This window comes from Niastella soli, assembly GCF_017742245.1.
Lineage (GTDB): Bacteria > Bacteroidota > Bacteroidia > Chitinophagales > Chitinophagaceae > Niastella > Niastella soli.
Genome location: NZ_JAGHKO010000014.1, coordinates 403,700 through 461,370 on the forward strand (window position 1 = coordinate 403,700; position 57,671 = coordinate 461,370).

The following is a 57,671-nucleotide window of genomic DNA, read 5'->3' on the forward strand; positions in this document are numbered from 1 at the left end:
GCCGGTTGCATGAATACCACCAGCGATCACGGCATATGTTTCATCGTTATTGCAATAGGTGTCGGCCGACTGATATACACTTCCCGAAACTTTTACCGTTGTGCGGGCGGCAAGGGTAAAACTTTTTATGGCCGGAACATCCGTATCCGGATCGATAAAACCGGGGCCATATGCATGTACGTACTCCCGGTGTTTTATTGTCACTTTTTCTGTAGTGTAATAGTCGTTGGGCTCATATATAAAGTCGGTTGTACCACCCGTTGGGAACGTGATCTTCTTCAGCATACCGCCCATCATATAGTTGGGATCAGGCTCTCTGTCAGCACCTGGAATGCTTATATTTTCGCCCTGCTTATTTTTATAAAACTGTTGGGGGATCAGGGTTGCCGTTCGCTTTGTTTGCGACCCAATATCATATATACGGTCATTGGGTTTTTTATTATAATAACCCCAATGGTCACGTCCGTAGGAATTCTTTGCCGGCACTTGTTCATCGATGGGGCCGCCCACATAGTTATATTCAAACCGGTAAGGCTTTTTACTAATGTTATCAGATTTCTCGGTAACCGTTTCCAGCTTCAGGCGGGTATTGGCATACAGATCGCTGGTATATGGGTTAGCGAAATAATTATAGCCCAGCTCCACCCGTTTGAGCGGCGTATATACTCCATCTTCTACTTTTGATATAACGACCCTGTCGAGCTTCTGTGGCCTCGAGGTGAGGGGGGTGTGTCTGTCGCTATAAGGTTCAATGTCGGTTCTGTCGCTGGTGAAAAATTCCACTTTCCCATTTGGAAAATCTATCTGCTTCAAATACACATCATAAACAATGTTCTGCGTTACAGTATAGTTATGCCCGGTAGAAACACCCGAAGGCGAGTGACAGGAAGGTGAACCCGCAGCTACCTGAAAATCATAAAAGATCCGCCGGCTGTCGCTCATCGAGATGATCTGCCTGCTGCCATTTTGTGAAGGCGGGGTGTAGGTAAAAACGATGTGCTCATCCCGGGGGCCAATGATCTCATCGAGGTACCAGGATGACACCATTGTTCTTGGGTCCAAAAACGTTGCATTCGGATTACCCAAATAAGGAATGGTGGAGGTACGGCTTTTTTCGGTGGTGCCAAACATATACTTATAGCCATCGGCAGTGATGATGGCCCAGTGTGGGTATTGCGGATTGTCGTCATAATACACCCTGATCTTTTCCTGGGAAGAAAGCTGTACGGTAAACGGCTCATCACTGAGATGGTTCTGTTGAAATACAAACTTGCCTGACCTGCCCAGGAAATTAAAATAATAGATATCGGGTTCAGCATCTTTGGTACCGCCACAAACCTGTTTGAAGTAAGTATAATCCGGATGACCTACCGGTGGTACATATTCGTTATTATCATTAACGCTGGCAGGCAGCGGGGTTACCGGAAACCCGGTACTGATGCCATCACTCACCAGGTCATCCGTTCCTCTTACCGAGCGGGTTATAACACCTCCAGCACTCAACGACCAGCCAAGGCCCACCCAGGAGGCTTCTTCTTCCACCTTTATGCCGGAAGCATGGTAATTCAGTGTGATGGGAACCGAAAGACCTTTGTCTTTGATCTCATAGACCGGAATACTGATATTAGGTGTTCCCGTATAGGTTGACACCGGGAAATCGCCATACTTACCCAACGAAGCAGCGGTTGGCGATGGCGGTATTACTTTTGTCAGGTCGCTCTGCGAATAAGTAATGCAGGTAATAAATAACAGGAACAAGGTTGATAAATACTGTCTATTTTTCATATTAGTATAGTGCAGGTATAAAATGATAACCGGTGCAAGCCTTGGGCAATACACGGCTGCGCGGTCTTCAGGAGAAAACCGCATTACCCGCCAGTTGGCGGAACATGCATCAGGCAATACACGACTGCACGGCAATGCTAATGAGAGCCGTGATCAGGGTCATGCCTTCATTGGAACAACAAACGAATAAGAAAAAGGAAAATAACAGTGGATATTGAAAGGGTTTGAATACCGGATAAGCAGGGCGATTGCCCATAATGAAACATTTGCTTTTTCATATGCAGGCCTCAGTTAGTTGATTAGGTTGTGGCGAATATATCATATGTCTTACATAACACCACAAAAAAATGGTAACAATTTGGTAACCGTGTAAAACAGGCCATTTGCCGTGCATTATTCAAGGATAATCGTGCAGATTACAAGAGAAGGGCATAAAAAAACCAACCTGCAAAACCCTGCAGATTGGTAGACATAAGAATGACTTAGCTATCAGACCTTAGAAATTATACCCTACCCTAAACTTGATAGGCTGCGTGCGCGGCACCTGTTGAAAGCTCAGGAAATCAAAAAGTAACTGGAGTTTTGTCTTTTTAAAGAATTTGCTTTTTACAGAAATGATCTTGCTGATTCCGATGAGACCGCTTTTTGACCAGGAGGAGATCTCATTCCAGTGCATAACAGTATTTGTATTCAAGCTATCTGAAGTAATAGGCTGGTAATTGTATTCCAGTCCACCACTGAGATAAAAACTGCCTTTTAGTTTCACATCAATGAATGAACGGAGTCCCATACCCTGATTGGTGATCTTAATATGTTTTATATCCTGTCCCCACCCCATTTTATAACTGGCACCAAGACCGATCGTGTTCTTATCAGAAATTTTATATCCTACTGATACCCCAAAGTCGGTAGTAGTAGGAAAGAAATTGTTCTTTGCTGTCTGAATGTTGGTACCATACTCCAGCCGTTGCCAGAAAGATTTTGTACGCTGGGTATTGGGTTTGAAATCGGGCATATCCATATCACCGCTGCCGCCACCGCCGCCCAATTTGTTCAACTTATCCTTGAGTGTATTTAACTGTGATTGGGCCGCCTGCAGGTTTTGTTGCAAATATTGCTGGGCGTTGGGTCCGCCGCCGGCCAACTGGTTCTGGATCTGCTGCTGTACCTGGGAGCGGGTTTGCAGTCCGGCCAGGCTTTGTGGGGTTCCATAGTTATCGGGTAAGCGGAACAGACTGGCCAGTTCACTGTTTTGTTTCATGAACTGGGTAAATGCCGGTAGTTTATTCAACAACGACAGCCCCTTCTGCACCATTTTGTCGGGATCGTTCAGCATGTCCCTATATTCCTTCAGCTGCGCGCTGTAGTAATAAGCCTCCTTCTGAAAACCGGCAAATTCATTAGTGAGCCCTTTGGGCAGGTTGGTAACCCGGCCCAGGGATTCTTTTATCTGTGATTTACGTTGTTGTATAAAGGCTTTCACCTGTTCCGACTGCTGCATTTTCCCCTGCAACTGGCTTACCTGGGAAAGTGAGCCTTTTACCTTATCCTGTAAGTCCTTTGATTGCGAAAGTACCGTACTGTTCTTCTCCAGGAAGGCCAGGCTGGTCTTAACAGAATCTACCATGGGGATATATGCGCCAGCCCCCCGCTTTACGGGCAGGCTGTCAGGTTGTATGGACGCGATCATTTTATCGTATTGCGCATCCACATCACCAAAGGTCTGTTCAGCTTTGGCAGAATCTACCTTTGCCAGTTTACGCTTCATCTTCTTCTCCTTTTTCTTCAGGCGCTGGAGGTATTTTTCGGTCTGTTTGGTCAACCGGTCTTCCAGGTTAGCGTATTTGTTCTGAACTTTATTAAAGAACGTAGTAGGAAAATTTATGATCTTATCTACAACGGGCTCTTTTTCCTGGGCCCGGGATACCTTGCAATAGAGCATACTTATGATAAAAACAGGAATAAGGAGGAGATACTTTCTCATATGCAGGTTAACTGATTATTAATTAGGGGGCTGCGATTATACGAATGTATGATTCCCTTTTCATCTAAAAAAGAAAGCTTGGTCACTTTTGATAACCGTGCTGTTTTGGGGAATAAGTGTGTTGATTTGGGCGATGAGTGTGGGGTCCTCACGGAGGACATCCTTGCCTTTGGTTAACGCTTCCTACTATCAAGGCGCGTTCGGGACTTTCACCATAGAGTTTGCGCCCGTGCCGGGGCGCACATAAAAAAGAGGTTGTTTCACACTTCATTTGTGAAAACAACCTCTTCGAATATCTGATTATGCCATTATTTTGAAAATTTATCAGGATTATCGGAAACCTTATAATAGGTCTCACTGTCAATTTTGATCACCTTCTTTTTGGGCGCTTTTTTATCAGCCATCGCTTTTATCTCATGTTCATCGTAATCAGTATCATTCTGTTTAATGGTTGTTATTTTACCGCCATCTATTTGAAAGGAACCAAATTGAAACGCTGGTTCCGATGCTGCAATCTTAAATCCGGTTAACTGTTTTGTTGATTGGATTTTCAGATATAGGATGTTTTTTTCAATCTTATAAACTCCGATAATACTTATTAACGGGTTTAATGCATTGTAGCTATCGGTGTTATAAATAAATCTCCCATCCTTAAAAAATTGAAAATTGACTTTTAGGGCAGACGCAACCACATCTGTATTTGCCTGCCAGACTCCAACAATTGTATTATTACTGATAGCAGGCGAATCGGTCAATTGCTGACTTTTAACCTGCATTGTTACGAACCACAATACAATCGCCATTGATAATGATTTAATAGCCATACGGTCCAATATCATGTGTGTTATATTTGTCTTCTTCAGGTGCATGGGTTTCAGTGCGTGGTGTTCGAATATAATATTTTACATGCGGATATAATTTATCACTAAACACTCCCTCTGCTCCAGGTGTCTTCCGTAATGCAAAAAAGCCATTTTTCACTCCAACATTAGCCATTTCGCCTTTTAAATAGTTTTCTTTAACTGAAAAGGTCACTACGTGTCCATGGCCTTTGGGATTAAAATAAACTGCAATGGCCAGTTCACCGTGGAAGGCGGTTCTATGGGCATCTTCTTCATTTACTTCTTTATATAATGACGATTCAGCGAATTTATCATACATCATATTGGCGGTGCCCTCAAAATGAAAGCCTTTTTCACCGGCAGCTGAGGCATAGGTGTACATTATATTCTGCGAAGCATAATTACAGAATGTCATACCATTCCTAGGCTGCAGATCGTCATTTTCTTCATTTAAAACCTGCGCTTCCTGGATAGCCGATTCATAATTCACCTTGTTTTGTCCACCCTGACATTCGTCATAGCCCAAAAACTTATACCGTAAAAAATACCCGCTTCCTTTTTGTTGGAATACCGCATTAGACCCATCATCAATATGTTTAACGAGTTTACCCTCTGTATCATAGAAATTGGTATTCACCGAATCTACACTGTTTCCATCGGGGTCAATAAACCTTATCGGGTTATCATAAGCATAAGTATAAGGAGAGAATTTTCTCATGGCATCTGCTTTCTGGTCGGGCACATGCCATCTTCCTATTTGCGCATCATACATCCTTGCTCCATAGTCATACCATTCCAGTCCACTCCCGTCATTAAACTCCCTTTCCTGTTTTTCCTTGTTATTATACCCATATTTATTTCCCAACAGATTAAGGGACCTTGAACTTATGCCGGCCATAGTTAACCCAAATGGATAATAATGCGTTTCTTCCAGCAACGGGCCATGGTTATGAATTACCTGCAGGTTATCGAAGTAAACCGGCACCGGGCTTTCGTTGCTTACGTACACATAAAGATAGCCATTCTTCGTGACCGGAATGTTTGGTAGTGTATGGCTTTCCACGGCATTTTTCCGGTTAACCCTTTCGAAACTGCCTGTTACATATTTAAAGTTATCATCCAGCAGGATCCAGTTAATATAAGCCCTGGGTGTTGTTCCCCCCGTACCGCGACCGGTATTGGTAAGGAAGTCATTTATGCCATTATAAATGGCTGCTGTATTGTTAAGGGTTTGGGCAGTGGCTACTTTACCGGCCGCCCCTGTTGGCCCGCCGAGCATCCCGGTTAACAGATCGAGTACCGGAACCTCATAATTACTACCATCTGTGTTGTTGTCGAAATAATATGATTTACCATAGATATCGACATTATCACCACTCATTACTTTCAGCGTTATTCCCAACCCGGTTACGCCAACTCCACTGCTCGCCTTCAGTTTGTACAGTTGCTCACTGTTAGCTGTGGCATTACTGTAATAGTTGGTGTTAACAGGTGGATCAGTAAAGCCAGGCCCACCGTTTTTGTTGATATAATTGGTAATACCGGTGGCCTCAGATCTGGGAACTATTTTGGTTGGGTCTATATTATAGTACTGGTTTTCGGTATAAACCGCATCCGTTGCACTACCCAGACTTCCCTCAAGCGTAGCAGCCGGATAAATATCCTGTTTTTGCTCTTCCGTCAATACCATGCGCACATTGTTCAGGTGGTCTTTTAAGAAGTAGTCATACTCGTAATGCGCCGGCTTTAGGGTTGTTGCCTCCAGGTAACGCAACCTGCCGTCGTTATAACCATATAACTGCAGTTTGTCGGTATATTGAAGCCCTGCCAGGCCCTGATCAGCATATTTTTTGGTTTCATATTGAAATCCATCCAGGTAGGTAGTGGTGGTAGTAATGTCTCCTGTATAAGTACCTTGATTGTAAGTTACCGTCACATTCTTTTCATTGGTAATTTTCTGCAGTTTCTTGCCTGCCGCATCATACACGTAGGTGACAGTGCCCTTATCGACATTATTGTTATCCTGCAAAGCTACCTGTTGTGGCAGATTGAGGTAATTATAACTGATGGCTCCGCCATTAGTGATGGCTGCTACCGTTCCGTTGATGTGTTTGTTTTTATCGGTGACCATATTACCATTGGCATCATAGCCATAGTCGTTTCCGCTGTTGTTGTCTGTAAAATCGCCCAATTGGTGATCAGTAGCAGCAGTTCCCTGTTCCATTACGCCGCTCAATTTGTTGCCATTGTTGTAATAGCTGTACAGCATATTGTCAATCTGGGTACTGCCCGTAACCTTCAACCCACATTGCTGCAGGCGTTGTATATTTCCATTGGCATCATAGGCCAGGTCAGCATGGATGCCGTCGCCCACTTTTATGGTGAAGTCTACTTTTGAATTGTTCCATAGATGATCGTCTGCATTGTGCTGAACAAAATCACCGCGTAACAGGCGGTTGGCCGCATCATAGGTGAAATCATATTTTCGCCTGATGTCATCGCCATCGCTTTTCCAAAGTATACCGGTTATATTGCCACTGTATTGGCTGTTATTAAAGGGCTGCCCTGTTTTATTGATAGTTTTATCATAACCCAGTTCATAACCGAAAAGAATACCGTCAGTTGTTTGTCCTTCCGTTACCAGGTAATTGCGGTTCATCCCGAGTACCCAGTTCCTGATATTATAATCGTAGGTAAGCGTTTGAATAGGGTCATTTGTATAACCAGTTCCGCTGGCATCCTTCTTTTTTCCCAGGTTCACTTTCCAGAGATGGCCAAGCTCATCATATTCCTTTGATACAATTTCAAGCTCGGGTTTATTTACCGGCACACCGTTTATAGTACTACTTACACTTTTTGTCTCAGCCATTTCCTGCCCAAGGTCGTTATAGGTTGTTTTATTAACCACTATATGAGTTTGGGTATTGGCGCTGCCTGCTTTTTCTTGTTTTTGTATAGCGACAAGCGGCTGCCCGCTGAAGGTATATTGACTGGTGAAAACATCCGTTCCACCAGTCTGGTTGGTGCTTTTCACCTGTATCATTCTGCCTTTTTCATCATACATATTTACAGTATACAGGTACTGGTTAGCTGTGCCCAGCACTTTTACCTGCGTCCAGGTGCTGCGCCCGTTCGTTTGTTTGCTTTGCACTACCGGATCGGCGTAGGGGAAACTGTTATACGAAGTATTCAGGTAATTACTGCTGGTATAAGCAGCATCCAGGTCGCCGGTAAGGTTGCTTGCCGCAGGAATGGTGGCGTACGTATCATACCCTGTTTTTGTAAGCAAAGTAAAGCCTGCGCCTGCAGGTATGGGATCGTCTACAAAGGTAGGATCGATAGTTGTTCCATTATCAGCTATTATTTCTGCAGTAAAATTCTGGCCTGAGGTAAAACCATCGTCAAGCGTAATATCATTGGTTGCCTGGTACACACCACTCATATTGGGGTCATGTAACGTAAATGAATACGGCAGCCCATTATTATTTGGATGAGTAAGGTTAAGTTGTAAATCTCCTGGCAAGCCTGTCCAGGTCATTAAGCCGGTCATTATCTCCCGGTTCCGCGAATCGTATAATCTGGCGAGCCACTCATTGTTCGGCCGCTGGTTGGCATCCTGGGTAAATACCAGGCGGTCGCGCACATCGTATATCATATAAACATCACCCGCGCCCGGAACTTTTTTACGGGTTATTCGTTTGCGTTCATCATACTCGTACCTGAAGCATTGTTCATTTAAGATATTCCCATTGAGGGCCATTATATCCCAGTTGTTTTGGGTAAGCAGGTTTACGCCTTCGGGTTGAATAACCGCCCTGAGCGAATTGAAATCATCATAAATATAATAAGTGCTTAACCAGCCGGAATATCCGGTGCCGCCGCCATCATCGGCAACAGCGGTAAGCTGTACTTTTTTCAAGATGAGTTTGTCTTCTTTGTCTTTAAACGTTATGATCTGGCTGCCTTTTTCATCCACGGTAATACTTTTAAACAGTTCACCGATGGGGTAAATACCATCTACTTTATAGGTTCCCCAACCACCGGGCACATCGGTTACGCTCCATATTTTCACATCATCAACAGCTGTATTGATCTTATATTGTTGTTCAACGCCGCGATCATGGCCGGCCCAGTTATCCCCGGGGCCGGTAGTTGTTTGCACCCGGTTCAATGGCGAAGGTTCAAAGATCGTTTTACCATAATAGAAGGACTCATCTCCATTTACCACTTTATGGAAATTATTTAATTCGCCCAGGGCATTGGGTTTATACCGTCCATCGCTGGCTGGAGATACATAGGGCAGCCAGGTGTTGGGCTGCCTGCCATATTGATCAAAAGTAACCGGCACCACCAGGTCCTGCTCATTTTTACCGGCCTGCATTGACACGGTTTGCATCAACCGGCCCAGTCCGTCGAAATAGTCAGTTACCTGTTTTACTTCGGCAACCGGCACTATGGCGGCGGCTGTTTGCGGATCATTTACCCCCGAATGAACAAACGACCTGGTACGGATATAATTGAGGTTTTCCACATCGAGTGTTCCGGTGCGGATAATACAAATATTAGTATACGCATTCTCTATGCCGCAAAGTACCCGACGCCTGAAGTAAGTGGTAGTAGTAATAACGTCGGGCTCATATGTTAACCCCTGCCCGACTGTACCGGGAATGTCAGTAAAAGTAGTTCCATCGTACGAGACCTGCCATTGATACTGGTAATTGCCATTACATCCGCCTCCCGAGGCAGCCCCTCCCGTTAACCTGCCGGGCTTTGAACCTGAAGGTATAGTGATCATATCAGGGAATAAGGTACCTGGTTCCAGTTTGGGCAGTACATTGACTAGTACAATACCACTATAAGCAGTTTTGCTGCTGGCTCCACAACCACTGGTCACCGCCAACCGGTAGTATTTTGAAGCAGTAAGACTGGCAGGCGTATACGTTGCACTATTGGCTCCAGGAATGTTTTCGGGATTATTAAATTTACTATTTAAGCTACTTTGCCATTGATATATATATGACCCGGCTCCGCCAATCACACTATTCACAGTAAGTGTAGCTGCGTTCGTGTTATAGAGTATGGTTTGGCTTACAGGTGATATAGTGCCTATTTGAATGTCCGGATAATCGGTCACAGTTATGTCTACAAACGGGAACGTAGGACAGCCGCCTGGCCCGTCCGAACAAAACCCACATATGGTGCTATTGCGAAAATGAACCCGGTAAATACCCGGTGTTGTAAATATCTGGGTAAATGACGGCTCATTAACATGGGCATCGGCAAAAACATTCCAGTTCACACCTCCGTTGCTACTGGCCCAGTAATGAGGTGTACCTATTCCGCCCTGACTGCTGATGGTTACCGGCTCACAAACATGTACAGTATAGGCACTTGCTGTAATGGTACCATCTACTGGTTTTGGATTAACTGTTACAATTGCATGGGCAGGATTTGACAAGCAGCCACTCGGGCTCAGCGATTTCACCTGTAATTGATGCGTGCCGGCAGCCCAATTGGCAGGTGTTGAAAATTGCTGCCCCGTGTACAACAAATTGCCATTGGCATCCAGCCACTGATAAGTATAAGTAGAACCCTGTGCCGTTAAATTAACAGACTGGTCCTCGCAAACCGGAGTAACGCCACTTATTGTAGGTTCCACCATGGTAACCTTTTCAAATTGAAGTGGAACAAATTCAGAGGAACCACATCCTCCGGGTGCACTCACTTGCGTATAATACTGAGTAGCATCATCAAATTGTGGAAATTCAAAATAGCCGGTTTTATTGACATCCAACACCTCATATCCCCAGGATGGATTCAATCTGGCCAGAATATAGGTAAGGTCAGGAACGGCACCATCGCTGGCCATTTGCACCTGACCATAGTATCCATCACAAGTGCGTGCATATTGTACCCATGTATTAGGAGTACCAGATATGGTGGCCGTATAACCCAGTCGTTGGCTTTCGCAGTCAGTATTGTAATCGTACCAGGAAACCCAAACCTGAGAACCATTGGTTGCCTGGAACTGATAAGTCGATTCAAAATTATTAGTATGATCCCAGGAATTTATATAATCTGATCGAAAATTATATTGGTCTGTTTCGTTATGGTACCAACGAAACTCACCCCATACATTTGAGACCCCATCCCAGTAATAATGCACTTTGACAGTTACCTGTTGAGGATAACACAATGCACCGTTGGGCGAGAACTGGGATAAATCTATAGGCGCATAACACTGCGCTTTTGCTTTATTAGTACAACAAGCTATCACCCCGATCAACAAGGCCAGCACACGGCTACGATATTTGAAAGAATTTATAAGGAAGTACATTAGCTAAGGCTTTAATTCTTAATGGTTAAATTGTAAGGCAGGAAGGACTATTGTTTATAATGGTATTTGTAAGTCTTAACAATATTCCCATCCTGGTCCCTGATAACAACCAACCTGCCGAGTGCATCGTATTCATAACGGGCAATGCGGCTGTCTTTATCACAACTGGTAATAATGCCTACCATTGGCACGTGACAATAGGTTTCTATTTCAGCATCCGTTGGATATAACCTGAGTTCATCAATAGAAGCGCCATTACCTGAAACCGTTACAGCGGAAGTGGTGTTCGGCAATATATGTTCGTAGTATGTCCAACCGCCTTTTGCCAAACCAGTATTGTTGGCAGGCACTGTTATTCCATTTGCCGAGACCGTTAATGCGCCTGTTGCCCAGTATGAAATAAGATATTGTTTGCCGGCAACCGGTGCAGCTGTAATTGTTTTGCCGGATGTGAGGTCGTATGATTGCTGACCGGTAATTTTATTGGTTGAGTTACGTGAGCCGTCGGAGATAATCCAGTTACCTTCATTCTCCCCATTTTCAAAACTGGTATAGGCCACTTCTGAAAGCCGGGCATTGGTTACTTTGGCAATGGGAGTGGTATGCAGGTAATCCCACAACCAGGTTTGTGCTATGCCATCGCGTGCTATTACCTGGTTAAGGTTACCGCCGTTAAACGTGTAGCTCAGTTCGTCGATGTATCTGCTGTCTTTGATAATGCCGGAACCTGAAACCGTTGCTGCTGAAAAACTGCTGGAAGGAGTGGCGAGGCTGATCTGTTGTCTTTTAACAGGAAACAACTTTCCGGCAGGATTGCTTCCGAAGTCGAATTTGGTGAAAGCGGCACTGAGCAATTTATCGTTGCGGTATTCAGCTTGTTCAATAAGCGGGTTCTGATAAGCATCCTGTAATGCAAGAATGGGCTTCAGGTCCGCATTGGCCGCGTTTTCAGCATTCTGATGACAGGTACTAAAATTATTATTAGCATCGGTAAAATCACTTCTGCGCGTTTGAATATAACTTGTTCTAGCCTGGCTTTGCCTGAACCGGTAGAGCTGATATGCCTGGTAACGGCAATTGATACCTCCGCTGCTGGTACAGGTATTTACCTGGTTATATAAATTTGCCAGGTTAGTGGATGCGGCACTGTTATAGGCTTGAATAGCATTGGCCAATGCGTCACAATTGGGCAACCGGAAATCAGCAGCATATTTAAAATTTTTGGCAATGGTCCCATCCCCTGTAGTGTGCGTTACTGACCGGGTTAACTGGTGGTGATAATTGCTGTTGTAATAGGAAACATTGGTGATAGAAATATTGTTCCCGTCTTGCAGATTGTACTGTGTTGAGATAACAGAATCCATAATTCTCCGGTACGACTTGAGTGTATATTCGGTGCCCCATATTGCATAAACATAGGAAACAGATGTAGGGCTGGATAAGGGAAATAAAGAAACCACACCATCTTCATCAGGATCGCTGCTAACGGTATAACCAAAACCCCGGTTGGGGGCTACCGCGTAGGCAATGTTTTTACAAATATATCCGGGGGTTACGATGTCGTCTTCCTGGAATTTCGGGAAAAATGATTTATCGGTTACGATCTGCCCATTTTCATTATAATGACCTTCATATTTCAATTCCCCCCTCATGGGCTCAAAAGGCAATGGCCCTTCGGGATAATTGGGAATGGAAGAAGAACATTCTCCGGTATTCAGGAACCTGGTACACACATCCGAGATCTGATTGTCCCAGATATCGGAACCATAATACCGGTAAACACTGAAACCATTACCAGGTTGCGTAACTTTTACTTCATAATACCCGATGTGATTACCCTGTGAGGTTGCCATTGGGCGGATGCTCGTTGGAGAAACAAGATAAGGCAACTCGGTAGAGCCGTCACAGAAAAGACATCCGTTCCGGCTGCACACATTCGCATTGGAGGTATACACACTGTTGCCGCACAATTTATACAGTTCATTTCTCAGCAATTGCAGATAAACGGGTTTGCTGTACAAAATACCCGTTTCACCAGGACCATAGGTGTAGTTGGAAACCACATCACGAGAGCCCATATCATCATTACTGGTTATTGTTTTTATACGCAAACCGCCAACCAGCGCCTTGTCATTAACATGAGTGGTCGTCCATTCGTAAAACGTACCGCTTGCTCCGTTGCCCGAGGAAGGATCCAATTTGGTTATAACTACCTGATAGGTACCAGCGGTTGGTTGAATAATTAGTGGTGGTTTTGCTTCCCCCTTTTCTGCAGAAAGACTAGCTACCAGGTTACTACCATTATAAACATCAAGCCGGGCGCTGCCGCCCTCGGCAGAATTGCTAATAATCATTTCATAAACGTTACCGGAAAAGTACATATCGATAGATTTCGTACCGGTAGGGTGGCCGTCATAACCGACGCTAGGCCCACCTCTGTAATCCCGGTTGTAGGTTTCATAACTAACAGCTACCTTATGGGGCTCATAATCAAATTGGGTAAAACCGCCGGTTGGGTAGGTGATCTTTTGCAAGGCACCGCCGCGCATAGCAGGCCAGTGTGCATCCCTGTCGGCTCCTGTAACGGTTTGCAAATTATAACCCGATTTTAAAGAATAGGTAGGAAAAAGCGTATTGTTATTGTCGGCTCCATTATAAAAACCCCAATGATCGAGACCAAAGCTTAATTTGCGTGCTACCTTTTCAGAAAAGTAATTAAACGTATAAGGGGGAACGGACACCGAGCCGTCGCAGGCTGTTTCCTGCACACTCTCCAGTTTCAGCCGGTATTTGTCTGATTGGATATTATCGCAAATGCTAGTGAATGAATTCCTGCACAGGTCACTATTTAAACCAGCGCCATCAAAAAAGTAGCTATATTTAAAATTATACTTTTTGCAGAAACCTGGCGATTGTATGGCAATAGAGCCCAGCGTTTTTGCATTTAGGGTAGCAAAAGCAGCATCGTCCTGCGTGTCGTTCCAGGCTTTATTCTGGAAACCGCTCATATCGGTACGGGAATCGCCGGGGTTAAGAACCATTTCTCCATTCTGGAAAACAATCCTGTTCAGGCGAACGCCATCAATAAAATTTTTTACAAAGTCGTATTCATAGCGCCAGTTGAAGTCACCGTTCTGCTGTTTTTGCGCACTCGATTTCGGGAAAGTAGAAACGGTGTAATAACTGTATTGTTCTTTTTGATAAATAAGGGTAATTGTTGAAAGCCCGTCGGCGGAAATAACCTTATTTAAATACCAGGAAGAAGTAGCCCCCTGGCCGGTGTAGTAGCTTTTGGCGCTTGTGAAATTTGTAATTTCAATGGCATCTATATTTCCATCACCCGATATATTTTGGCCAAATATGTATTTGGTGCCATCAGGTGTCGTAATAGTAAACCCATGAATTCCATAATAATCACCAGGGATTGGGTAATTAACTTCTATTTTCAAATCAGACTGGGGAACGAGAACGGGTGTTCTGTCGTCACTAAAATAAAACTTACCAGTATATCCATTAAAATTATAGAAGAATAAGTCTGGTTCTCCATCTTTTGTTCCTGCTGAAACGGCAGCATCGTCTGCCGGATGGAGCATGACAGGGTCGGGGCAATCAAAATTATCACAAGCGCCACCACCTACTGTATATAAATAGCTATAATACCCATAATCACTGTAATGGCCATACCTTGTATAAGCACCCAATGTTCCTTTGTCGTCAGGGGCGCCCATAATAGTGCGGGTAATTACGCCACCCGCATTCAATGCCCATCCGGCGCCCACCCAACTGGCCTGTTCCTGCACTTTTAAACCCGATGCATGATAGCTTAAACTCACCGGCATTTGAAGCGTGCCCGATTTTATAGTATATAGGGGGATATTAACTGCGGGTGTACCTGTATGATAACTGACCGGAATATCTCCAAATTTGGCGAGGGACGCTGCCGTCGGTGATGAAATAGATACAGACCGGCTGACATTTTCTTGTGCATTACCGGTCGCAAAATTAATCAGGCATCCAAGGGCAAAGAGAATCCTTTGCATTCTCATAAATACAGTTTAGATTGGGTTATTAAACAAATTATATGGCCATTAACTTTTCACTCAATGTGGCACCAGTTTATAGTCCCTATATTTCTAATTATATTAAGTTGGAAAATAAGAATGGTAATATTAGTTCCGCATTTCCCGTATAACCGCTTTTAATTCGGCAACTTCCTTTTTCAATGCTTCCATCTCCTTTATTTTTTTATCCTGCTCAATCACATACAATGTCAGTTCCTCAATCTTCTTTAACAGCGTAGCCTGGTTGTCACCTACATCCACCCCGTTCTTTTCTACTTCTTCAGCAGAAACCACTTCGGGTAAGTGATGGTATTGTTTGATGTATTGTTCTACTTCATTGAGGGGGCGCAGGCGGTACTCAGGATAAAAAACATAATCAGACCAGCCTGTTAAGGTTACTTTTACTTTTTGGGCAAGGATGTCACCCTTTACAGACAGCTTGGCCTGGGGATTAGCCGTGCCAATACCGATGTTTCCACCGTCACGATTGAGAATAAGGTCGCCCCAGGATGATCCTGATGATTTAACCGCCTGGAGACCTGCATAGCCGTTGCTAACAGTACTTAAAAAGGTCACAAGCGTAGTATATCCCCCCGCAGTGGCATCAACGCCCAATGTAATAGCCGCTGGATTTGTCGCATCAGCAACATGTAATCTACCCTGAGGAGCAACTGTACCGGTACCGATACCAACTTTGCCATCTCCGGTTATTCGCATATTTTCGGTATAAGCTCCGGTATTTTCTAAAACCTTTCCAAAAGAAATATCTCCATCACTCCCGTTACTGGTAGGATGAAAAACAGCCAATTCGCGACCGTTACCAGACATATCAATTCCGAAACCTGCCTGCACATTGGTAGCAATATTATTGTACACAAACAATCTTTTACCACCAGCGCCTGTTCCAAGGTCCAATAATGCCTGAGGCGTTGTGGTACCAATACCAACTTTACCAGTAAATATTTCAGTGCCAGCAGCAGCATTATATAACCATTGCGCAGATAAGGGAAGTGAACAGAATGAAATAAAAGCCAAACAGATCAGGTTAGACGAGATTATACGAAATTTCATAAAAGCATAAATTGTTGTTATTGTATAGAAATAAGTACCAGCCCGTTTTTTATGCAGTTCAGACGAGTGTGGTTAGACGAAGACAAATATAGGAGATGCATAAAAAATCAGTCTATCATTTGATAGTCGTGCAGATTTGGGGAATAAGTGTGTTGATTTGGGCGATGAATGTGTGGGTAATGTGATTTCATTCCAGGCACTAGCGGACGCTTGTGCCATATTATTTAATTTTGCACGCTTGCAAAATGTTACGCCGCATTGATCTTTACCTGGTACAGGAGGTTGCCCACATTATTGCTGATATCTTCCAGCAGGATACCTAAATCCTGCCGGCCCATCTTGCCGGAGCCGGTAATCCATTTGATAATAAAACTTAATAATGAGGTATGGTGTTCTGCCGGCACGAAGTAACTATCGAGTGGTAAAATGAATTCCTGGTATTTATTTACCAGCTCATTGATGTGCTCATTATTTTGCCCGGTAGCGTAATTATCCAAATGCGGGACCAGGTCCTTGTAAAACTTCCACCAGGTCTCAAAATCCCCATCATAATTGCTCAGGTTGCGCTTTCTGTTTTTCACCTCAGTTGATATATGCTTGCCGGTATCCTCCAAATATTGCAACGACTTGATGAGATTGCTTTCTTGCATACAGATGGCTTTAGGGAGCTCCTCTACGAATATACAATTTGTACCGCTTTTCCGATAACCGGGACCAATTATACAGTAAAGCGGCCACCCTACACAATGGTCCACGCCCCTACCCGCCCGGCTTTAGCCAGTTTGCCGGACTAATACTTATTTTCCAACGCAGATAATAAATTAAAAAAAATCGCATTATTAATAAAGGCGCGCCATTTCAACAACATACAGGGAATGGTTTAAACCCGAAAGGTCAATTTTGAAGCGTAACATTGTTATACACAGAAAAATAACATGGCTCTTATTATTTTCCGTGATTACGCTGGGCGTGGCCAGCGGGTTTATTTATTCCGGTAAAAAGAACATCGAAAAAAGCAGCGCCTTTATCAATCAAACCTACGAGACCATCGAGGCGCTTCAAATGGCTATAACCTCGGTATATGAAACCGGCGCTGTTTCCCACCTGCTTTTCGATTCCCTGGAAAAAATAAACCGCGAAAACAACGACCTCCGCAATACCCTGCCTGTTTTGCGCCAATATCTTGCCGCCAAACGCCCCAATGCAGCAACTGTTAAGTTATTGTACGCCATGCTCCATGAGGAAAAACAGTTGCTGGTAAAAAGAAAGGCTGCCAGCAAACTGGTGAACCAGCGTATGGCTGCGTTTTTGATCTCAGGCCGGGTGGGCGCTTTTTTGTTTGTGGTGATCATTCTGCTAATGGTAAATAAAGATATTAGCCGCCATAAAAAAACCCAGCGGCAATTGATGGCCGCCATTAGAGAGGCCCAACAGGCCCGCAGAATGCAGGAACAATTCCTGGCCAATATGAGCCACGAGATCAGGACCCCTATGAATGGTATCAAGGGCATGACCGATCTGTTGCTGGAAACCCCGCTTTCTGAAAAACAGCAGGACATGGCCGGCATGATAAAACGAAGCATTAATACCCTGCTGGTCATCATCAACGACATCCTCGATTTCTCTAAAATAAAGGCCGGCAAACTTCATCTTGAAAAAATAGACGTTGGCATCCGGGAAATATTGACCAGCACCCGGTCGCTTTTTGCGCACCCGCTCCATTCAAAAGGGCTGCAATTGCAAATAAGCGTAGATCCCGGTATACCTGAGCTTGTTACTGGCGACCCGCACCGGTTGAACCAGGTGCTGAATAACCTGCTTAGCAACGCCATCAAATTCACCAATAAAGGCACCATCAACATCGATGTGCGCATTCAGGAACAAACGGCCGACACCATGGTCATTTGTTTCAAAATAACAGATACCGGTGTGGGCATTCCCGAAGAAAGCATCGGTTATATCTTCGACAGTTTTTCACAGGCCAGTGATGATATTTCGCGGCGTTTTGGCGGCACGGGTCTTGGTCTTACCATTTGTAAACAATTGCTGCAATTACAGGGTGGCGATATTTCAGTGACCAGCGTCGTAGGCCAGGGTTCCACCTTTCAATTCTACCTGCCTTACGGTTTAAGCAACAAACAGGCAATGGAAACACCTGCTGTTGCAGCCATCCAGGAATACAAAAACCTGCTGGCTGGTAAAAATGTGCTGGTGGCCGAAGACAATGAAATAAACCAAAAATTAATTGAGTTCGTATTGCGCAAAGCCGGTGGATCCGTAACCATTGCTAATAACGGCGAAGAAGCCGTACAGCATTTACAAAAGGACAAAGTGTACGACCTTATCATTATGGACCTGCAAATGCCCAAAATGGATGGCTATGCCACTACCTACTATATACGCCATCAGCTCCGATTGACCACGCCCATCATAGCCATGACCGCCACAGCCATGAAGGATGAACAATGGCAATGTTTACATGCCGGCATGAATGAATACATGACGAAACCGTTTGAATTTGCCGAGTTGTACAAGCGCATTGTTCAGTTAGTTGATTAAAATCGGCAACCCGTCATCTCCTTAATTCCATAACGACCTTTGTAATTTAACACATCCTTGAGCGACGCCCTGTTTGAATTATGCAAGTGATTGTTTGAATTGGGCAATTCGTGTTCAGGCCCTCTTGATTAATTTAGTATAGCATTTAATCAACGCTATATGATAACACTAACTGTGAACGATCAATCTTATACGGTTGATGTAGAACCCACCATGCCTTTACTCTGGGTGTTACGGGATGTATTGCATTTAACCGGTACCAAGTATGGTTGCGGCATGGCCCAATGCGGCGCCTGTACCGTGCATTTAAATGGCGAGGCAGTACGCTCCTGTGTTACTACAGTAGCCCGGGCAGTCAATCAAAAAGTTATAACTATCGAAGGCCTTTCCAGCAATAATACCCATCCCCTGCAACGGGCCTGGGCTGAAGAAGATGTGCCACAATGTGGGTATTGTCAAAGCGGCCAGATCATGTCGGCAGCAGTATTGTTGCGCGAAAATCCCAATCCCACCGATCAGGATATTGATGATGCCATGAGTGGTAATATATGCCGTTGTGGTACCTATCAACGCATTCGCAAGGCCATTCACCGCGCAGCCAGTCTGCAAAAAGAAGGAGGTGTACAATGAGCTCAACCACTTATAGCCGGCGCCGCTTTTTACAAACCGGTGGCACCCTTACCGGCGGGTTGCTGGTATCGTTTTTTATTCCCGCCAGTGCCAAAAGGCTGGGTGAAAAAGCCGCTTCAGCCGATGTACTGTTTGTACCCAATGCCTATTTGAGTATCACCCCCGACAATAATATCAAGATCCTGCTGAGCCATGTGGAAATGGGTCAGGGTGTATGGACCACCCTGCCTATGCTGATGGCCGAGGAATTGGATTGTGACTGGGATAAGATCTCCGTAGAACATGCGCCTCCGGGCGAACCTTATAAACACACCGCTTATGGCATTCAGATAACCGGCGGCTCCACCAGCACCTGGAGTGAATTTGACAGGTACCGCAATGCCGGCGCCACAGCAAGGGCCCTGCTGGTACAGGCCGCCGCCCAAAAATTGAATGTACCGGTGAGCGCTATCAAAACTGAAAAAGGGTTTGTAATAGCCGGCGACAAACGCATTTCCTATGGCGAGCTTGCCGAAGCTGCCAGCAAATTGCCAGCGCCCACCAACGTTACGTTGAAAGATAAAAAAGACTGGCAGTACCTGGGTAAACCCATGCGGCGGCTCGATGCAAAAGCCAAAACAAATGGCGCCGCCAAATTCGGATTGGATGTGTATTTCCCCGATATGCTGATAGCTGTAGTGGCCCACTCCCCCGTCTTTGGTGGTACGGTTAAAACATTCGATGCCTCTGCGGCCAAAGCCGTGAAAGGGGTGCGGGATGTGGTGAAAATACCCACCGGAGTGGCCGTAATAGCCGATCACTTCTGGGCCGCTAAAAAAGGAAGGGACGCCCTGAAAATAGACTGGGACCCAGGTGCAGGCAAAAGCTTTGACACTGTCTCCCAATTTCAGGAATATAAAAAACTGGCGGGCACCAAAGGCACGCCTGCCGGTAAGGCTGGCGCTGTTGATGAAGCCATGCCTAAAACAACCAAAAAGATCCAGGCTGAATACATCTTCCCTTATTTGGCGCATGCCACCATGGAGCCCATGAACTGCACAGTGAAGGTAACCGGGAACACCTGTGAGATCTGGACCGGCACGCAAATGCCCGGGCTCGACCAGGCCGCTGCGGCCAAAATACTGGGCTTTAAACCAGAACAGGTTACCCTGCATACCCAGTTCCTGGGTGGCGGTTTTGGCCGAAGGGCGACCCCAGGTTCTGATTTTGTGAGCGAGGCGGTACAGGTGGCCAAGGCAAGTGGCAAACCCATAAAGCTGGTATGGTCGCGGGAAGATGATATGCGCGGGGGGTATTACCGCCCGGCATTTTTGCACCAGGTAACTATTGGCCTGGGCAACGATGGTTTACCTGCCGCCTGGCAACACCGCATCGTTGGCCAGTCGATAGTAGCCGGCACGCCTTTCGAAGGGATGATCAAAGATGGGATTGACGCCACTTCGGTGGAAGGCGTGAATGACTCGCCTTACCTGGAAAGTATTCCCAATTACTCCATTGAACTGCATTCGCCCAAAACACCGGTCAGCGTTTTATGGTGGCGTTCGGTGGGCCATACCCACACGGCCTTTGTAATGGAAACACTGATCGATGAACTGGCCACTGCCGCGGGCAAGGACCCCGTGGCCTATCGCCGAAGTATCTTAAAAAGCAAACGGCACCTGGGCGTTCTGGAGCTGGCCGCCGAGAAAGCGGGCTGGAACAATCCATTGCCGGCCGGACAATTCCGCGGCATCGCCGTACATGAATCATTTGGCAGTTTTGTGGCCCAGGTGGCTGAGATCTCCATCGATAAAGGCCAGCTTAAAGTGCATCGGGTGGTTTGTGCGGTGGATTGTGGCACAGCCATTAACCCCGAAGGCGTGCGGGCGCAAATGGAAAGCGGGATCATCTTTGGCTTAACAGCGGTCTTGTATGGAGAGATCACTTTGGAAAATGGCCAGGTAAAACAACGGAACTTTCATGATTACAAGATCCTGCGCATGAATGAAGCGCCGCTGATCGAGGTACATATTCTGGAGAGTGGAGAAAAAATGGGTGGCTGTGGTGAACCGGGTACACCGCCGATAGCACCGGCCATTGCCAATGCCATTTTCGCGGCTACCGGGAAAAGGGTACGTCAATTACCATTGAAACCTGCTGATCTTAAGCAGGCTTGATGGCACACAATAGGCAATGGGGAAAAGGCAGAAGGCCCCCCCACGCTCTTCGACCGCCATAGCCGAAGGCGACGGCGGTAAAGCTTCGGCGGGCGATGCAGAAGGCAGAAAACAAAAACGGCTGCAAGCAAATACACCAAAGAACAAAAATGCATTAACAATATGAGAACCGGTAGAATCACGCAATGCTCAATAGGTATTATTGTTGTTTTAACAGCAGCCTCCCTGTCATTCAACAAGGCAAACAAGGTTACTAGTGATCGCAGCGTATCGGAGAATGCCTTTTTGCAGGTATACAAGGTGTTTATGTCGCCCCGGTGTATGAACTGCCATCCGGCGGGTGATGTGCCTTTACAGGGAGATGACAACCACCTGCACCCACAAGGGGTAAAACGAGGGGCAGATGGCAAGGGTGTTTATGCGCTTAAATGCGCCAATTGTCACCAGCCGCAAAACACCCCGGGGCTGGATATGCCACCCGGTGTACCCGACTGGCATTTACCACCTGCCGATATGCGGATGGTGTTCCAGGGCAAGACTGCCCATGAGCTGGCCTTACAAATAAAAGATCCCAAACAAAATGGTGGCAAATCGCCTCAGGACCTAATTGAGCATATGAAGACCGATCTGGTTAAATGGGCCTGGGAACCGGGTGATGGCAGAAACAAGCCGCCGATGTCGTATAATGAGTTTTATAATCAGTTTAAGTTGTGGATCGATAAGGGTGCGGTTGTTCCTAATTAGTTTGTAAGTTATTTAGTTTGTTGGTTATTGAGCTATAGGGAATATCCGGTGGACTCGAGCGGTTCTACATTTCGTCGCCAAACTTGGCGAGACGGTCGCCGGTTGAATCTATTTGAGGTTCGCTACTATTTTCACAACTCTCTTTCAACATATAAACCCAATAACTTAATAACCTAAGAACTAAATAACTTAAACTGTATTTCCTTGTCAATCCCTACGAAGCTTCGCTTGGCGGGATGCCGATCGCTAGCGTCGGCACTGGTTAACTGGTCAACAGGTCAACTGATCAACTTCAATCTTCTTTGTCAACGTGTTAACCTAGTCCATATCATGTCACGACTGCTATTTAATTAGCTCCATTCCCGTTGAATTGATCAAGCATTTTGGTTAACGAAACCACCTTCTCCGGATACGCATTCGCCAAATTGGTCCTTTCGCGGGGATCATCTTTGAGGTTGAACAACTCAAGCTGCGGGGTGGCAATATCATGTACAGCACGACGAAGCTTCCAGTCACCCACCCGGATAGCTTCGGGAATACCATAGTTCACATAATAAATGGGACTGTGCTCAAAATGACTATCCTTACCGCTTAACAACCCGGCAATGGATTCTCCGTCGATGGTCCTGCCGGTTGGTAATGGCAGCTTCAGCCATTCAGCCAGCGTAGGCAACACATCCAAAGAAGTAAATGCATTAGTGAGTGTACGGGCAGGCACTTTATTTTTCCAGTATACAATAAAGGGTACGCGATGTCCGCCCTCATAACTCTCCCCTTTCTTCCCCCTGAAAATACCTGTACTGCCCACATGCCAGGGTTTGGTCAGGCTGTCGCCCAACATCCGGCCCGGAAAATCGATCCAGGGACCGTTGTCGCTGGTGAAGATAAAAATGGTATTGTCGGCCAGTCCCTTTTCTTCTAGGGCTTTCCAAACGGCTGCCGTGCTGGCGTCGATCTCCTCCACTACATCGCCATACAACCCACCGGCAGACTTCCCTTTGTATTTTCCGGAGGCCGCAACAGGCAGGTGTGGCATGTTGTGGGCCAGGTATAAAAAGAAAGGTTTCTGTTTTGACTGCTGTTTGATAAAATTTACGGCTTCCTTAGTGTATAGTGTCGTTAGACTGGTATCGCCCGGACTGGTTATTACAGGGGTTCTGTCGCGGTAGATCTTTAGCACCGTATCCGTCTTAACATAAGGCGCTTTATAATCATGACTGTAGAGCAATCCATAATAATGATCAAAACCCTGGGCTGTTGGATAATTATAGGGTTGAATATCACCCAGGTGCCATTTGCCCACCATGAACGTATTATACCCCGCTGGTTTCAGCATTTCGGCAATGGTCACATCTTCATCGGGCAAGCCTATTTTATTACCAGGCGGAATGGGGGCATTCAACTGGCTGCGGGTGCAGTACCGGCCCGTTAATAACGATACACGCGAGGGCGTACAGGTGGGCGAAGAAACCATATACCCGGTGGCCTTGGTGCCTTTGCTGGCCATTTTATCGAGAAAGGGAGTTTGAATAAGCGGGTTGCCATAACAACTGAGATCACTGTACCCCATATCGTCGGTGAGTACAATAATGATATTAGGACGCTGGGCGGCTGCCATCAACAAATACATGCAGAACAGGGCACTAAGAAGCAGTCGTTTTTTCATAGTTGTGAAGATAGGTATTTAGCGAATCAGGCTCCAGTATTACCGGAACCTCTTGCCTTAACTTGGGCATAAGAACCTTATTTATCACGTTAAAACAAAAACTACATGAAGAGGAATCGACTATTTCCTGTGGCCCTGTTTATTGCTATAAACTTTATAGCCTGTAAAAAAAGCAGTACCGTAGAGGTCACCCCAGACGACAACGCCGCCAGGGTGCGCGCCTACATCCTGAACCTGGGTTTCCCCGCCAGTGAGATCGAGGACAAACCGGGCGAATTTATAGTGGAGGGCGATATCTCCTTTCCCAAGAACATGGAAGTGCCGGATAAGAGTGCCGAACAATATTATACCGGCAGCCTGGTGAGCAGCACCAAAGTGACCAACATCCGCTTAAAAGTAGATGCTACCATGACCTCTATGCAATCAGAGATCAACTCAGCCATTGACCAATGGAACAACATTTCCGGTAGCCGGATCCACTGGACCGTTGTTACCGGCACTTCTTACGACGTGCTGATCATCAACAGCAACCTGGGCTCCGGGGTTTGCGGATCGGGGACTTTCCCTTCCGGTGGTAATGCCGGTGGCACCATCCGGATCAACAAGAACTATATTGCCGGTAATAGTTTTGCGCAACGGGCCCGCACTATTTGCCATGAAATGGGGCACAATGTCTCCTACAGACATACTAACTGGGCGGCTATCGGCGAATCATCTGCAACGGCCGTACCGGGCGTTGGCGGCACCGATGCGTCCTCAATTATGAACGGGGGCCAGTGCGGCAGCGGCGCTACCGTGCTTTCAACAAAAGACAAACAGGCGGCAGTAGCATTGTATCCTCTATAGCCTATTTGGGTATTTTAACTGCCTTTCCACTCCGGCATCCCTGGAGCGGAAAGGCTTTTTTATTTACTGCATTCCCTAACGGAAATGTGCATTGTTTTTTTATTCTTATCATGGAAGAAATACGTAAATTTCTAGCGCCGTAATTGCTAACTTATGCCAAAGCATTATTTCGACCGGTTGGAATACATCGATCGCCTTATCCGCATGAAGGGAACCGGTACACCAAAACAACTTGCAGAAAGGCTTCACATTTCAGAGAGTTTATTATACGAGTATTTATCATTTATGAAAGAACAGGGCGCCCCCATTGTTTACAGCAAACTGCGCCAAAGTTATTATTATGAACGCCAGGGCGGATTTAACCTTCGCTTTATAAATGCCAGCACTACGGGGGAAAATTGATTTTAACTACATACGAGTAAAGGCGCCAGGCAGCTCCAGTGTTACACAAATATTCGCTGCTTAAGTGTTATTTTATTGTCTATTTTTTTGTCAAACTGTCACATACTGTTGTTATTTATATATAAAGCATGCTTTCACGGAAAACAGATCTTCTTTCCGATCACTACTCTATGACAACAACTCGAATGTCTTTACTCAATTAAATCTTTCTTTGATCATTTAAATTTTATAACATGAAAAAGTGGAAACTTATTCTAGTATCCGCTGCTGTAGCAGTGGGTATCGGAGGTGCTTTTGCCTCCACCAAACAAAGCCAGATGTGTCCGTACTATACTCAATATCGCATATTCATGGGCGGGTATGTGGAGGCTGGTGAAGATGGGGTAGATTATGCCTGCGTAGGAGGTTCTGGGGTATGCACCTATTACCGACCAAGCCTTTCATCGCCCTATCTCCCCTGCCGCACGGGCGCCTACTACCCTTTAAATCTTCTAAATAAAAAGAAGTGATCATCTTCTTTCGTTTTGATACATCAGCTTATTGAACCGGATCACCTGCTCCGGTATCGGTAATGCGTATTTGCCGCTGTTGGGAAACAGCTCATAGCTATTCTCCTGTACTTTATGCTTCAGTGTTAGCAAAGGACCCTTTTTGTTTAACCGTCGGATATCAGTCCACCTGATGCCACGGAAAACAAGCTCCTTTCTCCTTTCCAGCAAAATTATCTGCAACGCCTCTTCAGGTGTGGCTGCAGTATAGGGAATATATTGTCCTGTTTTCCAACGGCTTTTTAATAATTTATTTAAAAGATCGAGCCCTGTATTTACATCGCCCAGCCGCGCATTACATTCCGCTGCGATCAAATACAGCTCCGAAATACCCATACCCGTAAACGGATGTAATTTGCCATAGTAGCTGGCTTTAAAAGAAGCCGGCGAAAGCCTTGTAAAAAACACCGTCCGGCGCAGATCACCGGGGGAATATTCGGCCAGCAAGCCTGAATCCACCAACGCCTGTCTTTTAACCATTGCATCATACAAAACATCTCCATCGCCAGCCATCCGGCTTTGGTAAAGCGTTTCAATATTGGTGGTGGCGAATGGCAAATTGGGCATGTATAAACCGGTATTAAAATCTATCAGGGTATCAAATAACGCCAATGATCCGGAGGCGTCATCTAGCGCTTCTTTATAAGCGCCCATACTTAAATACACGCGTGCGCGTAAGGCATAGGCTGCCGGCCGGTTGCTTCTATTGCGATGCACGGGGTCAATCCCTGCAGGCAAGAGATCAATAGCGTTCGTCAGATCTTCAAGTACCCTGTCATAAACAGCCTTCACCGTACCCCGCGGCAGCGCTTCATCCCGATCGATCGTCAGGCGAAGCGGAATACCCGGATAATCCCCGGCAGTAAGGGAATCATACGGCAGGGTAAACACCTGGGCTGCATTAAAAAAAGCAAAGGCCCGTTTAAACAGGGCATCCCCGGCTAAGGGAGCTAACAGCTTATCATCGATGCTGCCACGCAACCGGTCTACTCCTTTCAACACATTGTTTGCATAAAAGGCCTGGGTGTAGGCGTTATTCCAGTCGGGGACCTCCTCTTCCTGATCAAATGAAAAATCGGCATACTTATAGGCATTGGTTATGCTTTGCTTCATACCCGGGAAGGCAGCATCGGTAAAGTAAAACTCATCGGCACAGATAAAATTTAATGAGGTGGTTGAGGCAAACACCTCCTCATTATCCAACAAGGCCTGCATATCCCCGGGCGTGGTGGGCACAATAATGGCTGTAGTGGGGTTTTCTTTTAACAGCTCTTCTTTATTACAGGCTATAATTTGCCATAAAACAAAAAGCGCAACAGTATATTTCATAACCAGTTTGTATCTAGTTTAAAAAGTACATTTTACCCCCACCGTTATATTCCGGGGTGCGGGATAACCGGTGAGATAATCCGGGTCAATATTACCCGGTGCCGCCTTCCAGATAGGCCCCAGATTCCGCCCATACAAATAAAAGCTCATCGCTTGCAGCTTCCACTTTTTCACGATGGGAGAAGGCATATTATATTGGAACGACACATCATGCAGCCGCACCTGATCGCCTTTGACCACCAGGGGTTCTGCGTTGGTATAAAACAACTCTCTGTCCGGATTATTTGCTTTTACCGCGGGAACATTGGTATTGTTTTCCTGGCCGGCTTGCCAACGACTGGAATAATCATTCAAACCAGCAAATGCAACAAACAACGGGTCCGTGTAATTGACAGAGCTGCGTCGGAGATAATAATTAAACTTACCAATAAGGGTAAAGGAGACCGTAAATTGTCCATAACTCAGGGAAGTGAACCAACTGCCAAAAACAGTGGGCACGGCCGAACCTTTTCGCACCAGGTTATCAGCCGAGGTATCAACCAGTACACTATAATTTTTGTTCTTTTCTCCATTCAGGTATCCCAGCGGGTCTCCCACCGCATCTAACCCCGCCCACCTGAATGCATACAGGGAATAAACCGGGGCGCCTTCCTTTGGCGTAACATATTTTGGATCTGCATATACCCAAGCCTGGGTAACAGGCGCATCATAATGAATAACCTTATTGGTGGTTTTGCTTAACAGCAATAAATTATTCAATCGCCATTTCCGGCCAAGGGAGTGGTTGGTTTGTATGCTGGCATCAAAACCGCAGCCGTCCATGGCGGCATTGTTGCCCCAGAAAAAGCTACTGCCCAGCGAAGGGTCTTGAGCACCGGGCCCCAATAAGAACTTTGACTTACGGTGGTAATACTCAAACCCCAACTCTAGTTGTTTCCTACTATCTGACAGTTCTACACCCGCATTGAATAATTTACTTTTTTCCCAGCGGAGAAAGGGGTTATCGGGACTAATGATCCCCATGGGAATGGCGCCATACCGATTCACAGGTGCTGCCAGTGCGGAAGTATAAGCGGTGGTGCTTTTATCAACATTTCCACTGGAGCCATAGGAAGCCCGGATTATGCAATTAGTTAAAAACGGTAAGGGATAAAACGTTTCATCCCCGACATTCCATTTAAACCCCACCGAACCCAGGGGAACCGTCTGGTTATTTGTTTTAACCCCAAAGAGATTGGATTGATCCATCCGTCCGCTGACCGAGAACGTATATTTGCGCCACACTGTGACTGCCCCATTGGCAAATGCGGAAGGAAAATAATCAAATCGGGCGCCCATATGATTCAGGTTGGGAACGGTTGCCATTGTATACTGATCATACAACAACGGGTAACTGCCCTCAAAATTTGTAGCCGCCACGGCCCGATCGCGGTCACCAAAATACCCGAAATAACGCATCACGGAAGTGTCTGTTTTAAACCTTCCGACCTCTATGCCGCCTAAAGCCAAAATTCGAAAATTTCTATTTTTATTCTTTTCAAAATTTAGTTGTAGACGTGCCTTATTGGCCGTATAGGCATTGGTTTCCCAGTCCAGGATCCCGCCCGGCGGGATGAGGTATTCCGCTCCCCCCCTGTTTTCGACAGCAAATTTATTTTGCAAATTCCGGGCATAGTAAGAAGCGCTCCCTTTGACCTCATTCAGCTCATCTGATCCCTGCTGGTGTTCTAGAATAAGCTGAGCGGTTAAATAGCTGGTCAGTTGTAATTTACCGGTAATGGTCAACCGGGTGTGGCTTCCTTTTGTAAAAGCGGCATTCTCGTTGTATTCCTGCAAAGGGCGGTATGCCCAGTCCTGCACTATACCTTTTACACTATCCTTATACTGATCATTCAGGTCACGAGGCACATCGTTTGGGTCGCCCATCACATTCTTCAATTCGGAATAAGGATAAAGCCGGTCTGGCATGGGATGGGTCTTGGAACGGGTATCGGTAAAAAAACCCTGGATGCCCAACTCATAATTTTTTTTACTGAAGTTTAGATTCCCTGTTAAGGAAATGCGTTGCCGGTAGGAATTTACCTGGGTGCGGTTCTCATTTTCAAACCCACCGCCTAAATAATATTTCAAATTGGCGGTGCCGCCGGTTACACTTAAGTTATGCCTGTTGGTAACCCCGGTCTGGTACAACCGGCTCAGGTCATAACGTACATCCTTTGCACGCAGGGTATTAAGCTGGGCTTCCATGTCCTTATCTGTCATGTTTCCCAGCTTATTCTGTTGTCTTATTTCCACATCGGGTGGTACTAACGCATAATAGGAGCTCAACCTTTCTATAAAATAGTTTTGGTCAAAAAGCTCTTTATTCACCTCGATAAAATCATTTGCGCTTGGAAACGGGAGGTACCATAGATCGGGCTTTGCCGTTATAGTGAGGGCACTGTTCCATTCTAACACCGGCTTATTCAATTCGCTACCTTTTTTGGTAGTCAGCACAACAACGCCATTTCCGGCACGAGCCCCCCAGATAGAGGTAGCTGCCGCATCCTTTAACACTGTAATACTTTCGATATCGTTGGGATTGATGTTATCTATATTACCATAATAAGGTAAATTATCCAGCACGTACAAAGGCTCGGTATTAGCTGAGATGGTACTTTGTCCGCGCACCGCAATAAAAGGGAGATTGGTACCGGGCATGCGGTTTTTATTAAGCAGCACCCCTCCCCCCCGGCCTTCTATTTTGTCCAGAATGGAGGTAGTAACCTGTCGTTCCAGTTGTTTTTTGGTAATGGGTGAGAAAGAACCAGTAACGCGTTCTTTGGGGAGGTATTGGTAACCGGTGTTGACCTTATAAACGGGGTCCTGTGTGGCCGGATTGATCTTCATTTTGATAGTTACCAGCGTATCACCATACTGTTCATGGAGATACGTCTCAAACCCCACACAACTAAATTCAATAAATGGATCACAGGTAGCCTCCAGCAGCATGAACTCGCCGTTCTCATTTGTCATGCATTTATGAATGACGCCTGCGACCGTTACACCTGCAATGGGCTTACCCTCTGGATCGGTTACCCGACCCGTTACATTTTTGGGGACCACCATAATGATGGCAGGTGATAACCTGTAATTTACCGGCTGCTTTTTAAAGGCCAGATCAAGCACCTCTTCGAGCGTAGCATTGTCTTTGTTGATGGTGACCGAAACAGTATACTTTGAACATTCAGCGTCCATCAAAAAACGCAGCCCGGCACGATTAGACAGGTCCCGCACTACCTTATAGAGGGATTCATTATCATAGTGCGCTGAAATGAGCTTCTTTGGGGCGTGTTGTTGCCCCTGGCTATACCCCTTGGTCACTACAACCAAGCATACCATAGCAGTAAATACCATTACTTTAATCATCTTAACCAATCACCCGGCTTGTTGCAGCAACCAATCCAATGTGACGTTATCGCAATAAAATCTGTTTCCAGACCAGCCAGGATTTGTTTTAATAGGTTAAAGAAAAAATAATTAAACGCGTCCATTACTCACAAACCCCACGGACCAGACAGGCCCGCAGGGTGAAAGCACAGGATGGATAAGTGTCAGGAAAAAGGTTAAGCTAGATAGGTAAGGTCAAGTTAGATAGGATCGGCCTTTAACCAAAAAACTAAAGACCTAAGATTGAATGGCTAAGGATTTGAAAGAATGACGCAAGGTGCAGCCGGGATGAAGGTCATGGTAATGGTTGTATAATTATTTTTTTTCCTTCTCTGGTAAATTTGATCCCGGACCGGTCATGTAAATACCCCAGGATCATTTCAACGGGATCACTATGATAAAACTCTCCATTAAACGTTTTGGTGGGAATAGTCCCTTTGTATTCCACCTCCAGATCGTACCAGCGGCACAACTGATCAATGATCGATTTAACATCATCGTTCTCAAAAACAAACTTGCCGCTTTTCCAGGCTGTGGCTTTATTGATCGAAGCCGAGCCTGTTATTTTTTCCAGTTTCTTCTTTTTGGTGAGCACCGCCTGTTCGCCGGGCTTCAGGGTGATAGATTGTTTATCATCCATCTTCGTCACCGTAACCTTTCCTTCCACCAGCGAGGTGCGCACAATACTGTCTTCTGCATAGGCCTGGATATTGAATTTGGTGCCATGTACTTCCAGTTTCAAACCAGGTGTTAGTACATAAAATGGTCGTTTACCGTCTTTTACCACATCAAAATAGGCTTCACCGGTTACCGATACCAATCGTTTACTACCGTCGAATGCCGAAGCAAAGAATACGGAAGAGGCACTGTTCAGCCATACTCTGCTGCCATCGGGTAACCACACCGGGTAAAACCCGCCTTTTAAGGTCAGTACTGTTTGTACCGTATCGGGTAACGGGAGATCACTCCGCCGGGCAACCGGGAACGCCAATCCACTGTCGCTTTTTGTTACCGGCATGCCATCGGAATACCCTACCACACCGTTCGGTTGTTCATCCAGCGAAACAACCAGGTTAGCCGCCCGCTTCCAATAAGCTTTAACGGGTTTGGGCGTATAACTGGCATACTGGATGGTAGACGCAGCAGGCGTCACCGGCGGTACTACGTCTTGTTCCCGGTGTTGCCAGAGATACCAGGCAACAAACCCTGCCAGGGGAAACACCACCGCAGCAGCCGCTACCCGGTATTTTCTCCAGACCGTGTATTTATTATGTAAGGGGTAAGCCGCTTCTTTATTCCTATCCCTGAGGTGGTGTGCTGCTTCAATTTTCTGCCAGGAAGCATCCACCTGTGCTTCGGCGTTCTGCATCCCCTTTACTGCCGCCATGATCCGGCGACGGTCTGTCAATGCCTGAAAGAGCTTTTGGTTGGTTGGATCCTGCAGGAGCTGATCTAATTCAAGTTGGTCATTTTTGGAAAGGTCATCTGTCAGGTGCCTGAATGCCAATTCAGCTATCCTGGTTTTCGTTGTAGCCATATACCCAGTATTAGTGATGATAACTAGATTAAGGTTTATTCCCTGCTACCTATAAAGAGACAAAACCGGCCTCGATCTTTCACTTACTGGTAACTTTTTTTTAAAAAAATGAGAAAGGAGCTGCTAAGGACGCCTGTTAGGTGGGCGGAAAAAATAGTAAGAGTATGATTATAATGCTTTTATCTTTCAGGATTTGATACATTCTTTTAAGCGCCCGGTTCTTTATAATGTACACCGCGTTATTAGTAGTATTTAACAGCCGGGCAACTTCATCACTCTTTGTTCCTTTTAAAAAGAGTTCTTCCAACACAAAGGAGTAGTTGTCGGGCAATGTTTTCATTGCCTCTCTTATCAGGTTATAATACTCTGCTTTTACAATAAGGTCTTCAATGGAAGCTTCCTCGTCAGACACTACATCCAGCTCACTTGTTCCATAGTTCGATTTATCTCTTTTTAATGCTTTCAACCTGTCTAAACTTGCCCAACACACTCTTTTATATAATACCGCCTCCACATGCGACAGGGTCCCATACGTTTCTTTCTCCTCCATAAAACGATCAAAAACAGCGGTAACTACGTCCCAGGCATAATGTTCATCATTGAGGTAATCGTTGGCAGCCCAACATAATTTTGGGAACACCAGCTTATAAAACTCATAAGCTATAATGCGGTCCCGGCAATTGATCCCATGTAAAAACACTACTTCATCGATAGGTTCATTTTTCATGTGAACAGATAATTAGGTGATGTAGAAGTCGGTTTCATACGGTTGGCTAAAGCCATATGAATTGATATTTGGAGGGTTCCAAATACATCATCACTTAAACTGGTTGGAATCTGACGGGGGAATCTCGTGTAACAGCTACACATGTAGCTTGCAGGAATATGCAAAGCTACAAAATCCAGCATATATGATGCGTAAATTTTTACAGCCGTTTAGGTGGGCTAAAAACAATACGCCATCCGGGCCGGATGGCGTATTGCATACATTGTTCATAGTGTGTTGATGCCTTACTACTTATCTTCTTTTAAGAGCGTAGCTATTGTTTCATCGAACTCCTGTTTGAAGGCGTCATAATATTTTCCGGTGGCCGGGCCATCCAGACCAGTGTGTACTTTACGCACATTCCCTTTTTTATCAATAAAGATGGTGGTAGGAAATGCTTTGATCGATTCCAGCTGCGGTAATGTTTTCTGTGCCCGCAAGGTATCTGACACCGCCACTCCGGTTACCAGGAACGGGTATGTTACCGCAAATCTTTTCTGAAAAGGAGCCAGTGCTTTTTTTGAATCAGCAAAACTGGTAGACCGTTCGTATGCAAGTCCAATGATCTCCACTCCTTCCTGCTGATGCTGTTTATAATACTGACTTAAAAAGGCAGTTTCATCCATGCAGTTGGGACACCAGGAACCGAGGATCTGTACTACTACCACCTTGTTCTTATATTTTTCATCCTGAATGGAAACGGTATCACCATTTGTAGCTGGAAAACGAAAGCTGAGCCTGTTCTCGCCCGGTTTTAACTTTGTTTGCTCGTAACTATCGGGCAATTGCACGTGGTCATTCTTATGGGCCGTCCAGGTTTCCCGAGCGATAGCCCCGGAATAATAACCGGCCTGGGTGATGGTGCTGTCATTATCCAGTTTGGCGATAAACGAGATGGCATGACCACCATCAAAACCTGATAATTTTAAACTATCACCACTAACAATACCTTCCAGGTAGCGGTAATCGCCGGTGGCGGTCCTAAAAGTGCCGGTCAGTTTGCCATTACTTTTTTGTTGAAATACCCCAATAGCCTTCTCCACTCTTTTCCCATTATTAAAACTCGTCTCCCAATTACCGGTGACGTTATACACGGCTTTGGCGGCTGGGGTATACCGTTCGCTATTTCCATACAGCGCATAAAACGGGATCTCCTGTTTTCTATCACCATAGCTTTTGCTGTATATTCCTTCCAGGTTGCCATCAGGTAATACCCGGACACTAAAACGCGACGCAAAGAACGGCATAGTGATCCAAAGTGAATCACCTTCCCTATGTACACTATCAACCAGCAATCGTTCGCTGCCATTTATTACATACAGCACCTGTTTATTCTTTACTACCGCCGTAGTAAAATTGAAAACGACCTGTTGCCCATCGGGTCTTTGCAAAACGGCGCGCCACGTACCTGTTTTCAGGAAGGGCTTTTTGTCCGCGGTCGTGAAGGCCATCAACCCACCAGCCATAAGCAACACGGCTGCCATTATTTTATTTATATGATCTCTCATCTCGTATAGTTTAATTCTTATCGAACCACAACTTCGTCAAAAGATTATCTGCGCCCTGGTTGGCTACCGCTGTTTTATAGTTGGTGCCATTGAGCCCTTGTTCTGAACCTGGGTAGATCAACCGTACGGGGATCTTTTTATCCAGCACGCCGGCTGCAGCGGGCGTCAGCTGCGGATAATCGAGGCGGCGCCATTCGGCAAAGGCTTCCAGACCCTGACCGTATAAAGCGATCCATTTTTGTTCACCGATCGATTTTTTATAATTGACGGCATCATATTGTACACCCGACTGCCCCAGATAAGTATTAACAGTATTGACATCGTTAATACCATATTGGTTAAGCGAAGCGGTAATGGCTGCTTTATACAGGGCAGAGGCATCTTCCGTTGTAAAGCCTCTGGCAGCGGCCTCTGCGCGGTCGAATAACACTTCTGCATAACTGATGATCACGGCCGGCGATTTTGGGTCAAAGAAATAAGAACCGGGCCGGGAGGTCTTAGCCAGCCCGAGGTTATTGGCGTCGCTGTTGGTTAACCCGCTTGGCACGCCCACATATGTTGTAACTGAGGCATCAGTGGGTTTGTTGGCAAACACGGGGATGCGGGGATCGTTTACGGCAGTCAATTTATCCAGCAGGGTTTTGCCAATGCGAAATTCATCGCGGGTATCGAACCAGGCGCTTACCGGGTTTTGCTGGGGTGATGTGGTGTAAACAAACTGCGCGGTTTCGGTATTGGCACTGATCAATCCACCGGCATCGCTTAGCACTTCTGTAATAGTTTGTTTTGCCTTTTCCGGCTCCCGGTCAGCAATACGCAGGGCTATGCGTAACCGCAAGGCGTTGGCAAATTTTTTCCAGCGATCGATCTTTCCGCCATAGATCACATCGCCCAGGATGGCATTCCCTGTTGTAGTTAACCCAGCGGAAGCATTTTTCAACTCCTCCAATAATCCGAAATACACATCCTTCTGGGTGTCGTATGCAGGCGTTAAATTGTTTTTGATATCACCAGCCTGTTTGTACGGAATATCGCCATAGGCATCGGTGAGCAAACTAAACACCCATGACCGCAGGATCACCGCTACGTTCTTGTAATTTACATTGGCCCTTTCATCGGGCAGTTGAATGATGGTATTGAGGTTGGTGATGCTTTGCGCATAGGCCGTATTCCAAAGCGAGGTAAAGCTGCTATTGGAAAAAATATACCGGTCGGGTTCTGTATACTGAATTTTCGCCCAGTGTTGTATGATCAACAGGGTGGAATTGAAATTATTATCAGCGCCCCAATACAGATCGGCACTAATTTTCTGTGAAGCGGTAAGCAGGTAATCCGGCTGCGGGTTTTCGGTAGCATTGGGATTCTTATTTATCTCCGCCAGGTCTTTTTTGCAAGACACCGCCATCATCACTATCCCGGCTATAACTATCTTATTTATTGTTCTGATCATTGTGCTGCTTTTAAAATTTGAGGTTAAGGTTCAGGCCATAGCTTCTTACAGTGGGGTTGCCCAGGTCTTCCAGGCCCTGCGCATTTCCATTGGTAAAGGCTGTTTCGGGATCAATATTGGGAACATTCTTGTGTATGATCCAAAGGTTGCGGCCCACCAGCGATACCGTAGCACTCACACCCTTGATCTTTCTGATAAACCTGGCCGGGATGGTATACCCCAGTTTTACTTCGCGCAGCTTTACATAATCGGCACTGTAAACGAATTGTTCTTCTATACTCCGGGGCGCTTTGTAATACTGGGAAGCGGGAATAATGGTCGTATTGGCATTACCTGCAGTGGTCACCCCTTTCCAGATCATCCCGTCATCATATACCGCTTCACCACCTGGCGCATTGCCGCCTTTAGGCAGGGCCACGGTACCATTTTCCTTTTTGTTTCCAGGATAGTAATAATATAAACCACCATGTTCCGCATCGCGGCCGGGCAGGGTCATAGCCAGCACACCGGTATAACTGCCGGTTGAATTGGTGCCAGCGAATAATGATCCACCGATGCTTGCATCAACCAGGAAGGAGAAATGGAAATTGTTATAGGAAAAACTGTTGGTTACGCCGCCAATCCAGTTGGGCGTATATTTTCCCAGTACTTTCTTATTAGGATCAGCCTGAGGAAGGCCACCGGCATTAACAACGATATTACCAGCGGCATCGCGCAGATAGGCATTCCCGTACAGGGTGCCATAGGCTTTACCAACGCCAGCGATCACCTGTACGCTGCGATAAGAACCCATTACAAAGTTTTGCAACAGGCCTTCATCATCCAGCTTTAATACCTTGCTTCTGTTGGCACCATAATTCACATCTACATCCCACTGGAACAATCTGGTTTTAACAGGGGTAACACCCAACTGTACTTCAATACCCTTATTATTGATCTTGCCGGCATTCATCAGCTTTTTGGTATAGCCGGTGGTAGCGCTTACATCTACATTTAAGATCTGATCAATACTATTGGTATTATACAAACTCACATCCAGTCGTACCCGGTTATTCCAAAAACCGGCTTCAAAACCCAGCTCAGTAGAGTTGGTGCTTTCTGACTGCAGGTCAGGATTCTGATCAGTGCCCGTAGTGGTTAACTGCGGATTGCCATTAAACGGTGCATTAAAATTGTACGTATTTATCAGTTGATAAGGCTGTGCATCAGCACCCACCGTTGACCAGCCGCCACGGATGCGGGCAAAATTCAGCACGCGGTTTTGGATATGAAAAGCTTCCGTCAACACAAAACTTGCATTTACAGAAGGGTAATAATAGGACATGTTCTGTACCGGCAAGGTAGAAGAACGGTCGTTACGCGCCGTAAGATTCACGAAGGCGTAATTTCTAAAACCTACCTGCGCCGAAGCAAATGCACTGATCGTTCTTAATTTGGAATATACATTTGATGACACCAACGGGTCTCTGGAGTTGGCGAGTGTATATACATTCGCCACTGCCAGTTTGGGCGCCTGCTGGTCGTTCTCTTCAAAAGTCTTGGAGCGCAGGTTACCGCCAGCCATTACATCAAGACTGAAATCGGCATTTATGTTTTTATTGTAACGAAGGGTTGCCTCTGTATTGTTCTCATTTACGGTAAACGCATCTTCTTCATAAGAGCCATAAGGCGTACCATTGGTGCCATACGCGATCTTTAGTTTGCGACGGTCGGTGTAATAATCACTTCCTGTTTTGAAACTAAAGTTCAATCCATCAATAATGGCATAATCGAGTTTTACCCCGCCGATAAACCGGTTACGCCGTTGGCTTACGGTATTTTCATACGCTACCCAAAAAGGGTTGCTGTAATAACTGTTGTTCCAGTTAAACGATTCGCCATTGGCGTTTTTATAATTGCGCAATTGCTCCATATCAACCTGCCGGCCAAACCAGGTAAACTGCAGCATGGTGCTGGTTGATCTTTTACCGCCAACGCCGGGTAAATTGGGGGCATTGTCGACGATGTAGTTGGCATTTACCCCGATCTTTACTTTTGGGTTGACCGTAAACTGGGCATTAAAGCTCACATTGTTTTTACGGGCCTCACTGTTGGGCACAATACCGGATTGTTTTTCATTACCGAAACCAATGCGGTAATTATAACTTTCACCAGCGCCTTCCAGGGCTACGCTATTATTAAGTAATACACCCGTTCTGAAAAAATCCCGTACGTTATTGGGATGCGCTACAAAAGGCGCCGGTGTACCGTTGGAGAAAAATTGGGTGATCAGTTGCCCGTCCATTTTAGGCCCCCAGCTTTCATCCACATAATCATTTACGCCACTCTTTCCATCCACCCAGCTGAATTTACCTTCGGCACCTTGTCCGAACACATTCTGATACTCAGGCAATATCAACAGAGTTGACAAAGTAGTATTGGAGTTGATAGTTACACCCAATCCCTGTTTCTTTTTACCGGATTTTGTTTTTATCATGATAACGCCATGCGCCGCTCTTGAGCCATACAGGGCGGCCGCGTTGGGTCCTTTTAAAACACTGATAGACTCTATATCTTCTGCATTGATATCGGCAATGGCATTGCGGTAATCTCTTGACCCGCCGGCGCCGAGTTGGGAGTTATCTACGGGTATATCATCTACTACAAATAAAGGTTCATTTGGCCCATTGATAGATGTTTCCCCCCGAATAATGATCCGGGAAGAACCCATATCGCCCTGGGTATTGGTAACCCGCACCCCCGCCACTTTACCGGCAAAGGCATTCACCAGGTTCGATTCTTTGGCTTCCGCGACGTCGGCTGATTTCAATTGCTGGGTTGCGTATCCCAGCGATTTCCGCTGCTTCGAAACACCCAGGGCTGTTACCACCACGGCGTCCAGCGATTTATCGGATGGTGTTAATTCAATCACCAGTTGATTGGTAGCCGTGTCAATCAGCACCTGTTGGGTCTCATAGCCAATATGGGAAATGGTCAATACAGCGTTCGGGGCAACCGTAATGGAAAAGTTTCCACCGCCATCAGAAACGCTGGTATTTTTAATAGTGGCGCCCAGGATGGTAACTCCTGCGAGCGGCGCACCAGTTGTTTTTGCCTTCACAAGGCCAGTCACTGTTTTGGTTTGGGCTTTTACCAACGCGGGTAAAATCACCAGTAAGACAAATACAATTCGCGTAACGATCCTTATCATTATATATATTTATAAGTTAGTTGAAACCAATGGCGCTCCGACGAGTCGGAGTGCCCTGCCCTCTACAATAAGCGCGGCAGGCAAAAGCCCAAACAAGCATTCATTAAATGGGAAAAATTCAATATCGCCGGGAGGCATCCTATTAACCCTACAGAGTAACTAGAGTAATACGACGGCACAAATATAAAAAGCGTAAAAGTATTGTCAAAATTATTCTACTCTTTTAGTAGGCTAATATATAGACCATAAAAAAAGGCCTGCAAATTCCTGCAAGCCTCTATAGAAAACAAACAGCCAGTTACCGGATCTGATGTAATGCCTGCACCAGTGCATCAATATCGGCGCAGGTGTTGTAAAGGGCCAGGGAGGGCCGCACGGTGCTTTCCACTCCAAAACGGCGCAGGATGGGTTGCGCGCAATGGTGACCGGATCGCACGGCAATCCCCTGCTTATTCAGGTACGCGCCTACCTCTTCGGTTTTGAAACCTTCCAGCACAAACGACAGTACGCCGGCTTTATCAGCAGCGGTGCCAATCAGGCGCAATCCTTTTACCTGTTTTAATAAACCGGTGGCATAATGCAATAAATTATGTTCATACAATTCAATCAACTCCAACCCTATTTTAGAAACATAGTCAAGCGCAGCGCCAAGACCAACCGCATCTGCAATATTTCCGGTGCCAGCTTCGAAACGGGCGGGTGCCGGCTGATAAGCGGTATGTTCAAAGGTCACATCCCTGATCATATTACCCCCACCCTGCCAGGGTTGCATGTCATTCAGCAACGCTTCTTTACCATACAACACGCCAATACCGGTGGGACCAAACACTTTATGTCCTGAAAATACATACCAGTCGCAATTCAGTTCCTGTACATTTACCCGTTTATGTGAAACCGCCTGCGCGCCGTCAATTAATACTTTTGCCCCGGTCGTACGTGCCATGGCGGTTATTTCTGCTGCCGGTGTAACCGTTCCCAGGGCATTGGATACCTGGGTAAAGGAAACCAGTTTTGTCTTTGGGTTCAACAGTTTTGCGTATTCTTCTATGATAACCTGGCCATCCTCGTCGACAGGGATCACGCGCAGCACCAGTCCTTTTTTGGCCGCCAGTTGTTGCCAGGGCACTATATTGGCATGGTGTTCCAGGTGGCTGACAATAATTTCATCACCGGCTTTTAAAAACTGCTCGCCCCAGCTTTGGGCAACCAGATTAATGGCTTCGGTGGCCCCCCGCACAAAAACAATTTCGTTGGGAGAAGCCGCACCCAGAAAACCCTGTACTTTTTTGCGGGCTCCTTCATAGGCATCGGTAGCCCTGGCCGCCAGTTCATGGGCCGCGCGGTGAATATTCGAATTTTCCGTTTCGTAAAATTGACTGATGCGTTCTATAACCTGTTTTGGTTTTTGTGTAGTGGCGGCATTGTCGAGCCAGATGAGCGGCCGTCCGTTCACCTGCTGCTTCAAGATGGGAAAATCAGCTTTTATTGTATTGAGATCGAAAGGCGGTTGTGCATTACCCGATGATAGTTGACCCGACAGGAAATAAAAAGAAGGCGCGGAAAAGTCAGGCAATTGTGAAACAGGAAAGGGAATGGAAATCTGTTTTATTATTTGCTGTAGTTCTTGTTCAAAAGAAGGGACTTCTTCTGCATTTTTTACCGCGGGAGAAATACCGCTACCGGCCACTGATTTCGGGACCTGTCCGGTTACAAAATGCGGATCGGGCAAACTGGTTTGCGGGTCCTTAATATTAAAGGCGGCGCCCTGTTCCAATGCCGATGGAGAAATACCACTTCCGGCTACTGATTGCGGTACAGTGCCATTAGAATGCGCGGGTGGTTCCAAGCGATATGTGGGAATTGAGGCCTGGCCATTAGGAGCGCTTTTAAAATACTGGTTCGCCAATTGGGCCAAGATATTTACATCGGGCAACCCGTTTCCATTTACATGTTGATGGTTTGAGCTCATAATCATTAGTTGTATTGATGATACCTGCCTATTTCAACATCATCGAGCACTGCCACGGCATCGTCTACCAGCACCGCCAATGAACAATATAGGGAAACGAGGTACGAAGCAATGGCCTGGTGATTGATACCCATAAAGCGGACCGATAAACCGGGCGATTGTTCACCGGGCAAATTGGGTTGATACAATCCTACCACACCCTGACGGCTTTCGCCCGTGCGGATCAGTAAGATCTTTGTCTTCCCATCTTCTATAGCGATCTTATCGGAAGGGATCAGTGGAATTCCCCGCCAGGTAAGGAACTGGGAGCCAAATAACGAAACCGTGGGTGGCGGTACACCGCGACGGGTACATTCCCGGCCAAAGGCGGCAATGGCAATGGGATGCAATAAAAAGAACCCGGGTTGTTTCCAGACCCTGGAGATCAGTTCATCCAGGTCATCAGGTGTGGGAGCACCGGTACGGGTGCGTATACGCTGCTGCGGGGCAATGCTGTGTAACAAGCCGTATTCGGGGTTGTTGATCAGTTCACTCTCCTGCCGCTCCTTAATAGTTTCAATGATCAGTCGTAACTGCTCGCCGATCTGGTTATACGGTTTGCTGTAGAGGTCAGATACCCGCGTATGTACATCCAATACAGTGTTTACCGCGCTTAGCATATACTCCCGGGGATCATCAATATAGTCAACATAGGTTTGGGGCAGCTCCCGTTCATCGCGGGCCGAACAATCCACCTGTACGCTGCTGGCGTCCTTTACCTTATTAAGGCGGTAAATGCCCGACTCAACCGGGATCCAGCTGAGCAGATGGGTTAGCCAGCGTGGCGTAATGGTGATCATTTGTGGTACCGTACGGGTGGCAATGGCCAGTTGCCGCGCCGCTACGTCGCCAAGGGCGGTCTGTTTTTTTGTTGCTTCAACCATAAACAATGATTTTATGAAGTAATAATAGATGGATGATGAGGGTATAAATGAGAAATAACATTTATGCAAACTATTTCCTATCTAACTAGTAGATTATTATGTGCTGAGTATTTCCTGGCTGCTCTCTAAGATAATACATTTTAATTAGTCCACCATTTTTGTGTACTTATAAATTATCCGTACTATTGTAGAAGTAACCATTTAATATTACCATATGACGCGTATTGAATTTGAACAGCTGAATATTAAGGAACAAATAAAGGCGATCAGCCAATATGGAGATTTTGTGGCGGACAGGGTTGAATCAGGAAACAGGTATTATTTGTATGCGATAAGCAGTTTCTATGTGGAGTTATTACATGAATTGTCTAACCCTAACACCAATGGGCTGGTCATAAACAGGTTGCTTAATGTTGCGGAGGCCTTTGACACTTCATTGGCAGACCTTACAAATACATCAGCCTGATCTATTTGCTGGGGTAACAGGCATAAAAAAATCCCCCGGTAAACCGGGGGACCAACTTATCTAATACAAAACACATGAGCTACATTATTAAGGCTTACCCGCCAGCGCCTCATCAAGGTATTTCTTCAGGTTGTCCTTAGCACTTGGGCGCGGGCAGCGGATCTCGATCCAGCGGCCTTGTTTATCGATCAGCATAAAACGGGGAATGGCAGCAATTCCATATTTACGGGCAAAGCCTTTTCCAACATCATCGAGCAATTGCACGCCGCCGAGCTTTTCTTTTTGAATAAGTGCTAACCAACTGTCTTTTTTCTCGATCTTATCGGTTGAGATGCCTACAAAGACCATATTTTCATTATTCTTATATTCTTCTTCCACTTCTCTCAGGTAAGGGAATTCCGCCTTACAGGGACCGCACCAGGTGGCCCATACGTCTATGAGCACCACCTTTCCTTTAAAATCCTTCATGGAAACCATTTTGCCGGCTGTATCAGGCAGGGCAAAGTTCCAGGCCGATTTGCCGATAAAGGCTGTATCGCCTATAAAGTTACCATATACCTCTTTGTATCGCTTCTTTACTTCTGGTGTAGTGGCATATTTTTCCAGAGACCCAAATGCGGCCTTGAATTCACTAAGGTTATTTACTTCGGTGTTCTTTAATTGATCGTTCAGAAAAATGGCGCGCAGGGTATCGTTGGGGATGGCCTTTAACATCACCTGCAAACGTTCTGCGGTTGTCAGCCGTTCCCTTTTACTTTCATCAACGGTGATCAAACTGAATTTAGTGAGCAGATCGAGATAATCCCGCCCCTCCCCCAGTTGCATGATCCGGCTGGAAGTAACTGCATTGCGCAACAACGCATCTTTATAGTAAGCAGGAACATCACGAAACTCTTTAGGCGTGCCAGGATATCCTTTTGCATTTTTTAACGGTGCATAAAAAAGTAATCTGAGGGCGGCGTACTGGTTATCTACCGACATGGCCGTTTTCAACAGTCCACTGAAAACAGGATTTGTCGTTTTAGTCAGCGCCCTGAAGTTCGAAATGGTGGCTTGTAATTGTTTGTAGCTATTTGTAAAAGAATCAACGTTCAAAATTTTCGCATTTATTATAGCACGCTCATAGCCCCAATTGGTAATCGGTTCTATCAGCCCGTGCCATTGCGCCAACAGGTCATTTTCCTTTGAAACATTTTCCCATTGTAATTCATGATTATCACCTTCGATGATCAGTTGTAGGGAATCACCAGGTTTGGCATAGATGCGTTTGCGCCACCCCAGATTACCAATATAATAAAAACCCTCAGCGATGGTGGGCACGCGGAAATGGAAGACTGGCTTGTTTGCATCCAGGGTCACCGTTTGCACAGGCTGCAACTGTCCATTTTCCACTTTACTCAATGTTAACGGACCAAAGATCCTGGTACGTCTGAACCCACCAGTGAGGGTGAAGGTAGAAAACGGTTTGGTGTTTTTTATCACGGACACACCGGTCATGGCCGACTGGTCAAGCACCGATGGTTTTATAGAATAGGCTTGCACGCCGCCGGCTACGGGTTTTACCGGGTAAGCCAATGCGTTTTCCAACTCCATTCTACGCCCACCCTGCTTATACAATAACACTTTCATCATATACTCCCGCTCTTCTACAACCGGGAAACGAATCGTAAAAAAATCCTGCGCCTGATCTTTAAAAGATTGCGCCAGCACAACCGTTTTGTCCGCATTCTTTTCTACAATGGTGATCTCTGCGGTTGCCTTTTCGGTAAAAAGGCCGTTGATGGTTGCATACCCGGTCTGTGCAACTATTGATTGAGCTGTTCCGAAAATCAGTACAAACCCAGTAAGTATCTTATAAATGAATGCCATGTTTTTACTTTGCTGTATTCGAAAGGGTTTGGTCAATCAGTTTTTTCAAACCGGAGGTAGATGGCCTTGGCGCATCCACTGTAACAATTTTTCCATCTTTGTCGAACACCAGATAACGTGGAATGCCGGCAATTTTATAATAACTCATCAGACCGCCTGAGGGCTCTGCCAACAATTCCATGGTTTTATACCCTTTGCGGGCAACAAAATCTTTCCAGGGCGCTTTCTTACCTTCACCATCAACAGACACACCCACGAAAACAATATCATTACGGTCCTTGTATTCTTCAGCCAGTTTTTCATAAAAGGGCTTTTCCTGCAAACAGGATGCGCACCACATGGCCCACATGTCTATCACCACCACTTTACCTTTTAAGCTCACCAAAGAAACCAGTTTATTGCGGGTATTGGGCAGGGAAAAATTGTATCCATCTGCTCCTTTTGCAAAAACGGTCACCTCATCAAGCTTTATTTCGTATTCATCATCGTAACCCGTTTTGTTCATCAGCTCCTGATAGGGTTCAATATCCGTTTTGAACTGTTCATAGCTCGTTACGGATTTGAGGTAATTGGCAACATAGGTGGCTTTGAGCATCTCGTTACCGATCTGGTTCATTTTTTCTGCAAAAGGAACAGCCCACCATTGAAGAGGATCTGCTGATTGCATTGATTTCCGGTAGCCTAAAACATAGTTCACGATCTGCATTCCGTGTTCGGAAGCCAGATAACCCGCATTGCTCAGTTTATCGTTTAACAGGGAGCTATAAAAGGATTGGTGCTTTGCATCGGTATCGCGATCGCCATTCATTCTTTCAGTGAAATAAAAGAAAGCGCCGGCTTTTACGAATTGTATATCGGCATCAATTTTTGCATTAAAGATCTTGCAAAAAGTGGCATTGGTAGCAGCACATTCCTTTTTAAGGGATTCCGCCTTACGTACAAAGGCATCAAACGCCGGGAAAAACTCCTCTCTTTTTGTCCGGAAGGTACCCAGCTTGCAAATATTATTGAGCAGGTTTGTCCATTGTTGCAGGTAGCCCGTCTCTTTTTTGGGGTTTACGATCTGGCAACTGTCAAAATCAATACTTTTATCAGAAATGTATACCTGAACGGTTTTAACATCACCAGGCGTCAGGTACATGCAATAGTTAAAAAAAGAGGAATGGGCGCCTGCTCTGCGCAGGTAATAGATCCCTTCTTTTTCTGCGTCAAAAGTAAACGTGCAGGCGTTTTTATCATTGAGCCATTTAAACCCAAGACTTACCGCTTCCCCATTATTCACGCGGTACAGGAATACTGCACTGCCTATCTTTTTATTCAACTGGCAGGTAACGGTGGTGGTTTGTGTACCAATGGCTTTAGTGTATAAAACCGATAACGTACAAATAAGTACCATGGTCAATCGTGGTGAAAATAATTGCCGCATATTATTTATTAAAGCGTTTTTTCAATCCGGTTTCTATTTGCTCTATTATATATTGCAAATGATCTTTTGTGTCTTTATCTTTTATCAGCGGAAGTGTTGTTTTGATCTCCGCTTTCAATTTTTCCAGGTGCAGGGCCACATAAGAACCGACATCGGAACCGGTAGTTACCGGCATTTCTTCCTCCATTTTGGCGCCCATCAGCAGATAAAATATATGCGATCCTTCTTCAGCCTCCTTTATATTCTCGAACAGACTGTTCACATAATTTTTCTGCAGGTTACGCCGGTAGATGCTAATTGGCTTTTGGGTTTTCAGTTCGCCCCACACGCCATTTTTCACATCGCCCAGCATCTCCACCATAGTGTACACATTCTTTTTACCAAAGCGTTGTTCGGACCGCAACAAAGAAGCAAACACCCTGTCGGAAAAAATTATATCCAACATCCTTGTCTGAATAGTGCTTACACTACCCATTCTTGTTGGGTTACCTATTTTATTGAGAATGTCGTTATTGAGCATCCATTCTGGTGTTGTAAACACTTCCCTGTTCAAAAAAGCGATGGCTTCTTTTTGCTTTTCTTTCGGGAACGGCGAGTACACATCGCCTGATTGCTCATAAGTTTTCCAGGTTTCGTAAACACCAGCCACATTGTTGGCCACATGCATTGTATATCTTAAATACTGACCGGCTACGGCGCGGTAGATATCAAGCTGGTTGGTGTATAGGTCATTGTCTGCTTTTGTCCACTCGGCCAAATGGCTCATCACATATTTCAGGTTGCGGATACCATAGGCATTTGCCTTCATATTGTCACTACCCAGGTCTTCCGTTTGGCAGCGGGAATCGTGATTAAGCCCTTCACCGCCAAACCACAAACGAGGGTTGGCATTCAGGCTGTCAACGATCCACTTTGTATTGATCTTGCGGTCTTCTTCATCATTTTCTGTCCCTACATAGGTATACCCCCATTTAATGGCCCATTTATCATAGTCGTTGATACGGGGCATGATACCGTTTTCGCCAATACTGTCTTCCGGTTGCGCCACATAGTTAAAGCGGGCATAGTCCATAATAGAGTTGGTGTGCCCATGGGCTTCCACCCATTTTTTATCGCGCAGTTTTTCAACCGGTGTTAAACTGCTGCTGCCCATGTTATGGCGGAGGCCCAGCGTATGCCCTACCTCGTGTGAAGATACAAACCGGATCAGGGTACCCATCAGGGAATCGCTGAATTTCATTTTGCGGGCGCGGGGATCGTTGGGGCCGGCCTGGATCATATACCAGTCGTGCAAAAGCTTCATTACGTTGTGATACCAGCCTACATAACTTTGCAGTACTTCACCACTGCGCGGATCGCTGATATGGGGACCATAGGCATTGGCTACTTCTGACGGGAAATACCTGATCACTTTATAACGGGCATCCTCCAGGCTCATAGTGGTGTCATGCTCGGGCCACTCCCTTCCAATGATCGCATTTTTAAAACCAGCAGCCTTAAATGCTTCATTCCAGTCATTGATACCGGCGATGATGTAGGGCCGCCATTGTTTGGGCGTTGCCGGGTCTACATAGTAAACGATCGGTGCTGCGGGTTCTACCAGTTCACCGCGTTTGTAACGTTCCAGGTCTTCCGGTTTTGGTTCCAGGCGATAGCGTACAATAAATATTTTGGTGTTTACTTTTTGCTGCGCATCGGCATAATCATTATAATAAGCATCGGCAAAATAACCTACCCGGGCATCGAAGCGGCGGCCTTGCATGGGCTTTGAGGGCATGAGCAGAATCGAAGTACTCATTTCAAGCGTTACGGCGCCACCTAATCTGGCTGCCTCCAGTGGAGGAGCAGCAGCAGCCGGCTTGCCCATCATCCCTGAAGGCGCACCGCCGGAGGCCGAATACGTACGGGTCATTTTTATTTCCAGGTTAATGGGATAGGCGGCCACGCTTTTCACAAAGCTTCTGTCGGCAGCCATAGCGCCCAATGACAGGTTTTTCTTTACATCCATTGATGGGATGGTAAATGAATTCTCTTTCTGCAACAGATCAGTTACATCAATCAACGTAGAATGCCCGTTCATCCCTTTGGCTTTTACGTCAAAAAGCATGGCAATGGGATCTACATTGGCGTTCCTGATAGCGGTGGCTATCGTGTTAACCGAATCGCTTTGATTAACGGTGGCCACCACTTTCAGTGCTATTTTATTATTAGGACCTTTGTCGAAAGAGATGGTCCTGGTGTTCATTACTTCCCCGCCGAATTTCGGGCTGCCACCCGGTACTTTTACCAGCCAGGTGGTAAGCAGCAGTTCACGACCCAGTAGTGAGTCGGGTATTTCGAAATAATACTTATCGTCGTTATTATGGATGTAGAATAATCCTTTTTTGGTAATGGTCTTTGCCGTTACGATCGTTTTATATGGATCAACGATCGCTTTAATCACGGTATCTGCCTTTGGTGCAGACGCCTTTGATGCAGAGGCCTTTGATGCAGGCGCAGGTTTACCCGACTGCGCCTTAACACCATTGGCTAAAAAAACAACCATTATTATAATGAGAAATCGAGCCATTTGCTGTGTGTTTGTGACTACAAAAAATAAAGGGTACGGTTTAATTTTTAGGATGCAGGATACTGGTGATCTTTTCTGAAACATATTTCAGGTGTGCCAACGTCATAGCATCTGTACAGAATGGCAGGTTAGCTTTACACTGTTGTGCAATTTTTTCTAAATGCATCCGTACTACTGCCGGAATATCGGTATTCGTTAAATCAGGCATTGTAGAAGTGGGCTCAGGCTTTTTGCCAGCGTCTTTAAGCACCACGAACAAATGATCGATGAATGCTTTTTGCATTGAACGGCGGCTGGTCGTTATGATCACCGGGTTTGTACGTAATTCACTCCATAACCCGGCTGTCATATCGGTGAGCAATTCATCAACCGTATAGGTTTTATCTTTACCATACCGCATGGTTTCCATGGTCATGCGGTACAAATGCGTACTATTAGTGCAGTAGTACAAGGCATTTTCCTGTATTCGCTGGATCATTTCCTTTCTTACCGGTCTGCGGATCTTGTTCAACACCGAAGCATCGAATAACCACGATGGGGTTTGAAACACTTCTTTTTGTAAAAAAGCGACAGCCTGTTTTTGTGCGGCCTTTGGGACCAGCGTATACACATCGCCAGCTTGTTCAACCGATTTCAGGTTTTCACTAACACCGCCCAATTGCGAATATACATGGCGGATAAGCATGCCGTACCAGTCACAAACATTATCGTACGCAGCAGCGGCATTATCGTACATGTCCATATCTTCTTTGGTCCAGGCCAACAGGTTGGCCATAACGATCTTCAGGTTTTTCAGGCCATATTCACTGGCTTTTACGGGATCATTGCCCAGGTCTTCGGTTTGTGCCCGGGGGTCTGCGGGATCATTTGGGTTTGGACTTAATTCTGTACTGTATTGCAGGGAGTTTGTGGCGCCCTTTGCTGTAAGCACCCATTGCTGCACCTGTTTTTTTTCTGCTTCAAAATCATTGATGCCGGTATAGGTATATCCAAATTTGATGGCCCATTTGTCGTATTCACCAATTTGGGGAATAAGACCGTTGGGTGAAATATTATCACCAGGTTGGGCTACATAGTTGTAATGAATAAGGTCCATGATGGAAGCGGAGAACCCGTTTGCTTCCACCCATTTTTTATCGCGCAGTTTTTCAGTCGGCATGGCATTGCTGGCAGCCAGATTTGGGCGAAGGCCTAAGGAAGTACCTACTTCACGGCAAATAGCGGCACGGATGAGGGAGCCCATCAATTCATTGCTGAATTTCACGCTGCGGGCCCGGGGGTCGGTTGCGGCCGCCTGGATAAAATACCAGTCGTGCAGGCTTTGTAATTTGTTATGCGACCAGCCAATATAGCTTTGTACTATTTCACCGCTGCGGGGATCGTATACCCGGGGTGCATAAGAAAATGCTTGTTCTGAAGGGAAATAACGGATCACCTTATACCGGGCGTCTTCCAAACTCATGGTACTGTCATTCCCCGTCCATTCTTTAGCCGTGATGGCGTTTTTGAAACCGGCCGCTTTAAACGCTTCATTCCAGTCGTTAACACCTGCAATGATATACGGCACCCATTGTTTTGGGGTGGCAGGATCAACATAATACACAATAGGGGTGGCAGGTTCTACCAGTTCACCTCTTTTATATCTTTCCAGGTCTTCGGTTTTGGGTTCCAGGCGTTGTCTTACAATGAAGTTGCGCTCTTCCACCTTTTGCTGATCATCAGCAAACACTATATAATTTTCTTTATAAAACCCTACCCGCGGATCGGCATAACGGGGTGTCATAGGTGTTTTTGGCAGTAGCATGATAGACGTGCTTAATTCCATGGTAACGCCCACGCTGGCAGAAGCGGCTCCTCCACCCTCACCTTCACCGCCACTGGTTACACCACCGCCCATGCTAAACGTTTTTACCGTTTTTATTTCAATATTTTGCTCGCAAGGGTTTACAGAAACAATGAACGAGCGGTCAGCCGCTGAGGCTGATACATACATGCCTTTTTTGGCTTCCGGGCTGAACCCGGTTATACTGTTGTCTTTTAAAATAAAATCGGTCACCTCTATCAGTGAACTTTTATTTTCCTTACCACGGGCCTTTACGTCCATTACCATTACAATGGGATTAACCGACGCATTGTGGACCGCCTTTGAAATGGTTTCGCTGGAATCGGCAACAGCCACCATAGTGGGCACCCGCATATACAATTTAGTATCGGTGGCTTTCTCGAAGGAAACGATGATGCTGTTTACGAGTTCACCACCAAAACGGGGGCTGCCTGCAGGCACTTTTACCAGGCGGGTGGTAAAGAGTATTTCCCGGTTCAGTAAAGTATCGGGGATCTCAAAGAAATATTTATCCTCCTGCTTGTGCACGGTGAAAAGTCCCGATTTGCTGATCGTTTTGGCGTTGATAAGATCCGCGTAGGATTTGATTTTTGCAGTCTCTGTCTTTTTTACAGCGGCAGTATCCTGCGCAAAAACCGGGGTTAAACCCATCATCAGTATGCCTGAAACCAAAAGTTTGTTTACCCTCATGGTAGCTTATATATAATTCGATTTTAAAATTGAGCTCTTAAATTTACGTTACCATTTAGCGGCCGCGGGGCCTAACAGGACGAATACAATAAAACAACTGACAAAACAAACGCGTGTATTGACAAGTGTTTCCCTCTGTAAACCAGTCCAATAAAACGAATGCCCCAACACTACGGTTGGGGCATTGCCTCTCATAAGAAACTGGAAAAACATAAATCACAAATCACTGAAGCAAGGCTTTCTTGAATGTCAGATCAACAATTTTATTGAAACCGGTGTAAACCTGTGATGGGGATGTGCTGATTGCACCGGTTGTTGCATCAAGATTAAAAAAGTATACTTTGTTGCCATTTCCGCTGGCAGTTTCATCGGTAGCCACCACCAGCACCTTACTTTCCGTTGCCGGATTGGTAGCAACTACTGAAGGAATAACATAACCTGCTTTAAACACTTTCATGACTTTGATAACCGTTCCTGCAGGGAAACCAAGACTGTTAGCCGTTGCCGATGAGCGGACGCCGTTTAGCAGGGAACAGGTATAAATGGAATCGTTGCCCCCGGTATTTCCTACATAGTAAAATTTGTCTTTGTTTGTTACATGTGTAGGAACGGCAAACATCGAAGCGGTATTAATACCTGGCACCTTAGCAGGGTCGAGGTAAAATTTGCCGGTGCTGGCGTCATTTTTTGCAGCTCCTGCGCCAAATGCCCCCACCTGGTAAACAAAGCTTGAATCTTTGGTTGAATTTCTAAAAAAACAATCCCAGGTCGTTGGTGAGGTTGTTCCTAAAAAGGTGACATTATCAGCAAACAACAGGTCGCGGCCAATATAATTCATATCAAATCCGCTGGACAAATTTGGCAGTGAGTCAGTTTTACCGGCGAAGGCAGGCATATGTTTGTTGGGTAAATCAGTTGTATTGTATAACAACCCAACTGGATTAAAGCTATATGCCAGGAAAGATTTATATTTTTGATCATACAGGGTAATAACATATCCGCCGGATTGTGTGGCATCCAAAATAAATGGGGCCAGCGACCAGGTACCCAGGATCGGGGGGCTAAATAAGATCGGTGGCGTTTTGAGGTTGGCAATACTCAGGATCCGATAATACAGGAGGCCGTCGTTGATGAGAAATTCATACGCCCCACCAGTTGTCACTTTATTTACCTGTAAATTGGGATTGGGACTTACTGAAAACCAGTTTACGATAGTGCTTGAGTCGGTAAAATCTGTACCCCGTACCTGTGTGCCGCCACCGGGATAAAAGAAAGAGACTTTTTGGGCACCTACAGTTGAATACACGTAGTTCAATACATTTACTTTATTGGTACCCCAGGGCAGTTTATGCCCATTGGCCAGCGAATAAACATTATTGTAGATTTCTCCTCTTTTTACGCCATCGCGGGTGGTAATAACAGACAGGTCGCAATCTTTATTTGGATCTTCCTGTAACACCAACCAGCCCTCATCGCCCCAGGGCGAGGTAATCACGTTCAACGCATATGTTTTATAATAGGACACGCCGGTCTTATTATCGGTGGCTTTGCAAACCAGGTTGTAAACTCCTGGGGAAACCAGGATCCTGGCATTCAATAGCTGGGTATTACCCAACACATATTGGCTCGGGTTGCCCCCGGTGCCTCTCTGCGTTACCATCCATGAAAACGAAACATCATCCGACTCTATGGTTTGGTTCAGCAGCGCCTTCACCGTCAGGGTATCGCCCTGTTTTATAACAACTGAATCATTATTAATGACCATCAACCGGTTGGCATTCACCGTATCGGTGTATATAGAAAGCACATTAATATCATTATAATCATAGTTCCCCAGGTCCCGTTTGCAGGCGGCCAATGCCAACAGCATGGCGCCGCTAACCACCAACATGGTTAAAAGAGTTTTTTTGGATATCAATTTATATTGCATTGTTGTAACCTATTTGAATTTAGTAATTGGCCTTTCCTACCTGAATAACCTGGTTATTTGCATCAGGATCAGTCAGCTTAGCCCCCGAAGGACCAACATTGCCAGGGTAATTTATCGTGATGTAATTTTTTACCAGTTGCAGATACTGAGCGGCAATCGTCGGCGCATTGGTACCGTATCCGAAAGGAAATTCCGTAACCGTAGTATCATTCACCGGGTCGTACAGGGCATCCAGGATGAGCTTGTATTTTGTTTTTGTCCAGGTGCCAAAGTTCAATACGTTGCCAGCCCAGTAAACCTGTTCGTTTAATGCCCCCCATTTGGCTGGTTTTTGCAAATAAGCCAGATTGATCGTATAGCTGGCCTTTGTAGTCATAGCTGTTTCAAAATCCTCCGTGGGTTGCAGCTTCACGTTAAATGAAAATACAGTAGTATCCATGCCCGGGGTCCGGTAAATTACCACGGGTATGGTAGTAGTCAACTTACCAGCCGGCATGGTATAGGGATTCAACAATTTATAATGCACCCCTTCAATGGCCGGTGTTCCGGCGGCAGGCAAGGTGCCTTCGACAGTAAATGTTTTTTCGCTTGCCGCGGGATCGCCTAATACATTTACCGGGATCTTCAGGGTATCTGTGGTGCGCTTTGGATATTTGGCAAAAGAATAGTTCAATGAATCACTGGCAGCACCAAAATAAATGCCGGTCTTCTGCTCAAAAAGAGCCGGTTTGTTGGGTGAGCAGGCGCTATATAACAATACGCCTGTCAATGTAAATATGGATATAATTATTTTTTTCATCCCGTAATGATTTTTTAGGTTACGGATTATTGTACTCTTTTTCCTGATCAGGTATAGGCCAGTTATAAGCGCCAGCCAGTTGTGCTTCCGGCGCCGTAGTACCGGTAACCTGCCGCAGGTTTTTGTTCAGGCGTTTGTAATAAAAGAAGGTCTGGCCTTCCTGAATAAATTCTTTCTGGTATTCCCGCATGATCTCGTTGGATACGCTGTCGGTGCTAGTGATGCCGGCGGCAATCAACGGATACACGCTCCTTGACTGGCGGACCTCATTCAGGTAGTTCACGCTGGTGGTGATATCGTTTTTGCGATTGGCGCATTCGGCCGCGATGTAATACATCTCGGAAACCCTTATCAGGGGCACCATATTCTGTAAATAATAAGGCATTCCATCATCCTGAAAATATTTGCAGGGCACGTTAACAGCCGGCGTAGCCGTATTATTCTCGAACCATGAAGTATACCGGTAGTCGTTAGCACTGCCGCTGGTAGCTACGTAAAGAGCCTTCCTTTTGGTTTCAGGATCTAAGTTTAATGGGAATTTTTCTTTTGTCGAACCGAACAAAGTGATATTATTGGCTTTCACACTGCTTGAATACAATGCAAACAACAATTCCTGGGAAAAGGTGCGGTCCTTGTCTGTATTGAGGGCCACATTGAAAGTGATCAGCTTGAATTTACCGGCACCAATAACCGCACGCGCATATTTGTCTGCATTTTCCAGGTCGCCTTTGTATAAATAAACGCGCGCCATCAACCCCTGTACAGCCCAATAATTTAAATGGTTCTGGGTGTAAGCGTGGAAAGGGTCCTCCGCACCCTTCAGCACAGCCGAAGTATCTGTTTCAGCCAGGAGGTCTTTAGCGGCAGTTAAATCCCCGATACAGGCGTCCAGCACCTCCTGTAACGTGTTAAATGATGAAGGATTAATTCCATACTTTGTATTATAAGGAATAGCCTTATCATTCATTCCCGTTGCCGGCGACTTGCCAAACAACCGGGCCAGGTCAAAATGGAACAGGGCCCGCAGTGCCAGGGCTTCGCCTTTTACGCGGTTATAACTATCCCCGGTAAATACGTCCTTCCGCCCCTCTATCTCCGTCAGGATATTATTCAGGTTGGCGATGTTATTATACAAACCGCCCCAGATACCATCTATTTCAAGCTTTACTGAACTCTGGTTATAATAATAATAACCTACATTATTTATTATCCCATCCTGCACCGTGGAGTTACTGAAATTGTCATAATCTACACCCATAACCGATACCATCCCCATGGTAAGGTCATTGGTATACAATCCAAATCTGGCGCCGGCGGTGCTGTTTTTGTCCATGCCCACATAAACTCCGGTCAGGGCATCTTTAAACCCCTGTTCTGTAGTGAACAGTGTTGACTGCGGCACTTTGTCCTTTGGAGCAACATCGAGGAATTTATTACAACCCGTGAACCCGCCTATCATCACCAGCGCTGCCGGAATGACCAGCGACCTGAAATACCGGTAGCCGTTTTTTGTATGATTATTTTTTTTATTGATAGTCATATAAATATCTTTTAAAACGAAGTTGATAATCCAAAACTGTAGCTGCGTGCAAAAGGATAACTTGTTCCCCGTTCTGTTTTTATGGTTGCAAAACGGAAAGCATCGTTCTGGGTAATAGCCAGTCTTGGTGTTGACAAATGAAGTCTTTTTACCCAACCCAGGCCAGCCGGGAAAGTATATCCCACGCTCACACTGCTCGCTGCTATATAGTTATCGTCCTGTAAGAACCGGGAGGTTGACTTGGTAATCTGGTTATATGCTGAGCCATCAATAGTGAGGGCCTTGAAGGAAGCTCTGTCGCCAGGTTGTTTCCATCTGTCATTTAACACCCGCTTATCGGCATTGGTGTTGTTAAGGTTTACATTCTCTACCTTGTCAACCAGGGTCTGGTTATACAGCTGACTACCATACTGGAAAGCACAATTAAGGTTAATGAAGAACCCTTTAAAAATAACATTGGTACCAAACATCCCTTTAAGCAAAGGGGTAACGTCACCCATTGGTCTTTTATCGGCGGGGTCCCAGGTAAAGGTCTGGCTGCCATCACGCTTTTCATATACCTCTTTTCCGGTGGCAGGATCTATACCCAACGACTTCACCACCCAAATCCTACTCAACGACTGTCCTGTTTCATAGCGGGGTAATGGAGCACTCTGCAATTTGGCATCGTCACTGGTATTTTTATTATTGGCTTTGTTGATCAACTCGATTGCTGGTGATAAGCGGGTAACCACGGTGCTGGTATGGCCCACATTACCAAATACCGACCAGTAAATATTCTGTGCCTTGTTACGAATAATGGGCGCATTTATATTTACCTCATATCCGGTGGTTTTTGTAGCCCCCAGGTTGTTCTGATAATTTACAAAGCCTGTAGAAGGAGCAATCTCAAGCGGCAAAATAAGGTTGTTCGTTCTTTCATCATAGATCTCAACCCCTACATTGATTTTACCATTGAACAGGACCGCAGTTATACCCAGGTTGTTCTTGAGTGTTTGTTGCCATTTCAGATCAGGGTTTGCATAGCCGTTTACAGTAGCACCCAGCTGCAGCCGGTAGTTGTTAGTTAAATTGTACAGATAAACAGATTGCCCCATGGAAGCGGCAAAGTTCTGGTTACCGGCAATACCGGTAGTGGCCCTTACCTTCAATTGCTGAATAACAGGGTTTTTAGGGAAAAATGGTTCCCGGTCTACTGCCCATGAACCACCGACTGCCCAGAAAGGCGCCAGGCGATTATTGGACCCAAACTGTGAAGAACCGCTGGCGTTGCCGGTAACTTCCAACGTATACCGGTTCAGGTAATTATAGCTTACGCTTAAGTAGGATGAAAGCGTTCTGGTAGTGGCTTTATTGGAACCGGGCCTTGTGGCTTGTCCATATCCATTGGCAAACCCCAGTTCGGTCATATTATCATACGGAATACCGGTCACTTTTACTGTTGTGGCACTGGTATTGGTAGATTGTAAAGTAACACCTGCAGAGGCAATAAAACTGTGGTCGCCTATTTTCTTATTATAGTCCATATTCCAACGGCCATCTACCACATTGTTACTGCCGCGGGTTTGTGAATAAGAGCCCAGATCTATAAATCCCGTGGACCCATTTGATTTTGCAAAGCTGGTATGGTCTGGCGGGAAAAATTGTTCAGCGCCCGGCAGGTTCATGTTTATACTCAAAGAGGTACTCATCCGCAGCCCGTTAGCGATCGTCCATTCAAAAGCAGATCTGTTACCAAGCGAGTAGTAATACGAATAGTCTATAACGTTCAGGAGTGCATTATAAGCCGCATTGGTAAAAGGCGCGCCCTGAAGAGCGGTCCCAATCCCCACCTGTGTATTGGCAGGTTCCAGCATTTTTGCAAAATTACCTGTAGAATCGTAAGCCTTGAAAAAAGGGAACTGGCTCGCATACTCATTAAAAGTACCCCAGGGGGAGTTATTTCCCTTACCGTAATTTACATTTGTGTTATTTATAAAGCGGATCTTGTTTTTTGAATAGATGATCTGGTTATTCAACCCAAACACCTTACGTTCAGAGCCCTTCATTACCCCCACACTGTTATTATAGTTAAGACTAAGCGTGTAACGGGTGAATTTGCTACCACCGCTTAAGGTTAAACTATGGTTGGTGCCCAGGCCGGTACGTACCGGTTTGTTCAGCCAATAGGTATTTACACCGCTGCGGACCTGTTGCAGGCGGTAATCGTACCATTGGTGCAACGCTACATCCCTGTACTGGTTGGCCTTATCGGTATAGATCCCTGACAGTCGCTGTGCTTCCAGGATGCCTTCGGCATCGAGCAGATTATAGGAAGAAAGGTCAGGCGCCTGCAAATTAAAATTTACCGCATAACTTACCTGCGTTTTCCCCTGAACCGGAGCTTTGGTTTCTATAACTATTACTCCATTGGCAGCTTTTGAACCGTAAGCGGTAGTAGCCGCCGCATCTTTCAAAATAGTAACAGAGGCAATACGGTTAATATCCATATCATAGATGGTCTGCAACGTAGTTTGAAAACCATCCAGAACGATCAGTGGCTGGTTAGGGTTTTGCAGGTATCCCGACATAATATCACCGTTGGAAACGGCCGTACTGGTAACACCAGAAGCACTTCCATTCTGCAAATTGACCGGTAAATTATTTTGTCCTCTGATCTGGAGGTTTGGCAAATTATTGGGATCGCTACCCAGTGCATTGTTTTCAGCAATCCGCACAGAAGGGTCCAGGGCAGCGATGGCTTTTAATACGTTGGTTGGGTTAACGGTTTTCAATTCCTCGCCGGTGAGGGCCCTGGCAGCGCCGGT

Annotated in this window: 33 protein-coding genes (2 of these 33 running past the window's edge); 8 read left to right on the plus strand and 25 right to left on the minus strand. The window is 45.8% G+C overall.

Annotated features, from left to right (window positions below; translation table 11 throughout):
• The 7 genes from J7I42_RS30595 to J7I42_RS30625 all read right to left on the minus strand — a co-directional run.
• Positions 1–1,785, minus strand: the 5' portion of a protein-coding gene (locus tag J7I42_RS30595) for a hypothetical protein (RefSeq protein WP_209143474.1). It extends 1,875 nt beyond the left edge of the window; only the first 1,785 of its 3,660 coding nucleotides appear in the window; it begins with the start codon at positions 1,783–1,785; its stop codon lies off the left edge, out of view.
• Between the two features lie 496 nt (positions 1,786–2,281).
• Positions 2,282–3,769 carry a hypothetical protein gene (locus J7I42_RS30600; protein WP_209143476.1) on the minus strand — a complete coding sequence of 496 codons (1,488 nt, stop codon included), beginning with the start codon at positions 3,767–3,769 and terminating at the stop codon, positions 2,282–2,284.
• 308 nt (positions 3,770–4,077) lie between these two features.
• Entirely contained in the window at positions 4,078–4,572 is a 495-nt protein-coding gene (locus J7I42_RS30605) for a hypothetical protein (RefSeq protein ID WP_209143478.1), read from the minus strand.
• 10 nt (positions 4,573–4,582) lie between these two features.
• The gene (locus J7I42_RS30610) at positions 4,583–10,948 is read right to left on the minus strand and encodes a DUF6443 domain-containing protein (RefSeq protein ID WP_209143480.1); all 6,366 of its coding nucleotides are present in this window, start codon (positions 10,946–10,948) and stop codon (positions 4,583–4,585) included.
• Between the two features lie 47 nt (positions 10,949–10,995).
• A complete protein-coding gene (locus J7I42_RS30615; RefSeq protein ID WP_209143482.1) occupies positions 10,996–14,994 on the minus strand; it encodes an RHS repeat domain-containing protein in 3,999 nt (1,332 codons plus the stop codon).
• Positions 14,995–15,117: 123 nt separating this feature from the next.
• A complete protein-coding gene (locus tag J7I42_RS30620) occupies positions 15,118–16,080 on the minus strand; it encodes a hypothetical protein (RefSeq protein ID WP_209143484.1) in 963 nt (320 codons plus the stop codon).
• A 248-nt stretch (positions 16,081–16,328) separates the two neighbouring features.
• A complete protein-coding gene (locus J7I42_RS30625) occupies positions 16,329–16,730 on the minus strand; it encodes a hypothetical protein (RefSeq protein WP_209143486.1) in 402 nt (133 codons plus the stop codon).
• Positions 16,731–16,980: 250 nt separating this feature from the next.
• On the opposite strand from J7I42_RS30625, the gene J7I42_RS30630 reads away from it, so the two are divergent.
• The 4 genes from J7I42_RS30630 (at position 16,981) to J7I42_RS30645 (ending at position 22,169) form a co-directional block, all read left to right on the plus strand.
• Entirely contained in the window at positions 16,981–18,639 is a 1,659-nt protein-coding gene (locus tag J7I42_RS30630) for an ATP-binding protein (RefSeq protein WP_209143488.1), read from the plus strand.
• A gap of 159 nt (positions 18,640–18,798) precedes the next feature.
• Positions 18,799–19,269, plus strand: a complete 471-nt coding sequence (locus J7I42_RS30635; protein WP_209143489.1) for a (2Fe-2S)-binding protein — start codon at positions 18,799–18,801, stop codon at positions 19,267–19,269.
• Complete coding sequence (locus tag J7I42_RS30640) at positions 19,266–21,425, plus strand: xanthine dehydrogenase family protein molybdopterin-binding subunit (protein ID WP_209143490.1); 2,160 nt, start codon at positions 19,266–19,268, stop codon at positions 21,423–21,425. Before J7I42_RS30635 ends, J7I42_RS30640 begins: the two co-directional genes overlap by 4 nt.
• A 162-nt stretch (positions 21,426–21,587) precedes the next feature.
• Positions 21,588–22,169: a hypothetical protein gene (locus tag J7I42_RS30645; RefSeq protein ID WP_209143491.1), complete on the plus strand. Its 582-nt coding sequence runs from the start codon at positions 21,588–21,590 to the stop codon at positions 22,167–22,169.
• Between the two features lie 346 nt (positions 22,170–22,515).
• On the opposite strand, the gene J7I42_RS30650 is transcribed toward J7I42_RS30645, so the two are convergent.
• A complete protein-coding gene (locus J7I42_RS30650) occupies positions 22,516–23,835 on the minus strand; it encodes a sulfatase family protein (RefSeq protein ID WP_209143492.1) in 1,320 nt (439 codons plus the stop codon).
• A 105-nt stretch (positions 23,836–23,940) separates the two neighbouring features.
• Here J7I42_RS30650 and J7I42_RS30655 point away from each other — a divergent pair, with 105 nt between their 5' ends.
• From J7I42_RS30655 to J7I42_RS30665, 3 genes are all read left to right on the plus strand, one after another.
• On the plus strand, positions 23,941–24,681 hold the full coding sequence (locus tag J7I42_RS30655; protein ID WP_209143493.1) for a M57 family metalloprotease: 741 nt from the start codon (positions 23,941–23,943) through the stop codon (positions 24,679–24,681).
• A gap of 153 nt (positions 24,682–24,834) precedes the next feature.
• Entirely contained in the window at positions 24,835–25,083 is a 249-nt protein-coding gene (locus J7I42_RS30660; RefSeq protein WP_209143494.1) for an HTH domain-containing protein, read from the plus strand.
• A 233-nt stretch (positions 25,084–25,316) separates the two neighbouring features.
• The gene (locus J7I42_RS30665) at positions 25,317–25,592 is read left to right on the plus strand and encodes a DUF6520 family protein (RefSeq protein WP_209143495.1); all 276 of its coding nucleotides are present in this window, start codon (positions 25,317–25,319) and stop codon (positions 25,590–25,592) included.
• Here the strand turns inward: J7I42_RS30665 and J7I42_RS30670 are convergent, their stop codons facing one another.
• The 9 genes from J7I42_RS30670 to J7I42_RS30710 form a co-directional block, all read right to left on the minus strand.
• Positions 25,593–26,960, minus strand: coding sequence for a RagB/SusD family nutrient uptake outer membrane protein (locus J7I42_RS30670; protein ID WP_209143496.1), 1,368 nt, complete (start codon positions 26,958–26,960; stop codon positions 25,593–25,595). It abuts the gene before it with no gap.
• Between the two features lie 18 nt (positions 26,961–26,978).
• The gene (locus J7I42_RS30675) at positions 26,979–30,368 is read right to left on the minus strand and encodes a SusC/RagA family TonB-linked outer membrane protein (protein ID WP_236065621.1); all 3,390 of its coding nucleotides are present in this window, start codon (positions 30,366–30,368) and stop codon (positions 26,979–26,981) included.
• Positions 30,369–30,684: 316 nt separating this feature from the next.
• Positions 30,685–31,926 carry a FecR family protein gene (locus J7I42_RS30680; RefSeq protein WP_209143499.1) on the minus strand — a complete coding sequence of 414 codons (1,242 nt, stop codon included), beginning with the start codon at positions 31,924–31,926 and terminating at the stop codon, positions 30,685–30,687.
• A gap of 136 nt (positions 31,927–32,062) precedes the next feature.
• Positions 32,063–32,653, minus strand: a complete 591-nt coding sequence (locus J7I42_RS30685) for an RNA polymerase sigma factor (protein WP_209143501.1) — start codon at positions 32,651–32,653, stop codon at positions 32,063–32,065.
• A gap of 287 nt (positions 32,654–32,940) precedes the next feature.
• Positions 32,941–34,200, minus strand: coding sequence for a peroxiredoxin family protein (locus J7I42_RS30690; protein WP_209143503.1), 1,260 nt, complete (start codon positions 34,198–34,200; stop codon positions 32,941–32,943).
• A 10-nt stretch (positions 34,201–34,210) separates the two neighbouring features.
• Positions 34,211–35,650, minus strand: coding sequence for a SusD/RagB family nutrient-binding outer membrane lipoprotein (locus J7I42_RS30695; protein WP_209143505.1), 1,440 nt, complete (start codon positions 35,648–35,650; stop codon positions 34,211–34,213).
• Between the two features lie 10 nt (positions 35,651–35,660).
• Complete coding sequence (locus J7I42_RS30700; protein WP_209143507.1) at positions 35,661–38,840, minus strand: SusC/RagA family TonB-linked outer membrane protein; 3,180 nt, start codon at positions 38,838–38,840, stop codon at positions 35,661–35,663.
• 298 nt (positions 38,841–39,138) lie between these two features.
• Positions 39,139–40,809: a family 2A encapsulin nanocompartment cargo protein cysteine desulfurase gene (locus tag J7I42_RS30705; RefSeq protein ID WP_209143509.1), complete on the minus strand. Its 1,671-nt coding sequence runs from the start codon at positions 40,807–40,809 to the stop codon at positions 39,139–39,141.
• 5 nt (positions 40,810–40,814) lie between these two features.
• Positions 40,815–41,732, minus strand: a complete 918-nt coding sequence (locus tag J7I42_RS30710) for a family 2A encapsulin nanocompartment shell protein (RefSeq protein ID WP_209143511.1) — start codon at positions 41,730–41,732, stop codon at positions 40,815–40,817.
• Positions 41,733–41,946: 214 nt separating this feature from the next.
• Here J7I42_RS30710 and J7I42_RS30715 point away from each other — a divergent pair, with 214 nt between their 5' ends.
• Positions 41,947–42,198: a hypothetical protein gene (locus J7I42_RS30715; protein WP_209143513.1), complete on the plus strand. Its 252-nt coding sequence runs from the start codon at positions 41,947–41,949 to the stop codon at positions 42,196–42,198.
• An 87-nt stretch (positions 42,199–42,285) separates the two neighbouring features.
• Here J7I42_RS30715 and J7I42_RS30720 read toward each other — a convergent pair whose 3' ends face one another.
• The 8 genes from J7I42_RS30720 to J7I42_RS30755 all read right to left on the minus strand — a co-directional run.
• Entirely contained in the window at positions 42,286–44,067 is a 1,782-nt protein-coding gene (locus J7I42_RS30720) for a TlpA family protein disulfide reductase (protein WP_209143515.1), read from the minus strand.
• Positions 44,068–44,071: 4 nt separating this feature from the next.
• Complete coding sequence (locus tag J7I42_RS30725) at positions 44,072–45,493, minus strand: TlpA family protein disulfide reductase (RefSeq protein ID WP_209143517.1); 1,422 nt, start codon at positions 45,491–45,493, stop codon at positions 44,072–44,074.
• 1 nt (position 45,494) lies between these two features.
• Positions 45,495–48,062: a zinc-dependent metalloprotease gene (locus J7I42_RS30730; protein ID WP_209143519.1), complete on the minus strand. Its 2,568-nt coding sequence runs from the start codon at positions 48,060–48,062 to the stop codon at positions 45,495–45,497.
• 40 nt (positions 48,063–48,102) lie between these two features.
• A complete protein-coding gene (locus J7I42_RS30735) occupies positions 48,103–50,595 on the minus strand; it encodes a zinc-dependent metalloprotease (protein ID WP_209143521.1) in 2,493 nt (830 codons plus the stop codon).
• A 223-nt stretch (positions 50,596–50,818) separates the two neighbouring features.
• The gene (locus tag J7I42_RS30740) at positions 50,819–52,486 is read right to left on the minus strand and encodes a PKD-like family lipoprotein (RefSeq protein ID WP_209143523.1); all 1,668 of its coding nucleotides are present in this window, start codon (positions 52,484–52,486) and stop codon (positions 50,819–50,821) included.
• 58 nt (positions 52,487–52,544) lie between these two features.
• Entirely contained in the window at positions 52,545–53,324 is a 780-nt protein-coding gene (locus tag J7I42_RS30745; protein ID WP_209143525.1) for a DUF4843 domain-containing protein, read from the minus strand.
• A 19-nt stretch (positions 53,325–53,343) separates the two neighbouring features.
• Positions 53,344–54,864, minus strand: a complete 1,521-nt coding sequence (locus J7I42_RS30750; protein WP_209143527.1) for a RagB/SusD family nutrient uptake outer membrane protein — start codon at positions 54,862–54,864, stop codon at positions 53,344–53,346.
• Positions 54,865–54,875: 11 nt separating this feature from the next.
• Positions 54,876–57,671, minus strand: partial view of a SusC/RagA family TonB-linked outer membrane protein gene (locus J7I42_RS30755; protein ID WP_209143530.1) — the 3' portion only. Its footprint extends 384 nt past the window's final position; 2,796 of the gene's 3,180 nt are visible here — the last part of the coding sequence; the start codon falls outside the window, past its right edge — the gene reads right to left on this strand; it ends in the stop codon at positions 54,876–54,878.

Coding starts and splice junctions, on each gene's coding strand:
- J7I42_RS30720 (WP_209143515.1), bottom strand. CDS start 44,067: ATGGCATTCATTTATAAGATACTTACTGGGTTTGTACTGATTTTCGGA.
- J7I42_RS30655 (WP_209143493.1), top strand. CDS start 23,941: ATGAAGAGGAATCGACTATTTCCTGTGGCCCTGTTTATTGCTATAAAC.
- J7I42_RS30735 (WP_209143521.1), bottom strand. CDS start 50,595: ATGAGGGTAAACAAACTTTTGGTTTCAGGCATACTGATGATGGGTTTA.
- J7I42_RS30615 (WP_209143482.1), bottom strand. CDS start 14,994: ATGAGAATGCAAAGGATTCTCTTTGCCCTTGGATGCCTGATTAATTTT.
- J7I42_RS30725 (WP_209143517.1), bottom strand. CDS start 45,493: ATGCGGCAATTATTTTCACCACGATTGACCATGGTACTTATTTGTACG.
- J7I42_RS30600 (WP_209143476.1), bottom strand. CDS start 3,769: ATGAGAAAGTATCTCCTCCTTATTCCTGTTTTTATCATAAGTATGCTC.
- J7I42_RS30665 (WP_209143495.1), top strand. CDS start 25,317: ATGAAAAAGTGGAAACTTATTCTAGTATCCGCTGCTGTAGCAGTGGGT.
- J7I42_RS30605 (WP_209143478.1), bottom strand. CDS start 4,572: ATGGCGATTGTATTGTGGTTCGTAACAATGCAGGTTAAAAGTCAGCAA.
- J7I42_RS30640 (WP_209143490.1), top strand. CDS start 19,266: ATGAGCTCAACCACTTATAGCCGGCGCCGCTTTTTACAAACCGGTGGC.
- J7I42_RS30740 (WP_209143523.1), bottom strand. CDS start 52,486: ATGTTGGTGGTTAGCGGCGCCATGCTGTTGGCATTGGCCGCCTGCAAA.
- J7I42_RS30635 (WP_209143489.1), top strand. CDS start 18,799: ATGATAACACTAACTGTGAACGATCAATCTTATACGGTTGATGTAGAA.
- J7I42_RS30745 (WP_209143525.1), bottom strand. CDS start 53,324: ATGAAAAAAATAATTATATCCATATTTACATTGACAGGCGTATTGTTA.
- J7I42_RS30645 (WP_209143491.1), top strand. CDS start 21,588: ATGAGAACCGGTAGAATCACGCAATGCTCAATAGGTATTATTGTTGTT.
- J7I42_RS30705 (WP_209143509.1), bottom strand. CDS start 40,809: ATGAGCTCAAACCATCAACATGTAAATGGAAACGGGTTGCCCGATGTA.
- J7I42_RS30700 (WP_209143507.1), bottom strand. CDS start 38,840: ATGATAAGGATCGTTACGCGAATTGTATTTGTCTTACTGGTGATTTTA.
- J7I42_RS30650 (WP_209143492.1), bottom strand. CDS start 23,835: ATGAAAAAACGACTGCTTCTTAGTGCCCTGTTCTGCATGTATTTGTTG.
- J7I42_RS30610 (WP_209143480.1), bottom strand. CDS start 10,948: ATGTACTTCCTTATAAATTCTTTCAAATATCGTAGCCGTGTGCTGGCC.
- J7I42_RS30660 (WP_209143494.1), top strand. CDS start 24,835: ATGCCAAAGCATTATTTCGACCGGTTGGAATACATCGATCGCCTTATC.
- J7I42_RS30680 (WP_209143499.1), bottom strand. CDS start 31,926: ATGGCTACAACGAAAACCAGGATAGCTGAATTGGCATTCAGGCACCTG.
- J7I42_RS30690 (WP_209143503.1), bottom strand. CDS start 34,200: ATGAGAGATCATATAAATAAAATAATGGCAGCCGTGTTGCTTATGGCT.
- J7I42_RS30675 (WP_236065621.1), bottom strand. CDS start 30,368: ATGATTAAAGTAATGGTATTTACTGCTATGGTATGCTTGGTTGTAGTG.
- J7I42_RS30730 (WP_209143519.1), bottom strand. CDS start 48,062: ATGGCTCGATTTCTCATTATAATAATGGTTGTTTTTTTAGCCAATGGT.
- J7I42_RS30750 (WP_209143527.1), bottom strand. CDS start 54,864: ATGACTATCAATAAAAAAAATAATCATACAAAAAACGGCTACCGGTAT.
- J7I42_RS30695 (WP_209143505.1), bottom strand. CDS start 35,650: ATGATCAGAACAATAAATAAGATAGTTATAGCCGGGATAGTGATGATG.
- J7I42_RS30625 (WP_209143486.1), bottom strand. CDS start 16,730: ATGCAAGAAAGCAATCTCATCAAGTCGTTGCAATATTTGGAGGATACC.
- J7I42_RS30670 (WP_209143496.1), bottom strand. CDS start 26,960: ATGAAATATACTGTTGCGCTTTTTGTTTTATGGCAAATTATAGCCTGT.
- J7I42_RS30710 (WP_209143511.1), bottom strand. CDS start 41,732: ATGGTTGAAGCAACAAAAAAACAGACCGCCCTTGGCGACGTAGCGGCG.
- J7I42_RS30715 (WP_209143513.1), top strand. CDS start 41,947: ATGACGCGTATTGAATTTGAACAGCTGAATATTAAGGAACAAATAAAG.
- J7I42_RS30685 (WP_209143501.1), bottom strand. CDS start 32,653: ATGAAAAATGAACCTATCGATGAAGTAGTGTTTTTACATGGGATCAAT.
- J7I42_RS30620 (WP_209143484.1), bottom strand. CDS start 16,080: ATGAAATTTCGTATAATCTCGTCTAACCTGATCTGTTTGGCTTTTATT.